This window comes from Zhongshania borealis (genome assembly GCF_039539625.1).
GTDB classification, from domain to species: domain Bacteria; phylum Pseudomonadota; class Gammaproteobacteria; order Pseudomonadales; family Spongiibacteraceae; genus Spongiibacter; species Spongiibacter borealis.
In genome coordinates this window covers 1-57,671 of record NZ_BAABDM010000013.1, presented here as the reverse complement: position 1 = coordinate 57,671, position 57,671 = coordinate 1, and the positions used below count along the sequence as shown (strand labels likewise).

Here is a 57,671-nt window from a genome sequence, read left to right as displayed (position 1 = left end):
CGATTTTCTAATCGCCGTCTGCGCAAAAATATGAGCCTGACTTTCAAACCATTTCAGCACGCGGCGGCCTTCTAATAGCTTAATTCACCGCCGCTTAGCAAGTCGGCCACATCATTACTGGCTTTCACTAAGGCGTCAGCAATACTCGGTTCAAAGGCCGAATGCCCGGCGTCACGAATTATATGCAACTCCGCATTTGGCCAAAGCGCATGCAATTGAACCGCACTCTCTAGGGGGCAAATCATATCGTAGCGGCCCTGAACAATAATACCCGGTATCGACGCGACTGATGGCATAGCGGCCAATATCTGATTTTCCTTCAAAAACCCCTGATTAATGAAATAGTGGGATTCAATATGGGACATCGACACCGCCGTATGGGCATTTAAGAGGTGATCTTCAACATCGTGATTAGGGCGCAGCGTCGAGCATCGTGCCTCCCATAAGGACCACGCTTTGGCGGCAGACATCCGCGCCAGTTCATTTTCACCGTGCAGTACTCGATGATAAGCCTCAATCCAACTCTCGCCGCTCTGCCGGCAAAGCGCCTCGCTAAAGTCTCGCCAATAATCGGGAAAAATCCTGCTGGCACCGCCTTCGCTGTAAAACCAATCCAACTCCGTCGGCCGACACAGGAATATTCCTCTCAAGATCATCGCCGCCACCCTCGCTGGGTGAGTTTGAGCATAGACAAGACCAAGAGTAGAGCCCCATGACCCGCCAAACACCACCCACTTATCAATCGCGAGGTGCTCGCGAATAGCCTCCATGTCGGCAACCAATGCCTCGGTGGTATTGTCTTGCAAACAGGCATGCGGCTCAGAGTGACCGCAGCCACGTTGATCGAACAAAATAATGCGATAACGCTCGGGGTCAAAAAAGCTCCGCGCCTTGGGACTGCAGCCCGCACCGGGACCACCGTGAACAAAGACCACGGGAATTCCCTCAGGATTACCAGACTCTTCGACGTATAGAATATGCGGTGCCTGAACCGGCAACTGATGGGTTTTAAAGGGCTTTATATCTGGGAATAATGCGAGCATAGCGTCAACCATATCCAATTAATGCACTGGATCAGTGTAGCGCAGACCGCGACTTAACGCTTAGGGGAAAACTGGCGGCCTTGAACAGGCCGCCAGAGGACTAACTTAGCAACTTACTTAGGAGCGCGTTTACGCTCATTTTCTTTCAGTAGCTTTTTACGCAGACGAATGCTTTTGGGCGTTACTTCCACTAGCTCATCATCTTCAACGAACTCCAGTGCCTGCTCCAAGGTGTGCTTAATGTGCGGCGACAGGGTTAACGCTTCATCAGTACCGGAGGCGCGAACATTAGTCAGCTGTTTGGCACGGGTGGGGTTAACCACTAGATCGTTAGCGCGGTTGTGAAGCCCAATAATCTGGCCTTCATACACTTCCGCTGCGTGACCCATAAACAAGCGACCGCGATCTTGCAGGTTAAACAAACCATAGCTTAGGGTTTTACCACCAACCATGGACACCATTACACCGTTCTGACGGCCAGCTAATTCGCCGCCCTTCACTTCGCCGTAGTGATCGAACACAGTGGTCATGATACCGCTACCAGAAGTCATGGTCAGGAATTGGCCACGGAAACCGATCAAGCCACGCGCAGGCGCGAGAAACTCAAGTTTTACGCGACCTTTGCCGTCAGGCTCCATATTGCTCATTTCCGCTTTACGCAGGCCGAGCTCTTCCATCACCGAACCTTGGTGCTGCTCTTCAACGTCGATAACAACATGTTCAAACGGTTCTTGCACCACACCGTCAACAATCTTCTGTACAACTTCAGGGCGGGAAACACCCATTTCAAAACCTTCTCGACGCATGGTTTCGATCAGTACTGACAAGTGAAGCTCACCGCGGCCAGATACTTTGAATTTATCAGGCGTCTCGCCCGGCTCAACACGCAGTGCCACGTTGTGGATAAGCTCTTGATCCAAGCGATCGCGGATATTGCGCGAGGTAACAAACTTACCTTCTTTGCCAGCAAACGGTGAATCATTTACCTGAAAGGTCATGCTGACCGTTGGCTCATCAACACTCAATGGCGGCAATGCCTCTGGGTGGCCCGGCGCGCACAAGGTATCGGAGATATTCAGGCCTTCAATACCGGTGACACAAACAATTTCACCGGCCTTACCTTCAGGCACTTCAACCCGTTCTAGGCCGTAATAGCCCATAACGGTTAACAATTTACACTTACGAGTTTTGCCGTCAGCGCCAACCACAACCAGCTGATCATTGGCCTTCATGGTGCCGCGAGTAATACGGCCAACACCGATTACACCAACATAGCTATTGTAATCAAGCGCGGAGATTTGCATTTGCAGCGGACCATCAGCATCAACTTCAGGAGTTGGCACTTTGTCGACGATCATTTGGAACAAGGGCGTCATGTCTTCGGCCAGATCATTAAAATCCAAACCTGCAACACCATTAATGGCTGAAGCAAACATAATCGGGAAGTCTAACTGCTCATCGGTAGCACCAAGACGGTCAAACAAATCAAATACTTGGTCAACTACCCAATCAGGACGGGCACCTGGACGGTCAACTTTGTTTACAACCACAATCGGGTTCAAGCCTTGCTCAAACGCTTTTTGGGTTACAAAGCGCGTTTGAGGCATAGGACCATCAACGGCGTCGACCAGTAGCAATACACTGTCGACCATCGACAATACGCGCTCAACTTCACCACCGAAGTCAGCGTGGCCTGGTGTATCAACGATATTGATACGGTAGCCGTTCCACTCAATTGCAGTATTTTTAGCAAGAATGGTAATACCGCGTTCTTTCTCCTGGTCGTTGGAGTCCATGATTCGCTCGGAATCTTGGTTACGGCGATCAAGGGTTCCCGATTGACTCAACAGTTTATCCACTAGCGTGGTTTTACCGTGGTCAACGTGGGCGATAATGGCGATATTGCGCAGCGTATCAATCATGGAGGGGCTTCGTTGTTGGATAAAATGGCCGCGCATTATACAACAAGCCCGCTCGTCTTAGCAGCAGGAAGTGACATATCTTCTTGGCAAAATCTACTAATTACGATTAAAAGAACAAAATCAACGTCTTGGGCATCCACCAGATACCCGCTACAATCATTCTACGCATCAATTGCCCACTTCTCTGAGAATAGGACCGCCATGACCACAGCAAATGTGACTTGGAAAAGCCGCTGGACTTTTATTTTGGCCGCAACCGGCTCAGCGGTAGGCTTGGGCAATATTTGGAAATTCCCCTATATCACCGGCGAATACGGTGGCGGCGCGTTTGTACTGGTCTACCTTAGCTGCATATTACTGATTGGTGTTCCGGTCATGATTGCCGAAATAATGGTCGGCCGCGCTGGCCGCAGCGATCCCGTGCACAGCATGGCCAAGCTCGGCCGCGAGGCCGACAAATCGTCTTATTGGGGTGCAGTGGGCGCCGTCGGCATTATTGCCGGCCTAATGATCATGATGTTCTACAGCGTCGTCGCCGGCTGGGCACTGGAGTATGTTGCACAGAGCGTGATGGGAACCTACAGCGCCGCCTCCACTGATGAAATAGAAAGCAATTTTAGCAGCCTACTAAGCAACAACAACCAGCAAACTATTTGGCACAGCCTATTCACCCTAATCACCGCAAGCGTCGTTGCCGGTGGCGTCGCAAAAGGTATAGGTAAAGCAGTAGAGATACTCATGCCGATTCTATTCGGCTTCTTGCTGCTACTACTCGGCTACAGTTGGGTGAACGGCGATTTTAGCGCTGGCTTGCACTTTATGTTCGACACCGACTTTAGCAAATTAACCGGCGAAGCCATCTTGGTCGCCATGGGCCACGCCTTTTTTACCCTAAGTTTAGGCATGGGCGCCATCATGGCCTACGGCGCTTACTTCCCAGGCAAAACGTCGATTGGCAAAACCGTACTCGCCATCGGCGCCCTCGACACTGTTATTGCCTTGGTTGCTGGTATGGCGATGTTCCCGCTGGTCTTCGCCAACGGCCTCACCCCCGGCCAAGGCCCCGGCCTGATGTTTGTCACCCTACCTATCGCCTTTGCCAATATGAATGGCGGCCTATTTTTTGGCACCATCTTTTTTAGCTTGGTCAGTATCGCCGCACTCAGCTCGTCGATTTCATTGATTGAGCCCGGTGTGGCTTGGCTTGAAAAATACGGCGTAAAGCGCACGCTATCGACTTTCGGACTGGCGGGCATTGCCTGGCTTGGCGGCCTAGCATGCATTCATTACGGTGCCGTATTTGATGCTTTAGACTACATCACCGCCAATATTATGCTGCCCATTGGCGGTCTGTTCATTGCCTTATTCGTCGGCTGGGTATTACCAGCTGACACCACCGCCGCCGAGGTTAGCATGGGCCGCGGACTTATTTTTAAAGCGTGGCGCATTGCGCTGCGGTATATAGCACCAGCGGGTATTCTGCTGGTCTTTTTAAACAGCCTTAAACTCATCTAAATAGGATCTAAACTGTGCAAAACCCCCTACTAAAAATCTTCATTCTTGCCAGCTTAGCCTTGTTTGGCGGCCTCTATTATTACAGCGGCCAAATAGAAGACCACTACAGCGACAACGCCGGCCGCTATTTAAACGTCGCCCTAGCTGATATCTCTAGCTGGCAGACTGCGGACTTAAAAGGCCAGCTCTCTCGCGAAACTCTATCCCAAGTGAGTGACGAGCAACTGAGTAAACTTTGTGAGGACTACGCCCATCTCGGGCAATTTCAAAGAATGGACGAGTTGCGGTTTTCGCGCTTGAGCGGCGCACTATCAATGGTGAGCAACCCACCAAAGCTTAGCTATAGCAGCAATGTGCACTTTGAACACGGAAGCGCGGTCATGACCGCGACGTTAACACTCGAAAATGAACGATTTAAACTCTACAACTTCAATCTTGGCACGCCCGACCAAGCGCCAAAGGAATAGCGGGCAGCCGGGCCTAGGCGAATAGTGACGACTAACTACGAAGGCCGATAGACTTTCACATTTTCAAAACCTTGCTCCACCAAATGAGACGCATGGAGGCGACTCATCACACCCTTATCGCAGTACAACATATAAGTGCGCGACTGATCGAGTTGGGCAAACCGGCTGTGCAACTCATAAAATGGAATCGTTTGAATTTCGCTACTGATCATTCTTAAGGGCTTACGATCAACTTCATCTGGATGACGAACATCAACAATAACAGCATCCGGCAAGGGAATAGGCAGGGATTCCACCGCCGCAACCGTCAAATCTTCATCGGCTAACGCGTCGATGTTGATGTAGTTGGCCGATGCGATAGCGCGCTCCAGCACCGAAAAGTCGAAATTTGCCTCTTGAGCGGCAATTTTTTCTGGCTTGGCACGCGTCGTTGGCTTAACGGAAATGACGCCGCAGTATTCCGGCATATTGGCAGCAAAAGCCTCCGTGCCAATTTTGGCTGCGATGTTAATGATGTCCAATTTGTCGGCACAAATAAGCGGACGCAACACTAAGGTGTCCGTGACCTGATCGATGACGGAAAGGTTCTGCAAAGTCTGACTGGAAACTTGCGCAACCGCCTCGCCAGTAACCAAGGCCGCCACCTCTAGCTGAGCCGCCACCTCAGATGCAGCGCGCAACATCATGCGCTTAAGGATTACCCCCATCTGCGAGTTTTCAACGTTCTTCAAAATCTCACCAACCACATCTTCAAAGGGTACACTGACAAATTTCACCCGATGGGAGGCACCGTATTTTAGCCACAAATACAAAGCGACTTCTTTTACGCCAACCTCATGCTCCCGACCGCCAAGATTAAAAAAGCAAAAATGCGTGCGCATACCGCGCTTCATTGTTAAATAACTGGATACGGTGGAATCAAAGCCCCCAGAGATCAACGATACCGCCGCATCGATCGTACCCAAGGGAAACCCCCCCAAGCCTTCAATACGCCGATTTACGATATAAACCACATCTTGACGAACCTCAATGCGCACGGTGACATCAGGGTTATGCAGATCTACGCCCGCAGACTCTGCGTACTGATTTAAACCGCCACCCACATAGCGTTCGATTTCGCTAGAATTAAAGTCGTGTTTACCCACCCGCTTACAACGCACCACAAAACTTTTACCGCGCAGACTATTACCGATTGCGAGCCGGGTTTTCTCATAAATATCGTGTACATCCACCAGAGGGTATTCGAGCACCTCAACAAAATGCGATATACCAGGCGTATTGCTAAGCACCGCCACAAAACCAGCCAAAATTTCAGGATCTTCACTCGCGGTCTCGATGGTGATTCGATCCCAGTCGCGGATAATTTCGAGGTTCGGATCCAAAGGCAGGAGGAGCTTGCGTAAATTATCCCGCAGCTGCTTGGTGAATTTCTTACGAACAGGCTTGCTCTTGATGATGATTTCTGGAAATAATTTAACGAGGAATTTCATTTATACAATCGCAAAGATGGGGGCCCGCCATTATACCTGCTACACCTCTTCGGGGGCAGCCCAGCAAATCGCACCAATTAAGGTCATTATTTCGAGCAAGGATTCATTGTGGTGCGCTTTATTCTGAATCGTGCACAAGGTTTAAGCAAAATGGTACGAGCGCCTTAAAATATAATCCCATTGCTCAGCACGAATCCTGCATGTTTTTAGCGTTTTCAGTTCGCAGATTGCGCTACTATGCTGCACAATGCATAGCGAATATAATTCATAACCCTTCGGCGATGCCGAATTCAAACTTACTTTCTCTATCTGGAGGACGAACATAATGTCAGAGAACACTCTGCAGTTAATCGCCGAAAATGACGTGAAATGGGCTGATATGCGCTTTACCGATACCAAGGGTAAAGAGCAGCACGTCACCATCCCGGCAACCGACATCGATGAAGGCTTTTTTGAAGACGGCAAAATGTTTGACGGTTCATCCATTGCTGGCTGGAAAGGCATTAATGAATCAGACATGATTTTGATGCCTGATGACACCGCATCGATCCTAGATCCCTTTACCGAAGAATCCACCATTATCATCCGCTGCAACATTGTAGAGCCATCTACCATGCAGGGTTATAACCGTGACCCACGCTCCATCGCCCAGCGCGCTGAAGACTATATGCGCGCTACCGGCATTGCCGACAACGCACTATTTGGCCCCGAGCCAGAATTCTTCGTGTTCGACGACGTTAAGTGGAAAGTCTCAATGGAAGGCGCCAGCTATGCGATCGCCTCTGACGAAGCTGCGTGGAAATCAGGCGACAATTTCGAAGAAGGCAACACGGGCCACCGTCCAGGCGTCAAAGGCGGCTACTTCCCAGTACCGCCAGTCGATAGCCTGCACGACCTGCGTGGTGCGATGTGTAATGCCATGAGCGACATGGGCCTTACAATCGAAGTTCACCACCACGAAGTGGGTACTGCTGGTCAGTGCGAAATCGGTGTTGGTCCTAACACCTGCGTTAAAAAAGCGGACGAAGTACAGGTTCTCAAGTACTGCGTACACAATGTTGCCCACGCCTACGGCAAAACAGCAACCTTTATGCCTAAGCCGATTGTTGGCGATAACGGCAGCGGCATGCACGTTCACATGTCACTGAGCAAAGACGGTACAAACCTATTTGCCGGCGATGTCTACGGTGGCCTGTCTGAAACTGCACTGTTCTATATTGGCGGCATTATTAAGCACGCCCGTGCAATCAACGCCTTCACCAACGCCTCTACTAACTCGTATAAGCGTCTGGTTCCAGGTTTTGAAGCACCGGTTATGCTGGCTTATTCGGCACGCAACCGCTCTGCGTCAATCCGCATACCATTCGTACCAAACCCTAAAGCTCGTCGTGTTGAAGTTCGCTTCCCAGATCCTTCAGCTAACCCATACCTCGCTTTCGCGGTTATGTTGATGGCTGGCTTAGACGGCATTCAAAACAAGATCCACCCCGGCGATGCTGCAGACAAAGATCTATACGACCTACCGGCTGAGGAAGCAGCGGCAATCCCAACTGTTGCCTCTAGCCTTGACCAAGCGTTGCAAGCACTTGATGCAGACCGCGCATTCTTGACTGCTGGCGGCGTATTTGACGACGATACTATCGACGCCTATATTGCCCTCAAAGCACAAGAAGTTGAGCGCCTAGCCATGACAACTCACCCAGTTGAGTTCGACATGTACTACAGCGTTTAAACGGCCTTTTGCATAAAAAAGCCCGCGCAATGCGGGCTTTTTTATGCCTAGCTGCTCAACAATACCGCCGTCGTTGCACACACTAACACCAAGGCTTGCACTAGACCGAACTTCGCCACATCATGGGCTATTAAATGCCGAGGTGCTGTATGGTTCGCTGCCTAATTCTGTTCATAGTAAGCTTAGCGCTGCTCACCACGATGAGCTTTGCCACCGAAATTTATCGGTCTACCGACCAGTATGGCAATACTGTATTTTCTGACACGCCGCCAAAAAACAGCACCCCCGTTGAACTCCCCCCGATCAACACCGCGCCCCCAACCGAAGTCAGCGATACCGCGCATCGCAAAAAGCCATCTGTCACCGTGAATATGAGCAACCAAATATCAATTCAAAGCCCCGCCAACGGCGATATCATTCCCAACGGACGAATACCCACCACGATTCGCGTCACAACCCGAGAAAAGCTTGCCCCCTCACAGCGAATCGTCATTGAACTCAACGGCCAGAAACTGTCCAACTCGAGCAGCACGCAATACACTATCCCCCTACTTAGTCGCGGGCCACACCGCATCCACGCAAGCCTTATCGACCAAACGGGCAAGGCCATCAGTAAAGATTCCGTGGACATCATGGTCTACCAACCCGGCAATTAGCGTAAATCGCAAAAAAAAGCGCACCAACTTAAGGCTTTACCCCTATAATCAGCACAAAGTCGTGCAACAATCTTGCGGGCCGCAAGCGCTAACATCGCACTATATTGGGACTTAGATGGCATCGCGGCCCTCAATTCTGTGAATATCTACCGACAACCCCCTACTACTCCCTTGGCCTAGAAATTGCTTTGAGCTAAAGCATAATGAACATACTGGCGACGATATGCCCCCGAATAATCTCCACCACCAAATTCTCGACAACTTAAAAACAGCTATTTTGTTAGTCGAGCCGAACCTGACCGTGAGCTACATCAATCCCGCGGCAGAGTCGCTATTGGCGGTATCAGACCAACGCATTCATGGCGAAGCCATAACCAAGCTATTCCACGAGCAAGAAGACACGCTCGTTAAGTTACTCGACGCAATAAACAACTGCGAGGCCTATACCAAGCGCGAAACCGTACTCACTTTGCGCTCAGGGGCAGAGATCACAGTCGACTACGCCGTTACCCCAGTTACCGAAAATCGGCGCACCTCGCTGATAATTGAGTTTCAGCCCCTGGACCGCCTCATCAGAATTAGTCGCGAAGAAGGCTTGCTATCTTCACAGCAAAACAGCCAAGCATTGATTCGCGGCATTGCACACGAAGTTAAAAATCCGCTTGGCGGATTGCGCGGCGCAGCCCAATTGCTAGCGCGCGAACTCAGCGACCCAAAACTTCACGACTACACCAATATCATCATTGAAGAAGCGGACCGCCTACGCAATTTAGTCGACACCATGCTCGGCCCACATCGCGCACCTGAAAAGAAGATGACCAATATCCACGAAGTATTGGAGCGTGTCCGCCAGCTCGTCGACGCCGAGAGCGAGGGTTATATCCGCATCATTCGCGACTACGACCCAAGTATTCCCGATATTTTGGGCGACCGCGAACAACTGATACAAGCATTCCTAAATGTAACCCGCAATGCCCAACAAGCGCTGCGGCAAAACAATATGGACGACCGCGACCCCACAATCATTTTACGAACGCGTACCGTGCGCCAACTTACCATAGGCAGCCATCGCCACCGCCTAGTGTGTAGCGTGGATATTATCGACAACGGCCCAGGCATCCCCAAGGACTTGCGCGCCTCAATATTCTTACCGATGGTCAGCGGCCGCGCCGATGGCACCGGCCTCGGTTTATCAATTGCACAATCTATACTCAACCATCACAACGGCCTAATTGAATGTAGTAGCGAGCCCGGTAACACCACCTTCTCGCTGCACATCCCGCTGGAGCAAGCCTCATGAGTCAAACCAATGCTGTCTGGATAGCTGACGACGACCGATCGATTCGCTGGGTTCTTGAAAAAGCCCTAAACCAAGCTGGCATCATTACCCGCTGCTTTGAAAACGGTGATGGCCTACTTAGCGAACTCGAATCTGAAGTGCCCGACGCCATCATTAGTGATATCCGCATGCCGGGGATCGACGGCCTAAAATTACTGTCGCGAATTACCGCCGCCCATCCCGGCCTGCCCGTTATCATCACCACTGCTCATTCTGACTTAGATAGCGCAGTGGCTTCTTACCAAGGCGGTGCCTTCGAGTATTTACCCAAGCCATTCGATGTAGACGACGCGGTTGCTACCACCCAGCGCGCACTGCAACACGCCAACAAAAATCGTAATTTACTCCCTGAGCAAGCGCCACTGGAAACAACCGAGATAATCGGTGAAGCACCCGCCATGCAGGAAGTGTTTCGAGCCATCGGTCGCCTAGCCCAATCAAATATCACCGTGCTAATCAACGGTGAGTCGGGTACAGGTAAAGAACTAGTGGCACAAGCACTTCACCGCCACAGCCCGCGGGCGACGAAACCTTTCATCGCCTTAAACATGGCCGCGATTCCTAAAGACCTAATGGAGTCTGAATTATTTGGCCATGAAAAAGGGGCGTTTACCGGCGCAAGCGCTCAGCGTCGCGGCCGATTTGAGCAGGCCAATGGCGGCACATTATTCTTAGATGAAATTGGTGATATGCCCGCCGACACCCAAACGCGCTTATTACGTGTTTTAGCCGACGGTGAGTTTTACCGGGTTGGTGGTCACACACCGGTTAAAGTCGACGTGCGCATCATTGCAGCAACTCACCAGAATCTTGAAAAATTGGTGAAGAGCAATCATTTCCGGGAAGATTTATTTCACCGCATAAATGTAATTCGCATCCACCTACCCAAGCTATCTGAACGCCGCGAAGACATCCCAAAACTCATGCAGCACTTCTTTACCCGCGCGGGTAACGAGCTGAATGTTGAGCCTAAACGTCTGCGCCCAGAAACCGAAGAATACCTCTGCCAAATGGAATGGCAGGGTAATGTGCGCCAGCTGGAAAACACCTGTCGCTGGTTAACCGTCATGGCCTCTGGCCGTGAAATACACATAAACGACCTGCCGCCTGAGTTACTAGAAAGACCCCAAGGTGAAGCCGCGCCGGCCTCTAACTGGCAAGACAACCTCAAGCGCTGGGCGGATCAAGAGCTCATGCTGGGCCGCGACAAACTCCTCGACCGCGCCGTACCGCAATTCGAACGCATCATGATCGAAGCCGCACTACGCCACACCCACGGCCGCCGCCGGGATGCATCCAATCTATTAGGCTGGGGACGCAATACTCTGACTCGTAAGATTAAGGAGCTGGGTATGGGTGGAGATGACGAGGATTGATTGAAGGGCCAGTCGGACGCCGGAGGTCGGGCGTCTGACGCTTAGAAACTGATATGGTGGCTGACGTTACACAACGAAGCTCCGCACAGCTTTTTCGTCCGACGTCAGACTCCCAACGTCAGGCTTGCCCCCATAAATCCCACTTGCCGCCACGCTTCGTAACTCACTAAAGCGACGGTATTCGACAAATTCAGGCTTCGAGCCTCGGCCATCATCGGCACACGCAGGCATTGTTCTTGCCCCAAACTTTCCCGCACATCGGCGGGTAGTCCTGCGGTTTCAGAGCCGAACAGTAATACGTCGTCGGCAGCAAATTTGGCATCAGCGTAGTTGCGATTACCCTTGGTGGTTAATGCAAATATACGCCGACCCGCCATGGCGGCCAAAAAACTCGGGTAGTCCGGATGACGCGTCACCCGCGCCAACTCGGCATAATCTAAACCCGCGCGGCGCAATTTCTTCTCTTCCATATCAAAGCCCAATGGCTCAATAAGATGAAGATGACAGCCATTATTCGCAACTAAGCGAATAATATTTCCCGTATTAGGGGCGATCCGCGGCTCGTACAGGGCGATATGGAACATAGAGGGAACACCAAAAAACGAGTTATGCCGACAACAAAATTAGAGGTAAAAAAATACCGCTCACCAAACGACCAGCAAGCGGTATTTACGTAGACACTTTACAGCTTAGTGCGTCGTTGACGCAGCCTCTGCCGCTTTAGCCGCCGCAGCTTCTTCTGCCTGGCGATACAGTGCTTCAAAATTCACAGGCTGTAGTGCCAACGCAGGGAAGCCACCTTTCACTACCAGCGCGTCTACCGCTTCGCGCAAATACGGGAATAGCATATTAGGACAAGCTATACCCAGCAACTGGCGCAGTTGATCACCCTCAATACCTTCGGCAATAAACAAACCGGCTTGATGTATCTCTACCAAAAAGGCAGTTTCATCATCTTCCAGTTTGGCCGTAACCGTGACGGTTAAAATGACTTCGTAGTTATTTTCGGCAATCGCTTTGCTGCGCGTATTAAGGTCAACCTGTATTTTAGGCTTCCACGCTTTAGTAAAGATGATAGGTCCGGCAGGAGACTCAAAAGACACATCTTTAGTGTAAATACGCTGCAGGGCAAACTTGGCTTGAACGGGCGTTTCTTCTGGCATTGTTTTCCGTTTCCTAAACTAATTAAAGGGGCTATACCGTATATATGGGTCAGCTTCGCGTTTCACAAGGGTGTTAGCTGGCAAGTAGCGCATCTAGCTTGGCACTGCGCTCCAAAGCATACAATTCGTCGCAACCACCAACATGAGTATCACCTACCCAAATTTGCGGGACAGTGCGCTGACCGCTGCGCTTGGCCAGGTCACTCCGTAAATCGTTGCGCCCGTCGACAGGGATCTCGTCAAAGGCCACACCTTTGCTGCTCAGCAATTGTTTGGCGCGCACACAAAATGGACAAAATCGCGTAGTGTAGATTGTAACTTGAGCCATTCTTACCTCGTTTATACCATTTTCGCTGTTGCTAAACACGGCTTCGTAAAAGAGCGACCGTCTTTATTTTTTAACAAGCGGCATCTGCATAATTTGCCACTCAGAAATACCACCTTTTAAGCGATTAACCTGGGTGTAGCCGAGTGAACCGAGCTTTTTCCCGGCGGCGCCAGAGTGCTGGCCCATTTTGCATACCAATACCAGCGGTTTATCTTTGTCGGCCTTGTCGGCGATTTCTTTCTCGAGCTTAGCAAAGGGCAGATTGATGGAACCTAAAATATGACCCTTGCTATATTCAGCTTTGTCGCGCAAATCGATAACCAGCGCTTCCTGCTGATTCACCAAATTCACCATTTGCTGAGGCGTAAGACTCTTACCTGCGCGGCGTTGCTCATGGAAACTCAATAACAACAGGCAAGAAATTAATGCCGATACCAGAATCCATTGTTCAGCAACAAAGGGGATTAATTTATCCATGAAAACGTCTCATTAGCCTTGTGCGTCGCACAATTCGCGAAAAAAGCGAGAGTATACACTGCCAAGCGGTATTTCTCACCCACCTCGCATAGCCTCAACTCAGCGAAAAAGCTACAATACCGAGCTATTCCCCATCGTCCTGAAGCGAACATATTTATGGCCAACACCCTAGCAAAAAAACCTGTCGTACTTGTCATCCTCGACGGCTTTGGCTACCGCGAAGACCCTAAAGACAACGCCATCTTCCACGCCAAAACGCCAAACTGGGATCGCCTCTGGCTGAACGCGCCCCACACACTTATTTCCGGTTCAGGCCTAGATGTCGGTCTACCCGACGGCCAAATGGGCAACTCCGAAGTTGGCCATATGAGCCTCGGCGCTGGCCGCGTGGTTTACCAGAGTATCACCCGCATCGACAAGGCCATTAGCGACGGCGACTTTTTCAGCAATCCGGTTTACACACACGCAGTAGATAAAGCAGTGCAAGCAAATAAAGCGGTGCACATCCTCGGCCTACTCTCATCTGGCGGCGTTCACAGCCACGAAGATCATATACTGGCAATGATCGAGCTGGCCGCCCAGCGCGGCGCCAAGCAAGTCTATGTACACGCCTTCCTCGACGGCCGCGACACGCCGCCGCGCAGCGCGCTAGGACCACTGCAAAAACTCGACGCCAAATTTACCGAACTTGCTTGCGGCCGCACCGCCACACTGATTGGCCGTTATTTCGCGATGGACCGCGACAATCGCTGGGACCGCGTTGAAAAAGCCTACGACTTGCTGACCAGCGGCAGCGGCGAATACCAATACAGCAACACGGCCGACGCCCTGCAAGCAGCCTATGATCGCGACGAAAATGATGAATTTGTCAGCGCCTCCATTATTCAGCACGAAGGTGAAGCTGACGCCAAAATTAGCGACGGCGACAGCGTAATATTTATGAACTTCCGCGCGGACCGCGCACGCGAAATCACCCGCGCCTTTGTCGACAAGGGCTTCGACGGCTTTGAGCGCAAAGCTCATCCAGCCCTCGCCGATTTTGTGACAACAACAGAATACGCCGACAGCATCCCCGCCAGTGTCGCTTACCCACCCAGCACCATGCACAACAGCTTTGGCGAGGTAATGGAAAAACAGGGCAAAACCCAGTTGCGAATTGCGGAAACCGAGAAGTATGCGCACGTAACATTTTTCTTTAGCGGCGGCCGCGAAGCACTGTATAAAGGCGAAGATCGCAAACTCATCGCGTCTCCCGACGTAGCCACCTACGACTTACAGCCAGAAATGAGCGCACCCGAGCTCACCGACCAACTCGTTGCAGCAATTCACAGTGGCGACTACGACACCATCATCTGCAACTACGCCAACGGCGATATGGTTGGCCATACTGGTGTCTTTGAAGCTGCCGTCAAAGCCGTTGAAGCACTGGATATTTGCATCAAACGAGTTTCAGATGCGGTACTGGAAGTCGGCGGCCACTGCCTGATTACAGCCGACCACGGCAACTGCGAGCAAATGGTCGACTATGACGCGGGCCAAGCCCACACCCAGCACACCACAGAGTTAGTACCGTTGGTGTACGTTGGCAATAAACAGCAGCGACTATTGGAAAAGGGCGGCAAGCTTGCCGATATCGCACCAACGATGCTAGCACTCATGGACGTAGAACAACCTACGGACATGACTGGCGTCAACTTGCTTCGCGACGCCTGAAGCCGCGCGCAGTGCTCACTCACCTAAGGTTCAGCCACTTTGTACTGGGCACTTTATTGCTGGGCACATTGCTGCTGACTGGCACAGCCGTCGCCGACGGCGAAGCCACCAAGCAGCAACTGCGCGAATTAAACCAAAAAATTGGCAGCCTCAAAAAAGCGATTACGAGCCAGCAAGGCGAGCGCAGCAGCGCTGCCAAAGCCCTGCAAAGTATCGAAAAAGACATAGGCCGCACCGCCGCAAAACTTCACCGCATCACGCAAAAATCTGAGCAGCAGCAACGCAAACTAACCGAGCTAGAAGTTCGCCAACGTCAATTGCGTGAACAACAACAAAATCAAAAAGCCCTTATTGCCGAACACGTGCGCAGCGCTTACGCCCTGGGTAAAGAAAGTCAGATAAAGATGCTACTCAATCAAGAAAACCCCGAAAGACTCAGCCGCACACTGACCTATTTCGACTATTTTAACCGCGCGCGCAGTGACGAACTGAGCAAATACCGCGACACCCTCAATGATTTAGAAAAAATCAAACCCGCGATTAGCGCCGAGGCAGACGCCCTAGCAATCAGCCGCCGCGAACTAGAACAGCAACAACAAACCTTACTCGTACAAAAACAGCAGCGCGCAAAAGTATTGGCCAATATCGACGGCGAGATATCAAACAAAACCATCTCACTAAGCTCACTCGACAAACAACGTAAAGACCTCGAGAGCATACTCCAAGCGGTTGAGCGCGAAGTGACAAATATCGCAATGCCCGCCAATTACAAACCCTTTAAAGATTTGCGCGGTAAAATGCCATGGCCTATCAATGGCAAACAAATGAATCGCTACGGTGCGTCGCGGCAAGGCAGCGCCGTTACTTGGCAGGGCATACAACTTAGCGGCAATGAAGGTGATGCCGTTAAGGCCATCCACAATGGTCGTGTTGTCTTTGCCGACTGGCTCCGCGGTGCCGGCCTACTGATTATTGTTGACCACGGCGGCGACTACCTCAGCCTTTACGCACACAACCAAAGCCTATTGCGCAGCGAGGGCGACTGGGTGCGCGGCGGCGAAGGCATTGCGACTGTCGGGAATAGCGGCGGCCAACGACAGGCGGGATTGTATTTTGAAATCCGTTACAAAGGGCGGCCCACCGACCCCCGCAGCTGGTGCCAATAACGCATCGGCAGCATTCACCCCAAAAGCAAGATACAATAAGTTTCGTTTCAAGGACGTTCTGGGAATTCATTTATGCCTGACATGTTTCGTCACACATTTTCCGCGCTGCTAATTCTGCTGCTCGCCACACCTACTGCGCTTCTCGCCAGTGATGACAGCGACACAGAGCAATCGGAACAGCTCGCCGAAGACGGCAGCCAAGGCCAGCTCCCCCTTCAGGCACTGCGTAATTTCGCCGATGTTTTTAATCAGATCCGCCTCAGCTACGTGGAAGAGGTCGACGATAAAACACTGTTAGAAAATGCTATTCGCGGCATGCTCAGTGGCCTCGACCCCCACTCTGACTACCTTGATGCCAGCTCCTTTGAAGATCTGCAAAACCACACCACGGGTGAATTTGGCGGCCTGGGCATTGAGGTAGGCATGGAAAACGGCTTTATTAAAGTCGTTACCCCAATCGACGACACCCCAGCCCAGCGCGCGGGTATTCAGCCTGGTGACCTCATCATTCAAATCGACAACAAACCAATTAAAGGCATGAACCTGCAAGAAGCCGTGACGCTGATGCGCGGTCCGGCGGGCAGTAAAATTGTACTCACCATCTTACGCAGCGGTGTCAACGCGCCCTTTGACGTAAAGCTAAAGCGCGACGTTATTACCGTGGCTAGTGTCCGCGGCGAAATGCTTCAGCCCGGCTACGGCTATATTCGCATCTCTCAATTTCAGAGTCGCACCGGCCAAGACTTAAAGAAAGAACTCGCCACACTTAAAGCCGGCCGCGTCGCACTTAAGGGCTTAATCCTAGATTTGCGCAATAACCCCGGCGGCTTGCTGCAAGCCTCAGTTCAAGTGGTAGATGAATTTATCAACGACGGCTTAATTGTCTACACCGAAGGCCGCCTCCCCAATGCCTATAGCCGCTTTATGGCCAGCGCCAAAAACCCCGCCGATGACACCCCAATGGTGGTATTAATTAATGGCGGCTCAGCGTCGGCCTCCGAAATTGTTGCTGGCGCCCTGCAAGATCATCAGCGCGCCCTCATTGTCGGCACCCAAAGCTTTGGCAAAGGCTCGGTGCAAACAGTATTGCCGCTGTCGGAAGAGAGCGCTATTAAACTCACCACCGCCCGTTACTACACACCGAGTGGCCGGTCTATTCAGGCCCAAGGCATTATTCCTGACATAGTGGTAGAGAAAGCCCGGTTTGAAGCATTGACTGCCGGCATTCAAGTAACTGAAGCTGACCTGGCTGGCCACCTTGGTCGTGGCGATGGCGCAGAAAGCGACAGCAAAAGCCGCAAGCAAGATAAGAAAGACAAAAACGACAGCAGCGAGTTAGCCGCCAATGACAATCAGCTCTATGAAGCGCTGAATTTACTGAAAGGCTTGCACATTATGTCTAGCGCCAAAAAGGCGGTAGCAGAAAGCGATGCCAAAACCGGCACCACAACAGAGTAAGCGCTAAAAATAGCAGCATAAAAAAACGGGCCGCAAGGCCCGTTTTTTTATAAGCGGACTTCTATTCCCCGCGCCGCCATATAGGCCTTGGCCTCTGGCACAGTGAACTCGCCAAAATGGAATATGCTGGCAGCCAATACCGCGTCAGCGCGCCCTTCAATAATCCCCTCCACCATGTGATCAAGATTACCTACGCCGCCGGAGGCAATAACCGGTACCGCGACTGCGTCGGATATCGCCCGCGTTAAGCCCAGGTCGTAGCCAGCCTTAGTTCCATCGCCATCCATACTCGTTAACAGCACCTCACCGGCGCCGTTATTGACCATTTTTATCGCCCATTCCACGGCGTTAATACCGGTGGGTTTGCGCCCCCCGTGGGTAAAGATTTCCCAACGGGGACGACCATCTGCTTCGTCCGCTACCCGCTTGGCATCAATAGCAATAACAATACATTGCGAGCCAAAGCGATCAGCCGCTTCCTTCACAAAATCGGGACGGTGAATTGCCGCCGAGTTAATTCCCACCTTATCGGCACCGGCATTAAGCATGGCGCGAATATCTTTGATCTCGCGAATGCCACCGCCAACCGTAAGCGGAATAAAAACCTCTGCAGCAATTTGCTCAACGATATGCGCGGTGGTTTCCCGGCCTTCATGGGTGGCGGTAATATCTAAAAAGGTAATTTCATCAGCGCCCTGTTCGTTATAGCGCTTGGCTACCTCAACAGGATCACCCGCATCGCGAATGCCAACAAAATTTACGCCTTTCACCACGCGACCTTTGTCGACGTCTAGGCAGGGAATAATACGTTTAGCCAGAGCCATTATGCTGTCCTGTTCCGGTGTTTAAGCCTTGCCGTCGCAATAGCTTTGAGCTTCGCGCAAATCGAGTTGACCTTCGTATATAGCGCGGCCAGTAATGGCGCCTAGAATACCCGCATCAGCCACCGCTTGCAGTGCACGGATATCATCCATATTCGTCACGCCGCCAGAGGCAATCACCGGCAGGCCAGAAGCCTTGGCCATGGCAACAGTCGCGTCAATGTTCACGCCCTGCATCATGCCGTCGCGGGCGATATCGGTATAAACAATAGAGTCGACGCCATCTTGCTCAAAGCGCTTAGCCAACTCAGTGGCCAGCAACGTAGATACTTCTGCCCAACCATCGGTCGCCACCAAGCCGTCTTTGGCATCTAGACCAACAATCACTGAGCCGGGAAAGGCCTTGCATGCCTCTGCAACAAACTTAGGCTCTTTAACTGCTTTGGTGCCGATAATCACGTAATTCACACCGGCATCCAAATACTGCTCAATGGTATGCAAAGAGCGAATACCACCGCCAATTTGAATCGGCAGGTTTGGGTAGGCTTTGGCAATGGCGCTAACTGCTTCGCCATTCATGGGTTTGCCTTCAAAAGCACCATTAAGATCGACCAAATGCAGACGACGGCAGCCTTCTTTCACCCAGCGCGCAGCCATTTCAACGGGATCGCTACCGTAAACAGTCGCATCATCCATTTCGCCCTGACGCAGGCGCACGCAATGGCCGTCTTTTAAATCAATCGCGGGAATAATCAGCATAGTAAAACCTTAATTTTAGTCAGTCACTGGAAAGAAGGCCGCAGGGCGATCCCAGCTCAAAAAATTGCTCAGCAGACGCAGTCCCATATCACCGCTTTTTTCAGGGTGAAACTGCACAGCAAATACATTATCGCAGGCCAGCGCCGCGTGCACTTGCACGCCGTAATCGCAGCTACCCGCCACAAATTCTGGCGCATCGACGTAATAGCTATGCACAAAATAGAAACGGCTAGCGTCGGGAATACCGGCCCACAGCGGGTGCTCAATGGCCTGGCTAACGTTATTCCAACCCATGTGCGGGACTTTAAGACGACCGCCAGCAGCATCGCGCAGATCACTACCAAAGAATTTAACGGCGCCCGGCAATACATCTAAGCATTCAACGCCGCCATTCTCTTCACTGGTTTCCAACAAAGCCTGCATGCCCAAGCAAATACCCAATAATGGCTTTTGCGCCGCCACTTCCTGAATCACTTCGTCTAAGCCGCGAGCTTTGAGTTCAGCCATGCAATCACGAATCGCACCCACACCGGGGAAAATCACCCGATCAGCACTTAAAATAGTTTCTGGGCAATCAGTGACCATGACCTTAACGCCATCGCCAACCTTCTCGAGGGCACTGGCCACCGAGTGCAAATTACCCATGCCGTAATCGATTACGGCAACGGAAGACTTACTCATATTGAAAAATCCTAGAGACTACCCTTGGTAGACGGCGTAATTCCCGCCATCCGCTCATCTGGCTGCAAAGCCATGCGCAGAGCACGGCCAAAGGCTTTAAACACTGTCTCGGCCTGATGGTGGGTATTTTTACCACGCAAATTATCGATATGCAGGGTCACTTTGGCGTGATTAACAAAGCCGTGGAAAAACTCAGAGAACAAATCCACATCAAAGCCGCCCACACTACCACGGGTATAAGGCACGTGATATTCCAGCCCGGCGCGACCAGAGAAGTCGATAACCACGCGCGACAGAGCCTCGTCTAAAGGCACGTATGCGTGACCATAGCGAGTAATACCTTTTTTGTCGCCAACCGCCTCCGCAAAGGCTTGCCCCATGGTAATGCCGATGTCTTCAACGGTGTGATGAGCGTCAATGTGTAAATCACCCACCGCGTGAACGTCTAGATCAATTAGACCGTGACGGGAAATTTGGTCCATCATATGATCAAGAAAGGGAACCCCAGTCTCAAAATGGGATTTACCTGTGCCATCAAGGTTTACGGTCACAGTAATCTGCGTTTCAAGGGTGTTACGGCTGATCGTAGCTTTGCGCTCGTTCATCGACGCCTCGTCGGTTATTTGCTTACAATAGCGTATTATAAAAAATCCCGAACCTTATTACACCAAGCAGAAGCGTCATAAATGCCCGTATACGCAGAAATCATCACTAAACCAGACCCGCAAGACAGCAATGATCTGGAAATCCTCTACCCCAACACCAGCACCAAGCTGGTGGCGCAGGCGGCAGCAGGCAAAATAATTCTCTTTGGCGGCCGCTTTAATGGTCGCCTATTGTCGGCCTGCACTCTTACGCCGATATATGACGGAGATTATCAATTAGCCCAACTCTCGGTGCGCGAAGTTACGCGCCGACGAGGGGTTGCACGGCAGTTAATCATTCAGGCCATGAAACAACTGCCCGATGACCTGCAGTCAATTTCCGCCGACTTAAGCCACGCGCCGGAACTCATCAATCTGTTTTCAGAGCTGGGTTTCACCGCCACCCACAACTTTTGGCAGTGGCAACGCCCAACAGCATGAGCAAACAGCTGTTTAGCGAGCAATTGCTGCAATGGTTTGATATTGCCGGCCGCAAAGACCTGCCCTGGCAACAAGACATCAGCCCCTATCGGGTCTGGGTCTCAGAAATCATGCTGCAACAAACCCAGGTCAGCACCGTAATCCCTTATTACCTCAGGTTTATGGCGCGCTTCCCCGACATTGCCAGCCTTGCGCTCGCGCCTAATGATGAAGTCCTCGCGCTGTGGACGGGACTGGGTTACTACGCCCGCGCCCGCAACCTGCACAAAGCCGCCAAAATGATTTGTGAAGACTTCGGTGGCGTATTTCCCGGCGACCCCGAGACTATTCAAACCCTACCCGGCATAGGCCGCTCCACCGCTGCTGCCATTTACTCTATTGCTATTGGCGGCCGCGCACCGATTCTCGACGGCAATGTAAAGCGGGTACTAAGCCGCTACGCCGCCATCGACGGCTGGCCCGGTATCAAAGACATAGAAAGCCAGTTATGGCTACTCGCCGAAGACCTTACCCCTAAAAAGAGAGTAGCCGACTACACCCAAGCTATTATGGATCTCGGTGCTACTCTCTGCACCCGTAGCAAGCCCAAATGCCCGGAGTGCCCAGTACAATCTGGCTGCGAAGCCTACGCCGCAGGAACCCAGACCAATTACCCCGGCAAAAAGCCAAAGAAGGCGACCCCAGTCCGCGAGATTCACCTGCTCATTATTGAAAACGCTGCCGGTGAAATTCTGCTAGAACAGCGGCCCAACAGCGGTATCTGGGGCGGCCTCTGGAGCCTGCCCGAAGCCGTCGACTTTGATACCGCCGCCCACTACCTAAAAAATACCCTAAACGCCAAAGGCCAAATTCAGGCTTGGCCAAATATGCGCCACACTTTCAGCCATTTTCATCTGGATATCACCCCGCTACACATCAAACTAAAGGCCGATATCAGCACGATCATGGAACCCCGCGAGATGCTCTGGTATAAGGGGCACAGCAATCAGCAAGTCGGCTTGGCGGCACCCGTCAAAAAATTGCTCGACGCCGTATTCAGCCAAGATTTACTAAGGAAACACAGCGCATGACCCGCACCGTATTCTGCAAAAAATACCAGCAAGACCTCGAAGGCTTAGACAAGGCACCCTATCCCGGACCAAAAGGTCAGGACATCTTCGAAAACGTCTCCAAAAAAGCATGGGAAGAATGGCACGCCCACCAAACCATGCTCATAAATGAAAAACACCTGAGCATGATGGATCCCGCCTCGCGGAAGTTCCTGCAAGCCGAAATGGAAAAGTTCTTCTCAGGCGAAGAATACGAAAAAGCGGAAGGCTACGTGCCCCCCAGCGAATAAGTCATTGTTTTTGGGGCTTGACTCACTGATTAGGAACGGGTTTAATACGCGCCTTCTGAGAAGCAGCCAAAGCTCTCAAATATGCCCAGATAGCTCAGTCGGTAGAGCAGAGGATTGAAAATCCTCGTGTCGGCGGTTCGATTCCGTCTCTGGGCACCATTTTCATAAAAACCCTTATATTACAACAGCTTAAGGGATTAAAAAATCTGATGTGTAGCACTCAATTGCATAGTGTGTGTAGCACTGATTCGTATAAATAACCGCCTTTATTCTCCCATATTTGTTTGCCTAAACGCGACCCTCAAACTCACTGTGCGTGGGAATATATTTTTCGATTAATCCGGCATACCGCACCGACAAAGAGAGCCCCCTGCAGATTCACCACTATTCTTGCATTTGGGTACGCTGCCCTTAGGTATTAACGCCATTCACAGACAAAACCCCAACCGCTTACCCCACCCCAAATAACCAGCTCAGCTTTTCGGTCTCCGATGAACGAATTACCAAACTGACTGCACTAACCCTTTAACCGTCAACCACTTCGCCTTCCTCGACTATCTTCTCAAAATATGGATATGGCGAAAAATCAAAATTTTCGTCCAACTCAAGCGCCCTCTTAATTAACTTAGGGTGGTCAATGGATGCGAGTCCACGCCGATACACTTGAGTGTTTGCCTCGATTTTCCCCAGAAGATAATTGATTGCTACCAATGAAAATAAATGGATACGCGACTGAAGGGCATCACGGAAGCGACTATCCGCCTCATCGAAGCTCTTACTTACAGCGTAATATGCACCGACTGCTTTACAAAACATTTCCTGCCACTCCTCCGAATCATTAATCTGGAGCAGAGCATCCCACTGGCCCTCTTTAAAAACTGGATATTCTTCGCTTTCGATCCATTCAATCAAATCTTCAAAATGCTTGCTAAGACTGCCTTTAACAAACCAACCGAGTGTCTTCCCTGCCGAATCAGATTCAATACAGTGCTGAACTTTCAGCCGAGCATCTTCACTCAAAGCCCCGTATAAATCGTGATTCTGAGACAAGTAAAAAACTAGATACGCAACCGGCGAGCCATTACCCGCTATGTTGCTGTAGTAGTCTTTTTCCCCATCAATAAACTGGCGAAGTCTTCCAATATTTCTTTGGCCTATTACATCAAGCACTTGAAGATTAATTTTCCTGTTTTTCCCGCAATCTTCATTTTCGAGTTTAAAGACGAATTTCCATAATGAGCGATATATCTGTAGCTCCACATCAGATGTTAACCGGTTTAAATATCGGCTCTCCACATACCGTTTAACCTTCTTAGCAGTGTTTAATGCTTCAGTATTATCGGAAACATCGGCGATCAACTCGTCAAATATCTTCTGCGTATAAAATGGGGGTTTGATCAAAAGTCCTTCTAGGGTATTCCTCAATAACGCCCTTACCGTCTCTTTATTTGGTGTATGCAGCTCGCTTTCATTATTAAGCACTGGATGGGCAGATAAATGACGCTGCTTTTGTAAATATCGCAAATTCTCATACTCAGCCCCATCGATGAGGTTTGTTTTTCCATATACATCATCTACCAATTTAATTTCCCAAGCTGAAGATTTTGGATCACTATTTTGCAATGCAGTAAGCTCAGTTAATATTACGCTGGCGGAAGCATCCTCATACAAATCCACTAAGTGCTGCAACTTGTAAACAATATCGCAGACTGCTACCGACCAAAGCATCACGATAGACGACCTGTAATTTTCATTTTGATACGACGACAGCACTTCTGCGAAATACTCCTTCGTCTTGCCAAAGTGTATGCGTTCAGATATTTTTTCTAGGGAAAATTCCATCTAACCTATACTCCTAGCATGTGAAGTTAACACCTTAGAATTGTGATCTTTTTAACTTACGAAAGCCTTTGCAACCATATAACTGGAAAACATCAGAAGCCTAATATCTGCCACGCGGCCAACCGCCACCGCATCGCATTTAAACGCCACACACTCAGTGTGATTTTCACCAAGCCCCTCAGGGATATCGCGGTAGTGACTTTTGATTTTAACTTACTATTGACCCAGGATTTTTATTTTAAAATAATCAACTGGACTTAATGCTTGCTATTTTTCAATTAAATACTTTCAGGAAGATATCCTACCCAGCCCATCTTGAAAAGATTTTTCAAAAAATTCTCGAAATTTAACAGCGCCTGCCAAAGGCGCATACCCAACGGCCGTAGGAAGCGCATTAAATTCATTTGATAACTTTTTCCAAGCAGCCTTGTTATTATTCAGTCTTTCATAAGCTCTTTACCTAGCGAGCGATGGCTATTTATTATTACTCTGAGCGCATTTTTCTGATAGTCATTATATGACTCCATCTGCCCATCAAAATATTTATTGATTGCTGCACTAACGCACTTAAAATAACTGTGCGCGATATTACTTTCACCTTGATCTATATAGTAGCCTGTTGCATTTGATAAAACAGATACCGCTAATATTTGGCTACCAACTTTTAAAACCTCTCTATCACCAACATTTGTCGATACGTTATCAACAATTTGTTTTACATCATGTTCCAAGACATCAGCGTCCTGATCTTTCATGAGGTCCATTATGACCTGGACAGAATATGATTTTAATTTTTCAATACTGCTCTCTGACGGAGCACCGATGCCACCTGCCAATACCTGCTCTCCGTAGTGAAAAATTCCTTTCTCAAGTGACGTCATGTTTTCAAAGGGGCCTAACTTTTCTTTTAGTACTCCGGCCATAACCGACAACTTGAGAATTGTGGCTCTATCGTCAGCCGAACTAGTTTCACTAATCATGCTGCAAATTGAATAGAAAGCCATTATATTTTCTTTAGGATTGGGGCCATCATGAAACATACCGCTAGAAATATTCCCCCTCAACTCCCCCAAGCATTCTTCAGCAAGGCTATATGCATTAAAACCTGGCCCGATATTTTTTTGCAGTATTGGCACAACCCTACGTAAGTATTCATCTTTTCTACGCTTCATCTTGAGAAAACCGAGCATACTAATAATCCTTTTTGGTGGCGCTAAACCTTAGAGATCGTGACTACCGTCGGACCAAAATCATTAATTTTATTTTTATCGTATTTAAGTTTAGTAATATCTAAGTATTCCATTACTTCAGAACGAGTTAGATTATTTGCACCGTAACTTTTAAAAGCATATTGAATCCAATTTCCATTTTCTTTTTTTGATCGAACAATGAATCCTTGGCGAACAAACCAAGCCCCGGGAGACTGATAATCTGAGTCATCCAAATTATTAAATACGCCCAAATTAACACCGTATTTTAAAGGGACATTTAGTTCCGCTTTTATTACCGAAGCTGGGACAGACTTAGTTAGGGTAATCCTATGTACTTCCTTCCCTTCACGGAGTATGTACTTCTCGTCACTGACTCTCTCTTGCTCCATTATTTTATCTAGAGCAACGTCAATGATATCGTGATCTTGACAATCGTATATTCCAAATATTTCACGAATTTTTTCCAAATCACTCATAACGTTTCCGATTCCCTATTAAACTCAGCAGTTTTATTCAATAGACTTGCGCCACATATCACTCTCGGCTCTTTATCAAAGCGAAAATGAAACGGCTAAAATATAGTTCGATGAAACCAGAGGGTAGCTTGCCTTTCCAATATCGTACCGACGGCAAAATGAAGACTCGTTCCTTGTTTTTATTCCATGCATTCCTTGCTCCTGACCTCATACCCGCAGAGATATAAATCAATTGCTTACACAGTACCACACCGAGCCAAGGGGAACGCGGGTCAATTGTTAAACACGAATCTCAAACTCACTATACGCCGCCTGCGTATCTGCCTCAGTTAATCCGATATATCTCATCGTAATAGCTGGATGGGAGTGATTGAGGACCTTACAAACTCGCTCAATACTTGCTCCCTGAGAATGCATCACCCAGCCCAAGGTCTTTCTCATGCTATGCGTACCCAACTGCACCCCTACCATCTCGCCAATTTCTGCAAAGGCCTTTGAAACAGCTGACCGGCTCAAGGGTTTATTCTTAGCTCGGTTGCTATCAACTTGAAAAAGGTAGGTGTGGTCGGGGGTGGCCACTAAGCGCTTATTCACAATGGCAATGGCAGTGTTATTCAGTGTGATCTTACGATTCTTATTGGTTTTACCTTCTTTCAGCTCTAGCACACCGGATTTGGCCTGCTCTAGGGTCAAAGGTAGTAAATCAGATATCCGCAAACCGACATTAACGCCGAATACCCACAAATCGGCATAGATATCGCCTTTATGCTTTTTTAATAAGCGGGCGACATCGCGCACTTCATCTAAGCTTTTAACCGCATCGACAGTAGCCACACCTATTCCTCATTTCAATAATTTAATTCGCAAAACGAGGAATAGATGCTAGCAGAAAGACTACAATTCAGCAATGGCGAGGGATTCCTAATCTACAAAATAGTATTTTGTGGATTAGGAATTCAGGACCACAATCCTTTAACTTCCGTCTACCTGCAACGACCGGCACCATGGCCGACATATCAAGCGAGCATTTTTACCCAAGCGATACATTCTCACCGACGTAACGGCTCCCTCAGCGAACACCTTCCCGACTTTTGCACCAACAGCTTCAGCCCCGAGACTCGCAGCACCCTCGCCGTCATCTAGTAACAAAAAATCAGTTAAAGAATCAAACGATTGCCCAACTAGTGCCGCAATAAACGCACTATTCAAGCAATACGCTAATAAGCGAATCGAGGAGACCCCCGTGTTCGGCACGCCGTATACCTCGGCAACACCACGAACCAATCGCAACGCCCGCCACATCACAAAAAGAGAATCCAATGCAGGGTGCGGAATTGCAGCCACACCCATTCCAGTCGTTAACACTGACTGCTTTATCAATTTACTGGCCTGTTGATCTAAGTTCGCAAGAATCACATTATCAAACAGGTCAAGGTAGTCCCGAGCATTTTCTCTAGTTGAGCTGGCCCCATGGAACTCAGCAACAATATCAGGACTGTGCTTCGCTATTTCTCCTAATATTGGCTCTAAAGTATCCTTTGCGAGAATAAAATCATTTTTCTCCCATGCCGCCACCAAGTGACTGCCTGTGAGGGCCGAGCTACCTATTAACTTCCACGCACGCACCTCGGTGAAAACGCCGTATATCAATGCGACACAGAGACTTAACAGCAATACCCCTACCACGAGACCCAAAAAATGATTTTGCAGAGTAATGCCGTGTAGAAAAATAACTCCACCAACAAAAGCCCAAGTAAGCAGAAATGCCAGCCCCAAATAGAAAGAAAGCTTCCAAACAGGAAAATTGCGGGTCTCTACTTCAGATACTGCCACCGCCTGATTGACACCCTTACTCTCCAAAGAAACAGTTTCATCTGTCACCAGACCGTGAGGCCGACGAACCGGCTCACTCTTCGTAGTCTTCGCACTACCAATATTACCTTCATCATCTAGCGCGACAGCTTCATCACTGACCACCCCCGGCGCTCGGCCTCTATCCGTCATGCGAAGTCATCTCCAATCAGAAATTCAAGCACCCTACCCAGATTTATAGCAGGAAACCCTTCATAAAGCGCATCGGTCATAAGCTCATGCATCGGCTGAAATTCGTAAAACTCAAAATCGACTTCCCCCCAATGAGGCGGAAAATCTAAAGGAACACCACCGGGGTCATATTGATTAGGCTGAGCCGCCCCCTTTGGCAATCCAAAAAGAACTTCCCTTACAGGAGGCTTCGTCGTCTTTCTATCTTCCGTAACCTTGATAGACGAGATTGCCATAACCTCGTGCTTCAATGAGCTAGCGCGAAGTTCATTCTGATCGTCTAAATGTGAAAGCATCCGCCTCATCGTTTGCTCGATATTAGCCCTATCGCCACGCGTCACATGGTCGCACTTAGTAGCTGCAAACAATACGTGCGAGGTGGCACCTCCAACTAACCAAGACAAGCCCCCCCCCTTACCATAATTGAACGACTTTAGCGTTTCACTCAAGGACTCCGTCATTTCATTAAAAACTGGTTCACCAAGCTGAATAGCTCTGAGCAAGTCGATTAAGACAATCTGACGATCAATTTTTGAAAAATGTTTTTTATAGAAAGGCTTTATCACCTTACTTTTATAATCTTTGAATCGCGCCTCCATACCGACCCAGAGTCCGCTCCCCGCCAGCCGTTCAGGCAGCGGCACTAATCTAAGGATGGGCGAATTCCTTAATGCATCAGGCCGCAAAAGTCGTCCGGGCTGATTTAAGACATACCCACTATCTATAGAGACCTGTAGATATTCTCTCCACAAGTCAGCGAGGTCTTCCGCCACTTCTTCGTCAAAGGCCGCACCAATACCAATGGCATCAACATGATCAAAATATTTCAAAACCCATTCTTTTCTTGCACCACACTCTGCCGCCGCCAACATATTCCGTGACCATTCTTCATAGCTCAAATCAAGCATTGGCAGATCGATCAACCATTCGCCGGGGAAATCGATCAACTCAATTTGCATTTTTCTTGGTCGCTTGATAAATGATTTCCGAGGCGAAAACTCAACCTCAACAACAATGCGAGATATCCCCTCTGTCGCCGTCGGCCATTTCGACGAACTTCCTACTAAACTTTCTCTTACCTTTCTAAAAGGGAACTGTGGAAGATCGGTATTCAGATCGCTCTTTACTTGAGCTGAAATAAACTGACCTCGCTCAACCGGAGAAAACCGCGCAAGTGGCCCTTGCCCCTTACGCTCGCTCCATGCATCTGATGTGAGAAGAGCTTGAATAAGAGACCCTATAAAAACCGTCTTTCCTGAACGCGAAAATCCAGTTACACCAATTGATATTTTCTTTGTCAAAACCCGAACCTCTGAATATAAATTACAATACTGCTAACGAATTAAGCACAAACGACCATTTAAGTTATGCAGGAGACTCACTGCCTCTCAATCTAAGATTTCGGACTAAAGAAATTCCCATGAAAATGAACTGCACCATGACAATCGCAGTTGTGATTAAGGCACCAACCAACCAAACCAGCTTTTGAAATAACCGACTAAATACCTTTACAACCTTTTCGCCGCCTACCCGAACCATCAATACCGTTTTATCACCAAACCCAATACTAGCCCTTTTTACGGCCTGCAATGAATCATCGCTATCAACCCTTTTAATCAAAAACATCGCATTTCTAGTGCCGCCAGATTTAGATTGAATAACACCTAAGTCATAAAAAAAACCTGTTACACGTTCGAAGTGCAAGCTATCGCCAATACCTGCCGACAATCTTCGAATACCAACTGGTGTAAATTCGGCTTTTATTAATTGAGAAGTAAGCAAATCAAAATCCACAGCTTCGCTTACTTTAGACGTAAGCAATCGGCTGAATCCAGAAGACTTTTTAGCAGTTTTTTTCGAGGCTTGCTTAGCTACCGCCTTGGCAAGAGAAACACCACCATCGACAACAGGCGTCGAAAATGTCGTAACTAGACCGATCGCAGCCAAGCCCGCGACAAGCTTATTTAGCTCTTCACCTTTTGAAACCCGATACCCTTCATGCGCTAAATCGCGAACATCACCAATTACGAAAAAATCACTGGCGATTGTCACTGTTGTTGATACAGGACTATCCATTTCGCCGTAAGCCAAACCTCGCGCAGCATGCGCTGGCGCCATTTTAGCCTTGTAAAAAAATGTCGATCTTCTAGCAATCTCTTGATCCCACTGAGAACTATGTGGGTATCCAAATTCCTTGTTCATTTCAATAAAGGTATTTGCGTCGTCCAGCCGATCTTCTTGAATAGCTAGCTCGATCTCCTGCCGCAACAATTCCTCCGAACGCTCCCACCATACAACAAGCGTCGCAAACTTCTTACCCAAATATATGCTGGTAAATTCGGTAGCATAGGCCGCCCACATGCCGAAAGTGCTTACCAGCGTCAAAATTAAAACAATCCTTTTTATGTATAGCAAACTGAACCTCACTGTTCAGAAAACAATCAAACTGGCTTCCGTTCGGATTTAAAAATTAGTGTATCCCTATCTAACTATTTCAATCGCCTCAAAATATCCATATCAGAAATAGCTCAAACAGCGCTACACCTCCACAAACAAATACTCCCTCCACCCTGTCATTACCTTTACCCAATAGCCACCACCCGGGGATGCATCCCCAGCAAAAACCCAAAAAAACACTTAAGGGTAAAAGCCAAATAGAGAGCATTGAGAAATGAATATAAAACGCCGATAAACCGACGCCGACTGAAAAGCATAAATACCAAAAACGCTTCCTGCTCTCAGCTTCTTCAATTATTTTTTTATTCTCCGCACAAACCCTCGCCCTCTCATCCTTTTCTCGCGCAACTCTCTCTTCATCTTGCGCCCGTTCAAGCTCCTCTCGCCGACGCTCCGCTAGCTTTTCCTCTTTCTTCTCATGTAGCCATGCACCAATCAATTTGTTTGCACGATACTGGACATATAAAGACTTAGCTCGGGCATTACTACCCTCCGAATCCGAATAAGCTCTTGCCCAAGTAGCCTCATCCAAACGCTCTTTCTTGAGTTCATCCATCGCACGAACATACGCTTCGTCTTTAAAACTCATACAAATCTACCCTTTACTCTGGCCGACCGACAGCGATTGAAAATAACCTTGAAAATTGGAACCAGTATTATCATCAACGCCCATGGCGATATTCTTTAAGAACTTTGTCGTAATTCTGAACCGATTGAAGAAAGCGGTTGTTTAATAGCTAACTCCAATTTAACCATCGCATCAGTCATAAATTGGATCATTGAATCCCATTGATCTTTATCGAAAATATTTGCTGGCATCGACGCCTTAATCCTACTGGCGCGCTTTTCATCCAATCTCTCCCACCCCAGCGCACCACCGAACCTGCTCTCAATTTCAGCCTTCAAATCAAACAATTTGTCATAAATCGTCTTATTTTCAATTTTTTCACCGCGATCTATATATAACTCTGCTTGGCAATATGACTTAGTAATTACAAAATTGAATGTTACGCCCCGCACACCGGAACCCGCGCCAACCCAATGATAAATACCAGGGCTAATATTCTGGTATAAATTGGAGCTGCTTGCATTCATCGCAGGTATCAACTTCGACCAAAACTCTTTGCGTACAATATGGCGATTCTTTTGCTGAGTTTGCGACTCAATATCGTCCTGTGCTTTTTCCGCCATACCGATCATAAAGTCCTCGGCATCCTGAGTAGGGATTATCTGTTCTACATTAAGAAATAGCTCATCCCCCATTGCATAGGGTGTCGCACGGAAGCATTGGAGCCGAATTTTAAAATTCATTAGCCACAACACCGTGCTGGTGACTTCCTTTCTAAATTTAGCAGCGATCAATATAATCCGCTGAGTCACACCTTTATTTAAAACTAGCTCATCGTAGTCCTGACCATCAAGAAAATCAGAGATACTATCTTCCGCACGAATATTGGACGAATTGGAATCAAGGTACTGTTGGTAAATTTTGGTGATATTCGCTTTAGATAACCCAGAACAATATGAGGCATATTTCAAAGCTTGCCACGTAACATCGCGACCTGAGTCATCGAGCTTATTCTCAATAATGACCAATGCACCCTGCTTATCTAAGGCCAGTAGATCAAGCCGTTCTTGAGTGCTATCAAACCCATTGAATTCTTTTTGGATAATCAGCAGGTCTTCACCCAATACATCAGGCTGCTTGGCAATCCACTCTTGCAAATTATCTCTTTCCCGAAATCCTAATGAGGCAAAAGACTTCTGTTCAAGTCGCTGTATCGTATTCGAAGGTTTATCAATTCTGTACATAACGTAACTTCCATTTACTTTTTATCAAAAAGAACCTTATATACATCAACATCTTTTTGGCGACATATCTGAGCATCACAATCTACACACTGCCAATGAGCGTCCCACAACAAACCCGGATCGCACCCGCCTAATACAATCTTGCCCGCCTGAAGGTCAGCCTCCATTTTTTCATCAAAAGCAGGCATGCCATAAAAGATTTGGGCGATGCGCTTCCCGCCGCATTTCGGGCATTTCCTAGGTTTCCGTTCTGAAACGTACTCAAACTCCACTACCAGCCACCCAAGCTGGGTTCGTTATGTTTCAGCCAATCCTTATTAACCCCATAATCCGGCATCACCCGCCCAACTTCCTTCCAAAACGCTACCGAATGATCATGTCGCTTCAAGTGGCAAAGCTCATGTACCACCACATAGTCCACGCAGCGGTTTGGAGCCATCATTACCCGCCAGTTGAACTCTAACCGACCTTTTACTGTGCAACTGCCCCAGCGTGATTTAAAGGTCTTGATTCGCACATCGGTAGGCTCAACACCCACTATCGGAGCATAACGTTCAACCTTTTCACGCAACTTCTGCTCTGCCTGTCGTTTATACCAGCGTATTAAGGCATTACGGATCATATGGGGTTGATCCTTACCTTTGGGAACCGTAACCACCAACCGTCCCTTGAGTAAACGTACAGGCTGGAATGCACCCTCTTCGACCTTCAGGCGGTAATTACGGCCTAGATATGAAAAGGCTTCGCCAGATACAAACTGCTTTTCACTAGCGGGTTGTGCTTCGCGATGCAGCGCAATCTTTTCTTTGATCCACGTTCGTTTGGTTTTTAGCAGTTCATCGATTCTACTAAGGGCTAAGTTAGTTGGCACCACAACTGATACCGCGCCTTCTTCAACGCGTATATCTGCGGTTTTACGCCGCTCCGTACGAATGATCTCCGCAATGAAACCATTGCCTTCGCGGTATTCAGATTTTACTGCTGCCATCACCGCCTTGACCCGCCAAACCGCGTTTGTGCCAATTCCAAAAACCGCTCCTGAACCACCTTCACAATAGCTGGCTCACCATAGGAACAATCCAATATCGCCCGCTTGATCTCTTTCTTCATTCGCTTCACTTCATCATTCTTTTGGAAGAAATCAACGATCTGGGTGGCTTCATCAAACATTTCCACCAATGACTGACTGGTGGCTTTTATCTCTTCATGCTCTTCATCGCCCACCACGCCATCGCTACTGTGTGCGCTCACCTCAGCCATCAAGATGTTATAGAAGGCGTATTCAGTTTCAGTAAGCCCTAGGTCGTCTGCTGCCTGCTTATGTTCGGTTTCAATGTTGGAAACCAATTCCAATAGCAACTCCAACTGCTGATCCCACTTACCCTTGGTTTTTTCGATGATGTCCCGTAACCGTAAGCTCAGGGATTTGTAGTATTCAGGGTCTTCATCCAAGTTGACGGTAATGTGGTGCTTGATCGCGCTTTCAATTTCAGACGCACGAGATTCCGGTGATTTAACCTTCTCTACCGATTCTTTAAAGTTTGCCGCCATGAGATCAACGGGTGGAATTTTGGGGTCTACACCCGTGCTGATGATGTGGTCTTCCACCAGCTTGCGTACCTTTTCACCGGCATCTTTGATGTTAAGTCCAGGATCACGGTAACGGTTGCGGGCGGCATTCTGTACTTTGCCCCATAGCTTCAAATCTGGCACAAAGGGCTTGGCTGCCACATCAGGCAAGATCACATCCATTTGTTTGGCGAAACGTTTGAATGCCAGCTCAAACTGCTGGCGGATGTCTTCGTCTTTCAGGAATAGAACGTAATCATCAATATCATCACCCTTCACCGAGGCAAAGACATGTGCAACGCGGGTATGGGTCGCTTTAAGCTTGGGTATTTCGTCCTTCAGTGAATGATAGGTGCCAGCCACATCATCACTGCTGAACATATCAAGTGCTTCAGTCAGGTGAGTGGATAAACCATGGTAATCCACGACAAAACCGGCTTGTTTGCCCTTATACGTCCGGTTCACCCGTGCAATGGCTTGCATCAAGGTGTGATCTTTCAGGCTGCGGTCGATGTACATGACCTGCGCTATTGGCGCATCAAATCCGGTCAGCAGCATGTCCTTCACGATAAGGAAGGCGGTGGGGTCTTCTTTTTCTTTATCAGTCCCCAGCGGCTTGGTGAAGTTCTTGATGACCTGCTTCTGATGGGCACCATTGGTATACGGCGCGTACATCGGTTCATCGTTGTGCTTACCGGATATAATGACTTCCGAGGGTGGCGCACCGAGATCATCCAACGTTTTCTTAAATAGGGTCGCCGCATAACGGCTACCCACGACGATCATGCCCTTGAAGCCATTGGGCTGGATATGTTCGCGATAATGCTTCAGCAGGTCGATACAGACCCAGCGAATACGGGCAGGAGCTTCACGCACCGCACGCTCAACACCGTGCTTCTTTTTGATCTCACGCTTTTCGTCATCGCTGTAGCTTTTGAAGTATTCTTCAAATAGTGCATCCAGTGATTCACCCACTACATCACTTTGTACTTCCCGACCTTCGTAGATAATACGAACCGTAGCCCCATCCTCTACCGCCTCATTGATCTTGTACTGATCGATATAGCCACCAAAAGCTTGATCCATCTTCTGGTTTTTTAGCAGCGGTGTGCCTGTAAAACCGACTTTAGGGGCATTGGGCAAAGCCGCATTGATCGTCGCAGCCAAATTACCAAACTGGGTACGGTGAGCTTCATCCGCCAATACAATGATCTTATCGCTGGGGTTTAGGTCTTTAAAGTCGCCGTCTGCTTCCGCATCCTGAAACTTCTGCACCATGGCGGTGACAATATCGGATGATTCACGACTTAACAGGGTTTTGAGTTCTGACACCGAACCGGCGTTATAAACCGTTTCATTCTGGGCATCGCGGAAGGTATTGGATAACTGCGCATCAAGTTGAGTACGGTCGGTGACAAACACCAATTTGTATTTCTGCAACTCAGGATCACGGCGCATCTTCACCGCCAGCATCACCATTGTCAGCGACTTACCAGACCCTTGGGTATGCCACACTACCCCTGACTTCTCTTTGCGGTCTTTGCCGACTTTAAGGCGCTCTATGACCTTGTTAACCGCACGATACTGCTGATAGCGGGCAACCTTTTTGATCAAGCGACTATCAACGGCTTCATATATGGTGAAATTCTGAATGAGGTCTAAGAAGTTGTAAGGGCTGAACATCCCCGCTATCAGTCGTTGCTGAGATGTGACTGTGCTAATCTTTTCAAATTCACCGGCATAACAAACCGGTGAAGCCATTTCTCTGACTTCATTCTCACCAGAAAATAAAGATGAACCACTGATCTCAGCATCGGTGAAGGGATACGCGTCCTTCCAATCGCCATAGTGCTGGGCACTGGAACTGATAGTGCCGACCTTGGCTTGATCCCGACAGGTACTGACCATTAGTTGGTTGTACCAGAATAGCTTTTGCGCTCCTTCATCAGTTTCGGGATAGCGTAGATTGGCATAGCGGCGAAGCTGATTTACCCCTTCACCGATGGCATCCGACACATAGGGTGATTTGCATTCAATAACAGCCAACGGCAAGCCATTCACGAAACACAAAATGTCGGGAATGATGTTTTGGTTAACACCTTCTATCTTGAACTGGCTGGTGCACAAGAAGTCATTATTGGCTAGGTTATCAAAATCAATAATTTTGACCGTCTGCCCTTTGCGTCCTTTGCCCAAGTCCTGCTCAACAGACAGGTAATTAACCAACATCTGATAGATGGAATGATTGTATTCCATCAAGCCAACATGCTGCGGATGAGTGATCTCACGCATGACCTTGCGCAGATTCTCTTCACTGATCCATGGATTGAGCTTACGCATCGCAACTTCAAGGCGGTTCACCAACACCACCTCATTCATGCGCGTACGTTCAGTTGAAGAGCCATCAGCCAATAAATAGCCAGGGGACAGCTCAGTACCAGCCACATACGCCCAGCCCAACTTAACCAACTGATCTATCGCGGGTTGCTCTACTTTATCGAGTTCATCCTTAAACATGATTTTTGTTTTTCCATCAATAGTTGTTTGTACAGTTTTTTCCACGATGCTGGTGGCGCATGACAATAGTTATTTTTTTCCACAAATGCACAAACGCCAACCATGCTGTGCTTAGCACAAATGTCGGGGTTGGAATGCCTACAAGCTATCGTTACTGATTCTGTTTCGCCGCCCAACAAAGGTCTTTTGTGGTTATTCTTTGAGCTAGCCATCAGTGATCTACCTTCACGCGAACATTGCCGGTCAACAACTCTTGCATCAAAGCCTTTTTTACAGATTTAAGAGAATTTAACCTCGATTTTTTGGATAGAATCGAAGTTTGTACTGATTGAACAGCGGTAAATATTTCCTTCTGTTCAACTACAGGTGGAATGACGCAAGGAATTCGTTTTATGTCTTCGATATTAATTCGGGTTACTGTTGTCCCGATAGACAGCCCATAAATAGCCAACCTTGCGATTTCTGAAGATAAAAACAAAGAGAAGTAATCCGGAAAAACTACACCTGCATTCGGGCTTAACAGAACCATCCTTTGCCCCATGCACACCTTTATTCCACTTGGAACCATACACGATTCACCCGCTGGTGCTTCCCGCGAAAAAAGTACGTCACCGACAGAAGGAACAGCCCGCTTAGTCCATTCTGCATACCCACCTTCAGTTGTAAATTTCATACCATCATGAATAAGCTCACCGTGTCGCACATTACTTGTTCTGACAACTAAATATTCAGACTTATCGACATAAGGTGCTGTTTTGTGTTCGCAATCGATTATACGTACGGTAATTTTTTCGAGATTCCTAACATCCCACCCCACCGGTATCCGCCCCACAGGTGAATCCTTGAATTCAGTGTGCCCAATCCCTTTGGTCAACAACTCTTGCATCATGCCGATTTTAAGGTCTTTCAGCTTGGCAATCTGTGCGCGTGTTTTTTCGATCACGTCATCGACTGTGGACAGGATGGCAGCGATTTTTTGTTGTTCAGGAAGTGGGGGTAAATCTATTGGGAGCAGATTCAAATCATCTAGTCGTATTCCTTTTACAGTCGAGCCAGTGGCTAGATCATTGATCTGCTCGCTTTTAGCCAGATACCAATGCAAAAGGAATCGCCAATTAACATTATCCCTCGTGAAAAAAGCCTTTAAATCCTGATTTATAGCAACATCGCGATTAAAGAACACCGCTTTTCCAACTGCCATTCTACAGGCAATAATTAATGTATTTGCAGGAATAAGCTTACTGGAACTATTTTCCAACCCCATTTCTGAAATAGATTCTTTAGTTGAATTTAATTCAACTCCACGCAAATCTTTAACGGAAGCCCATGGAATATCACCACCCCAATATCTTGGTTCGTTGCGTGGCGGGGTACCACCACCTTCGATTTTAAGGGCGAGGTCTCCTAGCTCATGAACACCCCATCCACTAGGAACCGTATTACTCATATCCCAGCTCCACAAGGTAGCCCTTCATCACCCTCTCTGCTTCCGCCACCTGTGCATCCAGTTCTTTCAACGACACTCGATACTTGTCCCACCATCGCTCCAGCTGCGTGATCACCTTGGCATCAACATCACCCGCCACATCCCGAATGGCTTCTTTAGATTCAATCTCAGGCTTGAACTCGTAATACTCAGCATCGCGCTTTACAAAGACCACGCTAACATCAAAGCCTCCCAATATTTCTTCGCTGATGTATTCGCTTTCCACTTCACGCACAGGAATACCACCGTGCAAAATTGCGCGAACATCATAGATTTCTGGCGGTGGACTGGTATCGGCATAACGGCGGATATTGAGGTTGTAATCGTTCTCAGCGATATCTACCAAAGGCACTACTTTTGAGTAACGCTTGATCTCTTCGTAGCCTTCAAAGGTCTGAACAATCTTTTCAATATCTTGATCACGTAACTTGTTCTGGTTTTTACCTTCTTCAAATTCCAGCTCGCTGTTGATGAACAGCACTTTGCCTTTGCGCTCAGCAGCCTTGTTTTTATTGATAATCAACAGGCTGGCAGGAATACCGGTGCCGTAGAACAAGCCAGACGGCAGCCCTATGACCGCTTCCAGTAGATCATCAGTCAATATACCTTTGCGGATTTCTTTCTCACTGGAACCCCTAAAAAGCACACCATGGGGCATTACCACACCCATCATACCTTCAGCGTTGAGACTGGCGATCATGTGCTGAACGAAAGCTAGATCACCAAAGTCCTTTGGTGGTGTGCCGTAAGGGAAGCGACCATAAGAATCAGAATCCGCTTCTTCCTTACCCCACTGTTTAAGGCTGAACGGTGGATTAGCTATAACACGGTCAAAGGTCATCAGCTCACCGGCTTGGGTATGCTGAGGATCACGCAAGGTATCGCCCTTCCGGATGTCCGCACTGTAGACACCGTGCAAGAACATATTCATCTTGCAGATTGCCCATGTATTCAGGTTCATTTCCTGACCATACAGAGACAAGTTAGATGCGTTCTCACCGTGTTTAGCAAGGTGGTTACGTGTTTGCACCAACATACCACCAGACCCCGCTGTAGGGTCGTATATACGCATTCCCGCATGGGGTTTAAGCAAAGACACCAACAACTGAACCACTTCTGAAGGAGTATAGAATTCACCACCCTTCTTACCGGCTGAGTCTGCAAACATCTTGATCAGATATTCGTACGCTGTACCCAACAAGTCTGAACGCTCAAAATCGGTATTGCGTAAGCGGTGGGTACTGAAGTGACTGAGTAAATCACGAAGCTTTTTATCTGACAGTTTGTTTTTAATATTGAAATCGATTGAGACCAATACACCTTCGAGCGAGGCGTTATATTCTTCAATTGCTTCTGTGGCTTTGTTCAGCTCAGCACCAATGTCGTGCTTCAGGTCTTTAATGGCATCCCAGCGAGCAACAGGTGGAATGTAAAAGGTTTTGTCGTATTCGTCTTCATCGTCGGCCAAGGCTTCAGCCTCGGCTTGGCTTTTACCCTTTTTAAGGTAGTAAGCAATAACCGCCTCACGACTTTCATCAAATGCATCGGATAGGCGTTTAAGGAACATCATGCCAAAGATGTAATCTTTATATTCTGATGCATCCATGTTGCCGCGAAGGATGTCAGCGGCTTCCCATAGGAAGGATTCTAGTTGCTGGAGAGTTAGTGCCATTCCGTTGATTTTCCTTGTATTTCCCCGCCACCCAGCATTGGGCGAGCTTCGAGTTTCTTCGATAGATAAAGCATTGTAAAGCTAATTTAAATCCACCCTCGCCGGTGGTTTTTGTACCTCACTCCAGCAAGCACTGCAATTTCGTATCCTGTCTACGATTGACATTTTAACACCCAGACCTTAATATCTCAATCGTAAATTGATTACGATTTTATAAATAGGCGGTATTAAATGACGGACCCTCAACATTCTGAGCTAATTCTAGGCGATATCGCTGATATTTTTATGGGCGCTACTGTCAGCGTTTATTCTAAATCACCGATTCACGGAGAGCCCATTGTGCATTTAATTACCGGCTCTACACTCGATAATTGTGGAAATATCGACAAAAACAGCCTTGTGCCTGTGTGGAAACACAAACACAACACAAACCATTTTATAGCCCAATCTAAGGATATATTGGTACTAGCACGAGGCAATATAAGAGCGGCTGTCATTGATCAAAATTTAGCCAAAGAAAAGATTTTGGCCTCGGCTAATTTCGCGATTATTCGACCTACCTCCCCAGCCTGCAACAGCACTTATATTGCGGAGTTATTTAACTCGCCTAAATCGCGGGAGCGCTTGGGTCTGGTATTCGGTTCACGCGTACCGAGCTTACGGGCTGCCGACCTGCGACGCTTGAAGATACCCACCCTTAACCTAGACCAACATAATGCGATCAACGAGCTGTCTAGTGCACGACACGAAGCGTATAACGCCACCCTCGCCCTTGCTGAACAGCAGTTCCGCGTTGCTAGCAATGTATTAGACCAAATTATATGGGGTGCGAAATGAGAAATAATTCAGCACTCACTCTAATCTTGGAAATGCAAAAACTTTGCAAAGGCTATTTAAAGGCTGATGATTACCTAGAAGCATTAAGCTTGTTTCTGGCCGTTGGTGCTGCCTCACCCACCACACTTAAAGAAACAGGCAAGCTCATCGATGACCCAAAGACCTGCCAAGAGTATTTTTTCAGTGAACTTAAGCGCCTATCTCTAACAGTCCCCAACAAACCTTGGGAAACTGGCCGTATAGCAGGTGTACCAGGGCCAGTACTAGCGATGCTTGCTCGCGTCGTCAGCGGTAGCTCGGCCTCGATTCCCGAACTAGCAGAAGCGACTCGCCGCTACTATGTCAAAAATTATCTGCGGCGCTCAGAGCCAGACCTAACACTACAAAAATACCTGCAAGCGCTGATTGGCAACCTTGAAGGCAAATCCCTTCTGGATAGCCACTGCGGTCTAGCGCTAAAGACAGAACTCTTTAGCCCCGCTTTGCTGGTCTTAAATGAGCCAGACCCAACGCTAAGCCGGATCAGCCACCGCTTATTGATAGCTCAGGGCATTGATGTCATTTTTTGTAACCAAGACTATTTGCTGGCTGCATGTTTACCTGAGGGAAAATCGACAAACCGAGATCACTCGAATCTCGAAACCCACGCCCTGCAATTAAAAGAGCTGTTTGATATCGTGATTGTGGAGCCACCCACTCGACCATTACTACAACAAGATCAGCTAGAAATACTGGCAGCTAAGTTCCCCTTTCTAACAGCTCCACCCTCAGAGCTACCTAGTACGGCTAGTACCTCTTTGTGGATACAACAAACATTAAGACAATTGAACGATAAAGGTTCGGCTTACATCATTGTTAGCAATGGCTGGCTCAGTCGTGGCGGCTATGATGCCACCATCAGAACCGCGCTTATCAATCATGCCTATGTCGATTCGATTATTGCACTAGAGGATGACGTTAACAGCAAGGAAAACCGGTCGATACTGGTACTTAAAAAGCAGGTAAAAGATTCAAATGAAATCGTATTTTTAAACGAAGCCAGCGCCCTTAATCGCGCATTAGAGAGCGTCGTTATTAACGAGGAAACTGGCGACCTATTCGAGAATATTGAATCTAAACCTACTGACCCTAACCGCGTGATAATTAGCGCCGACAATATTTTATTGAACCAAGACCTCAACGATAGAAGCGCTAATTTACTAGCACAGCACTACTTGCCCTCAATAGAGCAAACAGCCACTTACAACGACGATAAGCGGAACGAGGCAGCGATACTGGCTCAGGCAGAGAAACGTGCTCAGAAAGCTCAATTAGCGCTGAAAAACCTCATTGCGAAATACCAGCCTTAACTGGGAGGACATTCTATGGCTATTCAATTTAACCAATTACGCGATAGCGGCACACTCGTGGGTGTCTACGGCACCCTGAAGGACGGGCAGCCAAACCACCACTTGCTGGGCGACTCCGTGCTGGTAGAAGAGGGTTGGCTAGGCGGGCTAGCACTGTACGACCTAGGGCCATTCCCCGGCGCTGTAATTGAAGCCAACGAACAACCGATATTTGTAGAAGTATATGCGGTGAGTGATCCGGTGCTGGCTAAATTAGACAAGCTGGAAAGCTATGATCCAAACAATATCAATGACTCACTTTTTATCCGCAAACATTTCTCAAATAGCGACGGTCAAGACTGCTGGGTTTATCTGTTCAACGAAGACACAACCGGCCACCCACTCATTAATACGGGAATTTGGGTTGGCGAAGGAATTAATTACTAACACTCTCATATTCAAGGATGGAATATATGGCTACTTACTCAGCTCAAATACTTATCGGCACCGGTCATCCAAATGATGGTGGCATTAGCCATGACTACAACAGCTTAAAACTTGCCGAGGGCGACAGTATCGCGTGGATAGCAATTAAGGATGGACGTCGCCATGTATGGCTCCCTCGCAATGTATGCACCGTACTGGAGGATGGACTATTGATGGCGGCAGCCCTATATATGGATGACAGTGACTCTGGGCAAACACTTTCGAAACTCATTTTGGATAGTACAGGCACTACCAAATTCAATAGAGTCAGTTTATCTGATTACCCACGCATCAGTTTTACTGAGACATTCAATAAACTAAGCGATGAATTAAATACTGACGCGAAAACCCATCAGAAACGTCTTAAGATGATATTCACAATATTTAACGGTTCAGCACTTAATCGACAAATAGACCAAATAAGCTCATTAGGGTGTGATGTAGAAATACTCACCACTTCATACATCAAGGAATATTCTCCATGGAGCGAAGCACAGATGCATTCAGACACGGAAATTAATCCGGCTTAATAAACCTATCGATATATTTTATTAGTCGTTATTATAAATGTTCACGGACGAACTGCTCCACATTCAGAGGCTGGCCCTTAGCTAGATAATGAGCATCTAGCGTATAGGCCATTTTCTCCAATGGTGCATTTTCATAACCATAAGTCTGAATTTCTTGGATATAACGATTTATGAACCCCTGCGGAGTTAGTAAGCGCCATTGAAGGACATGCACTAACTCATGGAAATGTAACCGTAACTCTTTGGCAGCTTTCCGTTCAACATAATAGGTATCATTGTAGGTGATCCCAGAAACACTCATATCTATAAAGCTTCCGAACCCAGCCTGCCTCAACTCAGGGAAATCAAGCTTAGGGATATCATCAGTAACAACAAAGTAAGATGTACTCAGTATGTCTAGGGAATAGAAACCTTCAAATTGATCGCGAAAAATGGCGCAAGATTGACGCTCTTCCTTGTAGTCAGTATTCGTTTGGCTAATCCATGCCTCTATTTTTTTCAAGCACAAGTAATCCTTACATAAGATGTATTTTAATCTAAAGATATAGTGAGCTGTCGATTATATGAATGCAACCTTCACAGACAAAGGTGTGACCGCTACGTAAGGCTATCAAAATCAGTCTCTACGCGACATAATTCGCGCCCCTATGTGATCCATGCCCCACTCAACCAAATACTCCCAAGCCAACAAGGGGCGATAGAGATCACGGCTCTATGCTGCCGCAGTATATCTGGGTATATACCGAGAACTACCACCCCCGTATTTGGAAAGTGAATCGATACCGCCGAACTCAACTTTATTCGGCCCAAGATATCCAAACCGATCTCTTGCAGCCTGAGCGTTGCCATACCATTCAAATATCTTGGTTAAGTATTTTTCAATGCTAGTATTGACTGACAAATAATAACTATCCACTTTGAACTCATTTATACGATCACGTCCATGATTTTTACCGGCTGACAATATACTTTCTATCAAAGCTTCAAGCTTCTCTTTACAGGGAATATAGGGTGATTTCTGAATCAAAAAATGAAAATGGACAGACTCCATCTTTGATGTATCCTCCATTACAGTCACCCCCTGCAAATATGCACTTTGATGAAACGTATATCTCTTCTTGAATATTTTGGAATTCAACTTTTTGATTAAGTCATTCATTAATGCAATTGCATTTCGCTCGGATGTACCATGAGCCATAGTTAATGTTAAATGGTATTTCGTATCTAGACTTTGGAACCACTTAATATATTCATCACGCTCATGGTGACCAGTTAAATGTTCTTGTTGAATAAGCTCAATTGGATTGCGCACTTTCAAATCAGGTAAACTCATTTAAATCCCTCTTATATTAGACAATATCTCTCACAACGCGCCTCAACCTCAAAGCGCGGAAAATGGTCAATTTTTAACCAGAATCAGGCAGCGGCCCCTAGCTGCTAGGTAGCGTGCCTGTCGTGGTAGTTCACGCACATTTACTATGAACCTATACTATTTATACGTTGGGTGTATTTTGTGTAAAAACCACGGAATATATGTATGAGGCTAAAACCAGATATCGATCCAGCCCGACTTGCGGAGATCAAGCCTATAGGTGCAAGAAAGCTGCAAAGAAGTGGGAAATCATGAATGTAATGTGCCCAGATTTACGTGTGTCAGACAACGACGACTGATGTAGAGAGTCGTTCCCGTCAAATGCCTTCATACTGTTTCGTTACCATAGCCAAATGCCAATTGCTGTTCACCTTAACGATGCGGGCATTGAAACCCTTAGAGGTAAAACTGGCTCGTGGCAGGCGACATTAGTCGGGAATGTATTTAAGGAAGAGCTTAAGCAGCTTCAGCAATCTAAGACTGCTGAGCTACCTAATTCCGGCCATGACTCTCAGACCGGGATAACGTGGTGATTGCTCAGCAGTTTTACCGCCACATTATATAACTCGTCGCCGTAATCAATTTTCGAAGCTGGCTCGACAAGGCTACGCATCGTGCGACCAGCAGAGTAGACACTTTTGGCCAAGGTTCCGCGACCATCCTCATGACCTACCAACAAAGAGATGAAGTCGTTGCTCACTTCACCCCGATCTAATGCTGTAATGGCGGTACTGCGAAAACTATGGAAGGTATACATACGCTTATGACTATCATCGGGATAAAACTCACTCTTCCACTCTGCAAATCGATCAGAAACCTTTTTTGAGCGCCTTCCATCGTATTCGGTTAGTCCCGAAATCAGAAAATCATTTTTTGAATGTTTCTTAAGCCAAGATACAACTATCTCACTACCTCGGTTTAGGGGGATTTCCCTAATACCTGCACTCGATTTAGATTTGGAAACCGCAATATAATCAATGCCATCCACGCTCTGAACATCAGATACTTTAAGACTACAAATCTCCTCGATCCTCATTCCTGTATATAGCGCTAGTAGCGTGACAGGAAGCACCATTAGGGTCGCCTCAGACCGTCCTTTTGAGCTGAATTTCGCCAAACTCGGCAGCATAGCCGAGAGCTGATCCTTATCATAAGCCTCGTTAGACCTAGCCTTCCTTATACCTCTATTGGCCTTTGGCAAGGTTGAAACAGCGTACTTAAACGGGTTTTTTTCTGACGCGTCTAGGACTTTCATACCGTGATTAAATATTGTCGATAGCAATGAAATTGCATCAGCACATGTCTTTCGCCCAGGCCATACCTGTTGAGCGATTTTGACAAACTCATTAGCCTGCTGCTTTGTGACACTCGCTTGTAATGTTTTAAGCCCGTTAGGCAAACACTCATCCGCGAAAATATTGGCAACTCGATCAATGTTTTTCAACGCTTTTTGTTGAGCACCATCAGCCTTTCTTCTTTCCTTATATTCCTTGAGAACCTCCCCAAAAGTAACGCCAGCTTTCTTATCAATAGAGCGGCTCATAATATGAGCAAACTGCCGAGATTGAGCTGAACTTCCCATCTCACGCTGCACCGCCGCAAGCCAAAGACTCTGATAATCTTGCTTGCTCATTGGCTTATCCAACGCATCAACTTCACCAACGCTTAATAGGTTTATGTTTCTAGCGATATAGTCATCCCGAAAGGAGTTATTCTCCCTCCCACAATACTTATTCTGATGAAGATTCAAACCGATCAAATAATCGAACAGCGACTCAAGCCTGTCCTTATTAGCTCCAGCAAAAGAAAAATCAAACCCGAATTCCTGAAGCGGAACATCCATAGGTGGTTGAATTGTAGGATTAGGGTGTCCCCTCAATGAAACAAAAAGTAACTCCCAATCACGCAATATCTGGTCTGCGATCACCGCAGCATCACGCTTAGCGGCCTTACCGGTGCTTTTAGTGAGTTCTGTTTTAGCTTTGCCAGACGTACTTGTTAAGGCCGCATGACCTAGCAAGTCATCCGGTATGCGTTTGCGCACATACCAATATGGCGAGCGATTGCGGCGATGAAGATAATCTGAATTTTGAGCTCCGTTTCGTGGGACATGTGTAGCATTGTGTGTAGCACTGTATTGCATAATAACTCCTTAAGTATCAGTCTCTTAAGGTTATTTATTCAATTTCAATGGCTTACATTCTACTCAACTGGAAGTCCGTCTCTGGGCACCACTACTTTCCCATTTAAAATCATCGACTTACAACCAACCTCAAGCCAAGCGGTTTTTTCAGTGCTGCACCCAAATTTGTGCCCTCAATCCGTTTCGCCGCATACAGCAACTGATCTGCTGCTAAATGCGCGTATCTAAGCACCATATCGACGGTCGAACCCTCCAAATTCCTGTAACTCTTGCAGGCCAGTACCGCTTTGGACGTGCCAAGACGCCCACGCATTCCGCAGATCGTGCTTCGACCCTACCATCCCTGAATGAAATAGCCACCCTAGGATCTCGCCGTATCTAGATCACCATTTTTAGCTACATCAGGCGAACACTGACTACTACCAAAAAAGAAATCTAGTCCGTTCACATTATCGTCATCTTTGTGAATTAAGGTAGCCTGCTGTTTTCAGCCTCACGAGTATTCGATATGGTTTTTCGCCCCTTCGCTATTACAGCCCTTGCAAGTACAGCACTGCTGATGTGCGCTTGCGGTGGCACGTCAAGCACCCCTACCTCCCAAGCCAATGCACAAGCGGTGGCCCAATGCGATAGCAGTGCAGGGTATAGCGAAGACAGCCCCCCACCTATTGAGCACGTATTTGTGTTCGTATTAGAAAATAAAAGCTTTGATGAGACTTATGGACCCGGTTCTCCAGCGGTGTATTTACGGGAGAGCTTGGTTCCAGCAGGGCAACTGCTGACTCATTTTTATGGCACATCTCACGCATCCACGGGCAATTACCTTTCAATGATCGGTGGTCAGGCTCCAAATGTAGCTTCTCATGCCGATTGTGCAGTTTTTGCCCAATGGACCGAGTACAACCCCCTGCAGCCAGTACTGGAATACGGTCAAGCGAATGGCGTTGGCTGCGTATACCCTGCACGCTTTCCAACCTTGGTTGATGAGCTAGAGTTAAATAATACCTTCAACGGCAGCCAATACACTTGGCGCGGCTGGATGGAAGATATGGCACTTGAACAAAGCGGGCAGATTCGTGCCCAAGGTCGCCCCGCCGACAATAGCTGTACCGGCCCCGCCCTAAACAGCTTAGACGGCACCAATGGTTCGGACACTATTGAGCAGTACGCAGCACGCCATAACCCGTTCTTGTTTTATCGCAGTATTATCGGCAATGCCGAAACTGCAGAAGACTACGCCCGCTGTGACCGCAACGTGGTTGATCTACACACTGGCTCAGCAATTCAAGGCGTTCTAGATCTACAAACCGCTTTGCTGAAACGCAGCACGACCCCCAACTACAATCTTATTGTGCCGGACAACTGCCACAATGCTCACGACAGTGGTGCACAGTGCGCTGACTCCAGCGGCGGCCCCGGCGGCTTAGCAGAAGCTGACCAGTTTTTACAAACATGGGTGCCCTTAATTATGAATTCGCCTGCATATAAGGAAGCAGGCATGATCGTCATTCTATTTGATGAGTCTAATTTTGGTACTGGCGGCCTTGAAGATTACGATGCTTGCTGTGGCATGGAGCAGGATGCGGGCTTAAAACACCGAGGTGCCGACACCGGTTTAAACGGTTTACTTGGTCCCGGCGGCGGTCGCTTTGGGGCGGTGGTTTTATCGCCGTTTACCAAGGCAAACACAGAGAACAGCACCCCCTATAACCACTACAGTTTTCTGCGCACGCTAGAAAACCTCTTCGGCTTAGACAAGGTGCACATCGACCCCAATTTGCCGGACATCGAGCCTGCTATACAAGCTAAGACCCCTGGCTATATTGGCTACGCCGGCTTGCCCGCAGAGGAAGGTATGCACGCCTTTGGTGGCGATGTTTACAACTGCGAATAGACGTCTTGAACACTCAACGTAAGGCGCCTACTTACAAAGACTTTAAAAACCAAATTAATTTTTCACGATCGTCCCTTTTAAGTGAAGCCCAAGCCTCTCGCGATGCTTGGGCTTCACCACCGTGCCACATAATCGCCTCTTTAAAATCACGGGCGCGACCGTCATGAAGAAATCCCACCTCTGCTCCGCCGACTGCTTTGGCTAAATGCACCCCCCAAAGCGGCGCGGTACGCCACTCATTTCCCTGCGCACTATACTCACTAACCCCATCAGCCAGCCCTTCACCCATATCGTGTAACAACATATCGGTATAGGGCCAGATTAACTGCTCACTTAAAACGGGGTGATTATCCAGCCTTGCAGTACGCCAGCTAGGCTGATGACAACCCGCACACCCCAAAGTGTGGAATAAAGCCTTACCCGCTAAGACCTCTTTACGATCATGCCAACGCCGTGCTGGAACCGCCAAGTGGCTTGCATAAAACAACAACACCTCTTCTATTTCATCGCTTAATTCCGGGCGTATTGAGGATTGCGATGCCAAGCAATCCGTCTGCACCGATGTGCATGGCTGGTAGGGATACAGCTGCGAACTGATACCAATATCTTGCTGAAAGGCTAACAGACTTTGTTGGCGTATGGACGGCTGCCCAGCTTTCCAGCCAAAGCGGCCAATGACCGTCGCACTAGTCTCTTGACTCCATACTCGATTAACCCTGCCAGAAATGCCGTCACCATCGCTATCGCCAACATCTTCGCCTGCCAAAATAGCACTTGCAGCAATACTCTCTAGCAGGCCAAGCCCGATCATTGCAGGGGCCACCCGCAAACTTAATCCATGACCATCGGCGAGGGGGCCATAATGCAATTGTTCCAATACAACGAACGGCTTGCGCATCGAAATCGTCTCACCGTCCGCCAATGCCACCGAAGAATTTTGCCAATAAATATCAGGCACCGCCTCCGGCAAAAAACCCGGTAATGCTCGCGTTTGAATTTGGTGCCCGTATATTGGATCCGGCTCTCCATTGATTAAGGCGACGCGCAGCACCGACGATTCACTGAGGGACTCAGTAGGCGGATGACCACGGCCATCACGAATATGACAATCTTGGCATGCCGCGGCATTAAATAACGGCCCAAGACCTGTGCGACTGCTCTCAACTGATGATTCGGGTTGCCAGGGCGCAGTAAAAAAGGCATTACCGAGTGCAAATTTATTTCGCTGACCAATGGATAAATTCACCGCAGCTTGAGAGTAAGATTCCCGCGACAAACTCACGTCGGGATTTGTTTTTTGAAACGTGGTCGCTCCGCCAGACAACATTTCACCGTCTTCTACCTGAGCAAAATCAGGCGCGCGGGAACACCCCGACGATAAAGCCTGCAATATAAAAATTGCGGCGATAAATCGAGAAAATGAAATATTCATTGATCCAACGCTGAAAAACTCGCAGGGTCTTTTAACTCAAACCCCAACTTTAACGCCAACTTTCCCAGTAAATTTGCCTGCGCTTGCAATCCTCTAATTCCGCGCTGCAAGAGCACATGCCCCGCAGCATTACCTGGTGCAATAAGCTGATCAACATACTGCTCGCCATTATTCCCAGCCTCCCAAATCACTTTCATCGCGGCTTTTGTTTCACGGAATCCAGCATCGATCTCTCGAGCCAAATCTGGGTAATATTCAGCCGCGAGCGCCGCTAGGGACTGGGCCTCGAGTTCTATAGCGCTACGCCCTTTGTAACGACCATAATAGAAATTTTCAATGCCCAGTGCGTTATACCAGAGTGAATTATGCGTATCATCACTGAAGCAATCTTGTTCTTCTTCTGGGGAGTTTGTCATTAACGCCACGTGCATGCGTTCACCCGCCAGCTCTTCTGCCGACATTGCCGCCAAACTAAAGAGCACTCGATTCAGCCCTTCGCTAACAGACGATTTCTGCAGGCGATCACCAGCATTACCGTCACCCGGCGCCCAATAGCCTCGCATTTCTTTCAGTTTACTAAGAATGTGTAAACTTTGTGCTTGCAGAAACTCACCACGCTTGCGGCAAGATGCGATACCCGACGCCAAACGGTCACCATCACTACATAGAGACGGGTCTAGAGAGAAATCAGTCCAAGGCCGTTCGCCTGCACCCAGCGAATTTCCATGGCGATCCTGCCCCCATAACATGAATTCAAGCGCGTGGTAGCCCGTGGCAATATTGCTTTCTATTCCACTGCTCGACTCCAACATTTGCAATTGCCTAATAACAATATAATTAATGGGTACTTGCCGCCCTGCGGCATAAATCACATTAGAACCGATTAAGTTAGCATGCGCCCATTCATTGCTCGCAGATGCCTGATAAGAGTGATCAACATAGTCGACAAAGCCTTCATCCAATGGCCAACTATTAATTCCCTTTTCCCACTCATCGACAAACCAATTCCCAAAGCGAAGGGCTTCGCTTTGGGAATAAGGCACTCGCGCCTCACGCCACGCGTTCCGCGCTTTTTCCAGTGACGCATCGGAAGGGTTTGTTTGCAGCTCAATAGCGGCCATGTATAACTGCTTTGCAGCAACGTAAGCATCGTCATATATTGCATAGGCTTGCTGACGATATACCGCCAACACCGCACGTTTTTCTTCTTCGCGAGGAGATGGTGCACACGCTGAATTCAGCAATACCGTTAATAGAGCCAACATACAAACCCACGCAGGCTTGCGTAAAAAAATATGCATACATCTCCCAAGCAAAACACGCATCGACCAAAGTACGCCAGCATATCAGAACTTTTTCGATAGTGAGCAAGGTAAAGACCAGCGACTCTTTCGATTACTTTCTGGTAAAGTTAAGCGGAGCGTTAGACAATCATCAATAGCAAACTAAAACATCAACCCCTGTTGGCGACTACGCTTGATATTTTTTATAAGACTTTAAGTATTTTACATTTAGTCGCTTTCACGAATTTTAGATTCACTCATTCATCTGTAATTTAAACTATGAGGGCCGCATGAAAGCTAGCAAACTAATGAGTACAAATCTTGTTGTTGTACAGATGGATGACCACCTAGGTAAGCTAAAGGCGATCTTTGAGGAAACGCGATTCCACCACCTTCTTGTGGTTGAAGGTGAGCGTTTGTACGGAATCATTTCTGACAGAGACCTCCTTAAGTCACTCAGCCCGAATATTGGCACTATGGCCGCAACGACCAAGGACATGGCGTCACTCAATAAGAAGGCTCATCAAATAATGACCCGCCGGCCAATATTCTTACGCGAAGACGCGACGATCGATGACGCTATCAGTATTTTCAATCAGAACAAAATCTCGTGTATACCCATCGTCGACAATACAGAAGCGCCCATTGGCATAATTTCATGGCGCGACATTATGCGGGAGCTCGGGAAAACCCTTCATACTAAGCATTAACAGCAAAATACTGCTTTATAGATAAGCAGCCTTAACTAAAACTGTAATCCACGTCGCGCATCTAACAACAACCCGTATCCTGCGGCCATTTCTGACCACAGGACTTGGCTTGCCAAATCAGTCGACGATTAAATTTCCGTTTGAGAGCAAGTCATTAATAATGTCTTGATCCGTTAAGGTACCACCGGCGGTTAGATCAACGCCCTTCAGGGTGATGTGCTGCTGCGATGATCCTGTATCACCGCTGATATCGATATTAACGATAGTGCCGCCGCTACCATCACTTTGGAAGCTGAGGTAGTCGCTAAGATCGCCACTCTCTTCGCCTTGCAGTAAATCAGCGAGATGCAATACATCGCCACCTGAGCCAGCCTCAAAGTCAAGTATCACATCTTCTGCGGGGTCAGCGCTGCTGCCTTTATCGACATTGCTCCACACAAAGGTATCACGTCCATCACCACCCATTAGGCTGTCATCACCCTGGCCGCCGGCGAGGATATCATCACCCTTTCCGCCAAGCAGGGTATCGTCACCTTTACCACCAAAGAGGCTGTCGTCACCCGCGTCGCCGCGCAAGATATCTGCACCAGCACCACCGTATATTGTGTCGCTACCCGCGCCGCCTTGGGCTACGTCGTCGCCTGTGCCGCCATCGATAGTGTCATCACCTAGACCACCATCTAAATGGTCGTCTCCCATGCCACCAAGTAGCGTGTCACTACCTGAGCCACCGGCAAGACTGTCTCTGCCACTTCCACCAAGCAAGGTATCGTCTCCAGCACCACCGCTGAGCACATCAGATCCCGCGCCGCCGTCTAAGACATCCGCCCCGTCACCGCCGCTAATCGCGTCGTTCAGAACGCCACCCACAATACTATCGTCAGCAGCGGTGCCGTCGATCTCATTTTCAATAGTGTGGATATTGAGCTGGGCTGTATCCGATTGGCCGTCTGAGTCGGTCAACGTGTAGCCAATAACCTCTGGTTCACCGGCACTCGCGCTACCTTGAGGCTGGTAGGAGACATTATACAAACCCGTGTCGTAACCGGATCCCGTGTAGGCCACATCAATTGCAGTAACCGAAGAGAACTGCGATAAGTCCAGCGTCTCTTGTTCACTATTATTTTGAGCGGAGTACGTTATGGTACTTTGCGTAACGACGCCATCACCGTCAGTGTCATGGGACACTACTACGGTGACCTGATCGTTATATTGGCTCTGAAAATCATCTAATGTCAGTACCAGATTTCGCACGCCATTAGGCAACACCGTTGCATCAAATGCCAAGGCGATTTCCTCACCCTGACTTAATAGCTGACCATTGCCACCCCGTACACCAACACCATCATCGCTAAACTGCAGCTGGGTACCCCCGGAAACAATGCTTATATCAAAATCTGCATTATTAACATTCGTTTGCGAGGTGGTATTTACCGAAAACTCTTGCGCAGCAAATGTGTCTGGCGTGAACTTATAATAGCCCGCTTCATTAAACACCAGCTCCGAGTCGGTGCTACTGTCAACGACCACCACCTGCGCAATTTCGTTGCCGAAATTATCGTCAGTTATGCTGAAGCTCCAGCTTAATGTTCCCGATGAGCCGCCGGCAGGAATACTGCTTTTATCAAAGTCGAGATTAAAGCTTTGACCACGGAAGTTCATTTCAGTAATGGTTGCGTCGTCGACAACGGTGTCGATACCACCACCCTGCGCAGCAAATGGCGTGAAGCTATTACCAAGAGCGGGGCCGCCATCAGTGCCAAGTGCATTAATGACATTACCTTCGGCAACTTCAACTGCAGTGATTGAATGCAAGTCATCATTTGCCGTTGGGGCATTATCCAGCACATCAATCGTTGCTGTAGAGGTCGCCGTATCACCATCGCCATCAACAACGGTGTAGTCAAAGACCAGCTGTTCACCGGCGTTACCGTTGGGCGAGCTAAAGGTGTAAGCACCATCGGAGAAATCAAAGGTAAATACACCTAAGTCAAAGCCAGCCACGTCATGGCCAATTGTCAGCAGAGCCCCTTCAAACTCGACGCCGGTTAAACTCGGCGAGACCGTAATATCCGTCCCGTCATAACTAAAGGTGTAGTTGGTACTACTAATATCCATGCTGATACTTTCGACGTAACCGCCGTCGGCACCAAACTCGACATTTTGAACGCTGCCATTCGCAGTAATATTGCCACCAAACGCAGTAGGCACTGTATTAAGTAGCTCAGCTTCCAACTGCGTTATATCTTCAACGATTATCGCGCTGTCAGCATGGTCACCACCCTGCTGTAATGAATCGATATTGTGAATGAAATCGAGATCGGCACTGCCACTTGCCAAACCCGGCCCAATTCCAATCGCAAACGAATCAATACCATTATCATTAACAAAGTCTTTAAACCCGCCGCCAATGGGCGAGGTGCTCGATACACCGTCAGACACAAAGTAAGAAATATTCTGCACGCCATCGGCAGGGTCTTGCGTGGCAAGATCTGCCGTTAGATCGTCCTCTACTTCATCCAATGCACTAACATAATTTGTGCCACCGACCGCCGTTAGAGCATTCAAGGCATTCTCAAAATCCTCAAAATTATCGTAAGTTCCAACCATATTGGCTGTTGTCGAGAACGACACTAAAGTGACCGACACCTGCGACGACTGCTCAAAAAACTCTGATGTTAGTGAGCCAACCGCCTCCTTCGCAACATCAAGCCGCGAAGGCTCTCCCGCACCTGGTGCATTATTGTTCGTCAAGGACCAGCCCATACTGCCCGAGGTGTCCAATGTCATGATCAAATTGAAAATTTGTTCATTCGATTCAGGTACCGATTCAGCGATAGGATTCGCCACGGGGATGTCGTCAATAACCGCTACGGTGAGGCTATTAGAAAAGGCCGTGCCACTTTCCGTGAAGGTGTAATTAAACACTTCATCAACATCATTACCGCTACCGTCGGCCTGAGTCAGCTCGTAGCTGTAATCACCGGCGCTGAAGCCCGGTGTGCTGTTGTCAGCGTAAACCGTGAGCGTACCTATCGCAGTAGCCACGGTAATGATGCCGCCTGCAGGCGATTGACCGTTTATGCTGTCGATATTGGTAGCATTAGTGGCTACTGCATCGTTGTCTAACAGATTGCCAGTAACGATCGTTGTACCGTCGCCAGTACCGTCACTTAATGCACTTTCACTCACCGTGCCGCTGTCTGCTGCAGTGGAGCCAACCTGTATGGTGGTTACCGCGGATGTCGTGAGCTCGCCGTCAAACACGTCATAAGTAAATGTCGCTTGGCCATCAGTAGGGCCCGCATCAAACTGCAAGCTGGATAATTGCGCCGCGGTAAGCGTGTCGCCAATCGCAACAGGCGTACCGTCGGCTAGGGTGACCGTACCCAATGCACCCGGCAAGCCAGTAACGGTGATTTCTAGCAAACTGTCATCGGTATCTGGATCAGTTGGCGCCTGAATATTCAGTTCATTATCTTCTGAGCCGTCAACAAAGAAGACTGCATCGTCAAATACATCAGGCCCGTCATTAACAGGCGTTACCGCAATATTGCCGCTATCAGAACCGTAAAGATTATTGAAATCTTCATCGTAAGCTTCGACAGTTACGGTGCGCGGCGATGAGCTTGGGTTATCTGAACTGTTTTGATACTCAAGCGTACTAAGCACGGTCAAGTAATCGCTAATATCGTCACCGCCACTCAGCGTCAGCTGCCACACTCCACCCACCACAGCGGTAGTCGCAACAACACCAGTACCGGCAGTCAAGAACGTAAGTACATCCTGACCTGGCAAATAGCCATCCACCTTCACTACCACTGACGAGAGATTATTGTTATCGGCATCCGTAATAGAAATACCCGATAACAGCTTGGCCGCATCGCCATTTTCGGTATAGCTAATATCTGGCACGCCGCTTACTATCGGCGGATTATTCGCGGCCGAGCTCACGTTGACCGTGACCGTTGCGGTATCTGTTTCACCGTCGGCATCGGTCAGCGTATACGTAAAAGTATCTGTGCCAGTGAAGCCCGCATTGGGTGTATAGGTAAATGTGCCGTCGCCATTATCAACAACACCACCACTACCGCCCTGACTAAAGCTCGTGATTTCCGCACCATCGACCAAGGTGTCGTTTGCCAGAAGATTACCAATGAGCAGGTCAGTATTTTCGGCGGTTAAGTAAGCGTCGTCTTCTGCAACTGGCGCGCCGTTATTCGCACCGATCGTACCAATGCCTTGAATACCATTTACCGTGGTATGAGCAGAGGTTTCGAAATTGACCGTCTGATTAAAGTTACTTATATCAACCGATAAAGTTTCGTCTCCTTCAAACTGATTTGCGTCGCTATTAACCGTTACGGTAATGGTTGCCGTCGTATCACCCGCTGCGATCGTAGCCTGGGTTACACCAATAGACTGGTAATCTGCGCCGCCAGTTGCACTGATATCGACTGTACTAAAATCAAAGGTCAAATCTGAAGCCAAGGCCTCATCGATAGACACAGTAAAGGTTAATGTAGTGGTGCCGGTGGCCGGCTCCTGAACTAGTACATCGTTAATCGAGACAGTCGGAATTGTCGTTACATCAATAGTCGTCACAGCAACATTACTGCTGCTAACGCCATCGCTAACCACAACTTCAATGACCCTAGCGGTATCAGAGCCATTACCAGAATTCTCAAACTGAATCGCTTTTATCGCGGTTTGATAATCAGCAAGACTTGCATTACCGGTTAACGTCAACTCACCCGTTGCGGAGTTGTAAGCCGAAGCGGTAATACCCGACGGCAGCGTGCCTACGTTTAACAAATCGCCAGCTTCGGCATTTGTTAAGGTAATCGTCGCTGACTGCAGGTTGCTACTATCAACATCGCTTATAGCAATATCGCTATCAGCAATCGATACAGCGCTGCCACCTTCAACATAGTCAGTAACGTAGCCCGTACCAGCTGCATCACCATCAAGATCCAAACTAGGCGGAACCATGTGCGTTGAGGTCGTCGTCGCCGTGAATGGATTACCCGCGGCATCGGTGCCTGCAACCGTGGCATCGAAGCTGGTATCCGCCGCAAGGTCCGCGCCATCAACCGCAATGCTGAAGGTGTTACCCGCCAGCACGGTACCGCTGTAAGGCGTGCCGTTAATGGTAAAGCTGATCGCGTCGCCCACTGTGGCATCGCCGCCCACTGAACCAGTGACGTTGATGGTTGTTCCAGCTTCCGCTGCGTTCACAATGTCATCCGGCGTGATGTCGTTAACGGTGATCGTTGCGGTCGCTGCAGTATCCACCGTGTGGGTTGACGTCGTGGTTGCGGTAAATGGATTACCTGCCGCGTCAGTACCCGTTACAGTGGCATCGAAGCTGGTGTCGGCCGCCAAGTCAGCGCCATCAACCGCAATGCTGAAGGTGTTGCCGGCCAATACAGTACCGCTGTAAGGCGTACCGTTGATGGTGAAGCTGATTGCGTCACCAACGCTTGCATCGCCACCGACGGTGCCCGTTACATCAATTGAAGTACCCGCTTCAGCGGCATTGACGATGTCATCAGCAGTGATGTCATTAACGGTGATTGTTGCACTCGCTGCCGTATCAACGGTATGCGTTGAGGTGGTTGTCGCGGTAAACGGATTACCCGCTGCATCGGTGCCCGTCACCGTCGCATCGAAGCTGGTATCGGCCGCCAAGTCAGCGCCATCAACCGCAATGTTGTAGGTGTTGCCGGCCAGTACAGTACCGCTGTAAGGCGTGCCGTTAATGGTGAAGCTGATTGCGTCACCAACGGTTGCATCGCCACCCACTGTACCGGTGACGTTGATGCTTGTTCCGGCTTCGGCCGCGTTCACGATGTCATCAGGCGTAATGTCGTTAACGGTGATTGTTGCGGTCGCTGCAGTATCAACCGTGTGGGTCGACGTCGTGCTCGCACTGAACGGATTACCCGCTTCATCAGTACCCACAACCGTCGCATCGAAGCTGGTGTCGGCGGCCAGGTCAGCGCCGTCAACCGCAATGCTGTAGGTGTTGCCGGCCAGCA

General features: G+C 48.4%; 49 protein-coding genes and 1 tRNA gene. 19 read left to right on the top strand and 31 right to left on the bottom strand.

The annotated features are described in order from the left end of the window. Nucleotides 1-71 precede the first annotated feature (71 nt). A complete protein-coding gene (pip, locus tag ABD836_RS18700) occupies nt 72-1,043 on the bottom strand; it encodes a prolyl aminopeptidase (protein ID WP_344938927.1) in 972 nt (323 codons plus the stop codon). Nucleotides 1,044-1,156: 113 nt separating this feature from the next. After that, nucleotides 1,157-2,965: a translational GTPase TypA gene (gene typA, locus ABD836_RS18695; protein ID WP_344938924.1), complete on the bottom strand. Its 1,809-nt coding sequence runs from the start codon at nt 2,963-2,965 to the stop codon at nt 1,157-1,159. A 201-nt stretch (nt 2,966-3,166) separates the two neighbouring features. Here typA and ABD836_RS18690 point away from each other — a divergent pair, with 201 nt between their 5' ends. Further along, nucleotides 3,167-4,480, top strand: a complete 1,314-nt coding sequence (locus ABD836_RS18690) for a sodium-dependent transporter (protein WP_344938921.1) — start codon at nt 3,167-3,169, stop codon at nt 4,478-4,480. A gap of 14 nt (nt 4,481-4,494) precedes the next feature. Beyond that, entirely contained in the window at nt 4,495-4,947 is a 453-nt protein-coding gene (locus ABD836_RS18685; protein ID WP_344938917.1) for a DcrB/PsbP domain-containing protein, read from the top strand. Between the two features lie 35 nt (nt 4,948-4,982). On the opposite strand, the gene thiI is transcribed toward ABD836_RS18685, so the two are convergent. Next, a complete protein-coding gene (thiI, locus tag ABD836_RS18680; RefSeq protein ID WP_344938914.1) occupies nt 4,983-6,437 on the bottom strand; it encodes a tRNA uracil 4-sulfurtransferase ThiI in 1,455 nt (484 codons plus the stop codon). A 325-nt stretch (nt 6,438-6,762) separates the two neighbouring features. Between thiI and glnA the strand changes: the two genes are divergently transcribed. From glnA to ntrC, 4 genes are all read left to right on the top strand, one after another. Beyond that, nucleotides 6,763-8,169, top strand: a complete 1,407-nt coding sequence (glnA, locus tag ABD836_RS18675) for a glutamate--ammonia ligase (protein WP_344938911.1) — start codon at nt 6,763-6,765, stop codon at nt 8,167-8,169. Between the two features lie 149 nt (nt 8,170-8,318). Beyond that, on the top strand, nt 8,319-8,825 hold the full coding sequence (locus ABD836_RS18670) for a DUF4124 domain-containing protein (protein ID WP_344938910.1): 507 nt from the start codon (nt 8,319-8,321) through the stop codon (nt 8,823-8,825). A 223-nt stretch (nt 8,826-9,048) separates the two neighbouring features. Next, the gene (gene glnL / locus ABD836_RS18665) at nt 9,049-10,125 is read left to right on the top strand and encodes a nitrogen regulation protein NR(II) (protein ID WP_344938907.1); all 1,077 of its coding nucleotides are present in this window, start codon (nt 9,049-9,051) and stop codon (nt 10,123-10,125) included. Beyond that, complete coding sequence (gene ntrC, locus ABD836_RS18660; RefSeq protein WP_344938904.1) at nt 10,122-11,540, top strand: nitrogen regulation protein NR(I); 1,419 nt, start codon at nt 10,122-10,124, stop codon at nt 11,538-11,540. Before glnL ends, ntrC begins: the two co-directional genes overlap by 4 nt. A gap of 104 nt (nt 11,541-11,644) precedes the next feature. Here the strand turns inward: ntrC and ABD836_RS18655 are convergent, their stop codons facing one another. The 4 genes from ABD836_RS18655 to ABD836_RS18640 form a co-directional block, all read right to left on the bottom strand. Continuing rightward, entirely contained in the window at nt 11,645-12,124 is a 480-nt protein-coding gene (locus ABD836_RS18655) for a tRNA (cytidine(34)-2'-O)-methyltransferase (RefSeq protein WP_344938901.1), read from the bottom strand. Nucleotides 12,125-12,229: 105 nt separating this feature from the next. Continuing rightward, nucleotides 12,230-12,703 (bottom strand): protein-export chaperone SecB, encoded by a 474-nt coding sequence (gene secB / locus ABD836_RS18650; protein WP_344938898.1) that lies wholly within the window; start codon nt 12,701-12,703, stop codon nt 12,230-12,232. Between the two features lie 73 nt (nt 12,704-12,776). Beyond that, nucleotides 12,777-13,031 carry a glutaredoxin 3 gene (grxC, locus tag ABD836_RS18645; RefSeq protein ID WP_344938895.1) on the bottom strand — a complete coding sequence of 85 codons (255 nt, stop codon included), beginning with the start codon at nt 13,029-13,031 and terminating at the stop codon, nt 12,777-12,779. Between the two features lie 63 nt (nt 13,032-13,094). Beyond that, complete coding sequence (locus tag ABD836_RS18640) at nt 13,095-13,508, bottom strand: rhodanese-like domain-containing protein (RefSeq protein WP_344938892.1); 414 nt, start codon at nt 13,506-13,508, stop codon at nt 13,095-13,097. 156 nt (nt 13,509-13,664) lie between these two features. Here ABD836_RS18640 and gpmM point away from each other — a divergent pair, with 156 nt between their 5' ends. The 3 genes from gpmM (at nt 13,665) to ABD836_RS18625 (ending at nt 17,845) form a co-directional block, all read left to right on the top strand. Beyond that, entirely contained in the window at nt 13,665-15,221 is a 1,557-nt protein-coding gene (gene gpmM / locus ABD836_RS18635) for a 2,3-bisphosphoglycerate-independent phosphoglycerate mutase (RefSeq protein WP_344938888.1), read from the top strand. 56 nt (nt 15,222-15,277) lie between these two features. After that, the gene (locus tag ABD836_RS18630) at nt 15,278-16,387 is read left to right on the top strand and encodes a murein hydrolase activator EnvC family protein (RefSeq protein ID WP_344938886.1); all 1,110 of its coding nucleotides are present in this window, start codon (nt 15,278-15,280) and stop codon (nt 16,385-16,387) included. 72 nt (nt 16,388-16,459) lie between these two features. Next, nucleotides 16,460-17,845, top strand: a complete 1,386-nt coding sequence (locus ABD836_RS18625) for a S41 family peptidase (protein WP_344938884.1) — start codon at nt 16,460-16,462, stop codon at nt 17,843-17,845. A gap of 47 nt (nt 17,846-17,892) precedes the next feature. Here ABD836_RS18625 and hisF read toward each other — a convergent pair whose 3' ends face one another. The 4 genes from hisF to hisB are packed head-to-tail and all read right to left on the bottom strand — an operon-like array spanning nt 17,893 to nt 20,711. Continuing rightward, nucleotides 17,893-18,669, bottom strand: coding sequence for an imidazole glycerol phosphate synthase subunit HisF (gene hisF / locus ABD836_RS18620; protein WP_344938882.1), 777 nt, complete (start codon nt 18,667-18,669; stop codon nt 17,893-17,895). 21 nt (nt 18,670-18,690) lie between these two features. Further along, complete coding sequence (gene hisA / locus ABD836_RS18615) at nt 18,691-19,425, bottom strand: 1-(5-phosphoribosyl)-5-[(5-phosphoribosylamino)methylideneamino]imidazole-4-carboxamide isomerase (RefSeq protein ID WP_344938880.1); 735 nt, start codon at nt 19,423-19,425, stop codon at nt 18,691-18,693. Nucleotides 19,426-19,440: 15 nt separating this feature from the next. Then, nucleotides 19,441-20,106, bottom strand: a complete 666-nt coding sequence (gene hisH / locus ABD836_RS18610) for an imidazole glycerol phosphate synthase subunit HisH (RefSeq protein WP_344938879.1) — start codon at nt 20,104-20,106, stop codon at nt 19,441-19,443. An 11-nt stretch (nt 20,107-20,117) separates the two neighbouring features. Continuing rightward, on the bottom strand, nt 20,118-20,711 hold the full coding sequence (gene hisB / locus ABD836_RS18605; RefSeq protein ID WP_344938877.1) for an imidazoleglycerol-phosphate dehydratase HisB: 594 nt from the start codon (nt 20,709-20,711) through the stop codon (nt 20,118-20,120). An 81-nt stretch (nt 20,712-20,792) separates the two neighbouring features. Between hisB and ABD836_RS18600 the strand changes: the two genes are divergently transcribed. From ABD836_RS18600 to ABD836_RS18585, 4 genes are all read left to right on the top strand, one after another. Continuing rightward, nucleotides 20,793-21,191, top strand: coding sequence for an acetyl-CoA sensor PanZ family protein (locus ABD836_RS18600; RefSeq protein WP_344938875.1), 399 nt, complete (start codon nt 20,793-20,795; stop codon nt 21,189-21,191). Continuing rightward, complete coding sequence (gene mutY, locus ABD836_RS18595) at nt 21,188-22,261, top strand: A/G-specific adenine glycosylase (protein WP_344938873.1); 1,074 nt, start codon at nt 21,188-21,190, stop codon at nt 22,259-22,261. The genes ABD836_RS18600 and mutY overlap by 4 nt, the downstream gene beginning before the upstream one ends. Further along, the gene (locus ABD836_RS18590) at nt 22,258-22,530 is read left to right on the top strand and encodes an oxidative damage protection protein (protein ID WP_184462513.1); all 273 of its coding nucleotides are present in this window, start codon (nt 22,258-22,260) and stop codon (nt 22,528-22,530) included. Before mutY ends, ABD836_RS18590 begins: the two co-directional genes overlap by 4 nt. Nucleotides 22,531-22,613: 83 nt before the next feature. Next, a tRNA-Phe gene (locus tag ABD836_RS18585) sits at nt 22,614-22,689 on the top strand. Nucleotides 22,690-23,055: 366 nt separating this feature from the next. Here ABD836_RS18585 and ABD836_RS18580 read toward each other — a convergent pair. The 14 genes from ABD836_RS18580 to ABD836_RS18515 form a co-directional block, all read right to left on the bottom strand. Continuing rightward, entirely contained in the window at nt 23,056-24,372 is a 1,317-nt protein-coding gene (locus tag ABD836_RS18580) for a hypothetical protein (protein ID WP_344938870.1), read from the bottom strand. A gap of 437 nt (nt 24,373-24,809) precedes the next feature. After that, a complete protein-coding gene (locus ABD836_RS18575) occupies nt 24,810-25,562 on the bottom strand; it encodes a hypothetical protein (protein ID WP_344938868.1) in 753 nt (250 codons plus the stop codon). A gap of 23 nt (nt 25,563-25,585) precedes the next feature. Further along, nucleotides 25,586-26,059 (bottom strand): hypothetical protein, encoded by a 474-nt coding sequence (locus ABD836_RS18570; protein WP_344938866.1) that lies wholly within the window; start codon nt 26,057-26,059, stop codon nt 25,586-25,588. 279 nt (nt 26,060-26,338) lie between these two features. Beyond that, complete coding sequence (locus ABD836_RS18565) at nt 26,339-26,893, bottom strand: tyrosine-type recombinase/integrase (RefSeq protein ID WP_344938864.1); 555 nt, start codon at nt 26,891-26,893, stop codon at nt 26,339-26,341. A gap of 138 nt (nt 26,894-27,031) precedes the next feature. Further along, nucleotides 27,032-28,063, bottom strand: coding sequence for a YcjF family protein (locus ABD836_RS18560; protein WP_344938862.1), 1,032 nt, complete (start codon nt 28,061-28,063; stop codon nt 27,032-27,034). Next, entirely contained in the window at nt 28,060-29,403 is a 1,344-nt protein-coding gene (locus ABD836_RS18555; RefSeq protein ID WP_344938860.1) for a YcjX family protein, read from the bottom strand. The genes ABD836_RS18560 and ABD836_RS18555 overlap by 4 nt, the downstream gene beginning before the upstream one ends. A gap of 64 nt (nt 29,404-29,467) precedes the next feature. After that, the gene (locus ABD836_RS18550) at nt 29,468-30,487 is read right to left on the bottom strand and encodes a hypothetical protein (protein ID WP_344938858.1); all 1,020 of its coding nucleotides are present in this window, start codon (nt 30,485-30,487) and stop codon (nt 29,468-29,470) included. 118 nt (nt 30,488-30,605) lie between these two features. Beyond that, nucleotides 30,606-31,148 (bottom strand): hypothetical protein, encoded by a 543-nt coding sequence (locus ABD836_RS18545; protein WP_344938856.1) that lies wholly within the window; start codon nt 31,146-31,148, stop codon nt 30,606-30,608. Nucleotides 31,149-31,243: 95 nt separating this feature from the next. Next, nucleotides 31,244-32,371 carry a DUF4268 domain-containing protein gene (locus ABD836_RS18540; RefSeq protein ID WP_344938854.1) on the bottom strand — a complete coding sequence of 376 codons (1,128 nt, stop codon included), beginning with the start codon at nt 32,369-32,371 and terminating at the stop codon, nt 31,244-31,246. A 14-nt stretch (nt 32,372-32,385) separates the two neighbouring features. Beyond that, nucleotides 32,386-32,643, bottom strand: a complete 258-nt coding sequence (locus ABD836_RS18535) for a hypothetical protein (protein ID WP_344938851.1) — start codon at nt 32,641-32,643, stop codon at nt 32,386-32,388. Further along, nucleotides 32,643-33,359, bottom strand: coding sequence for a M48 family metallopeptidase (locus ABD836_RS18530; RefSeq protein WP_344938849.1), 717 nt, complete (start codon nt 33,357-33,359; stop codon nt 32,643-32,645). Before ABD836_RS18530 ends, ABD836_RS18535 begins: the two co-directional genes overlap by 1 nt. Next, complete coding sequence (locus ABD836_RS18525; RefSeq protein ID WP_344938847.1) at nt 33,359-36,457, bottom strand: type I restriction endonuclease subunit R; 3,099 nt, start codon at nt 36,455-36,457, stop codon at nt 33,359-33,361. The genes ABD836_RS18530 and ABD836_RS18525 overlap by 1 nt, the downstream gene beginning before the upstream one ends. Nucleotides 36,458-36,668: 211 nt before the next feature. Next, entirely contained in the window at nt 36,669-37,904 is a 1,236-nt protein-coding gene (locus tag ABD836_RS18520) for a restriction endonuclease subunit S (protein WP_344938845.1), read from the bottom strand. Further along, complete coding sequence (locus ABD836_RS18515) at nt 37,897-39,615, bottom strand: type I restriction-modification system subunit M (protein WP_344938843.1); 1,719 nt, start codon at nt 39,613-39,615, stop codon at nt 37,897-37,899. The genes ABD836_RS18520 and ABD836_RS18515 overlap by 8 nt, the downstream gene beginning before the upstream one ends. A gap of 231 nt (nt 39,616-39,846) precedes the next feature. Here ABD836_RS18515 and ABD836_RS18510 point away from each other — a divergent pair, with 231 nt between their 5' ends. Genes ABD836_RS18510 through ABD836_RS18495 form a run of 4 tightly spaced genes read left to right on the top strand, consistent with a single transcriptional unit; the run spans nt 39,847 to nt 42,796 of the window. Continuing rightward, a complete protein-coding gene (locus ABD836_RS18510) occupies nt 39,847-40,452 on the top strand; it encodes a restriction endonuclease subunit S domain-containing protein (RefSeq protein WP_344938841.1) in 606 nt (201 codons plus the stop codon). Then, the gene (locus ABD836_RS18505; RefSeq protein WP_344938839.1) at nt 40,449-41,801 is read left to right on the top strand and encodes an N-6 DNA methylase; all 1,353 of its coding nucleotides are present in this window, start codon (nt 40,449-40,451) and stop codon (nt 41,799-41,801) included. Before ABD836_RS18510 ends, ABD836_RS18505 begins: the two co-directional genes overlap by 4 nt. 15 nt (nt 41,802-41,816) lie before the next feature. Next, nucleotides 41,817-42,227 carry a gamma-glutamylcyclotransferase family protein gene (locus ABD836_RS18500; RefSeq protein WP_344938837.1) on the top strand — a complete coding sequence of 137 codons (411 nt, stop codon included), beginning with the start codon at nt 41,817-41,819 and terminating at the stop codon, nt 42,225-42,227. Nucleotides 42,228-42,253: 26 nt separating this feature from the next. Further along, a complete protein-coding gene (locus ABD836_RS18495; RefSeq protein WP_344938835.1) occupies nt 42,254-42,796 on the top strand; it encodes a hypothetical protein in 543 nt (180 codons plus the stop codon). 31 nt (nt 42,797-42,827) lie between these two features. Here ABD836_RS18495 and ABD836_RS18490 read toward each other — a convergent pair whose 3' ends face one another. The 3 genes from ABD836_RS18490 to ABD836_RS18480 all read right to left on the bottom strand — a co-directional run bounded on the left by ABD836_RS18490 (nt 42,828) and on the right by ABD836_RS18480 (nt 46,311). Continuing rightward, nucleotides 42,828-43,298 (bottom strand): hypothetical protein, encoded by a 471-nt coding sequence (locus ABD836_RS18490; RefSeq protein WP_344938833.1) that lies wholly within the window; start codon nt 43,296-43,298, stop codon nt 42,828-42,830. A gap of 210 nt (nt 43,299-43,508) precedes the next feature. Further along, complete coding sequence (locus ABD836_RS18485; protein ID WP_344938830.1) at nt 43,509-44,129, bottom strand: hypothetical protein; 621 nt, start codon at nt 44,127-44,129, stop codon at nt 43,509-43,511. A 550-nt stretch (nt 44,130-44,679) separates the two neighbouring features. Next, on the bottom strand, nt 44,680-46,311 hold the full coding sequence (locus ABD836_RS18480; RefSeq protein ID WP_344938828.1) for a tyrosine-type recombinase/integrase: 1,632 nt from the start codon (nt 46,309-46,311) through the stop codon (nt 44,680-44,682). A gap of 508 nt (nt 46,312-46,819) precedes the next feature. Between ABD836_RS18480 and ABD836_RS18475 the strand changes: the two genes are divergently transcribed. After that, nucleotides 46,820-48,205 carry an alkaline phosphatase family protein gene (locus ABD836_RS18475; protein WP_344938827.1) on the top strand — a complete coding sequence of 462 codons (1,386 nt, stop codon included), beginning with the start codon at nt 46,820-46,822 and terminating at the stop codon, nt 48,203-48,205. Nucleotides 48,206-48,236: 31 nt separating this feature from the next. Here ABD836_RS18475 and ABD836_RS18470 read toward each other — a convergent pair whose 3' ends face one another. Both ABD836_RS18470 and ABD836_RS18465 read right to left on the bottom strand, forming a co-directional pair. Then, nucleotides 48,237-49,637 (bottom strand): di-heme oxidoreductase family protein, encoded by a 1,401-nt coding sequence (locus tag ABD836_RS18470; protein WP_344938825.1) that lies wholly within the window; start codon nt 49,635-49,637, stop codon nt 48,237-48,239. After that, nucleotides 49,634-50,938, bottom strand: coding sequence for an imelysin family protein (locus ABD836_RS18465; protein WP_344938823.1), 1,305 nt, complete (start codon nt 50,936-50,938; stop codon nt 49,634-49,636). The genes ABD836_RS18470 and ABD836_RS18465 overlap by 4 nt, the downstream gene beginning before the upstream one ends. Before the next feature lie 272 nt (nt 50,939-51,210). Here ABD836_RS18465 and ABD836_RS18460 point away from each other — a divergent pair, with 272 nt between their 5' ends. Further along, a complete protein-coding gene (locus tag ABD836_RS18460; protein ID WP_344938822.1) occupies nt 51,211-51,630 on the top strand; it encodes a CBS domain-containing protein in 420 nt (139 codons plus the stop codon). A gap of 117 nt (nt 51,631-51,747) precedes the next feature. Here ABD836_RS18460 and ABD836_RS18455 read toward each other — a convergent pair. Beyond that, nucleotides 51,748-57,671: Ig-like domain-containing protein (locus ABD836_RS18455; protein WP_344938820.1), on the bottom strand; the 5,924-nt coding region annotated here is incomplete at its 5' end.

What these genes read in the sequence shown, in the direction of transcription:
- pip (WP_344938927.1), bottom strand. Translation starts at nt 1,043, where the DNA reads ATGCTCGCATTATTCCCAGATATAAAGCCCTTTAAAACCCATCAGTTG.
- typA (WP_344938924.1), bottom strand. Translation starts at nt 2,965, where the DNA reads ATGATTGATACGCTGCGCAATATCGCCATTATCGCCCACGTTGACCAC.
- ABD836_RS18690 (WP_344938921.1), top strand. Translation starts at nt 3,167, where the DNA reads ATGACCACAGCAAATGTGACTTGGAAAAGCCGCTGGACTTTTATTTTG.
- thiI (WP_344938914.1), bottom strand. Translation starts at nt 6,437, where the DNA reads ATGAAATTCCTCGTTAAATTATTTCCAGAAATCATCATCAAGAGCAAG.
- glnA (WP_344938911.1), top strand. Translation starts at nt 6,763, where the DNA reads ATGTCAGAGAACACTCTGCAGTTAATCGCCGAAAATGACGTGAAATGG.
- ABD836_RS18670 (WP_344938910.1), top strand. Translation starts at nt 8,319, where the DNA reads ATGGTTCGCTGCCTAATTCTGTTCATAGTAAGCTTAGCGCTGCTCACC.
- glnL (WP_344938907.1), top strand. Translation starts at nt 9,049, where the DNA reads ATGCCCCCGAATAATCTCCACCACCAAATTCTCGACAACTTAAAAACA.
- ntrC (WP_344938904.1), top strand. Translation starts at nt 10,122, where the DNA reads ATGAGTCAAACCAATGCTGTCTGGATAGCTGACGACGACCGATCGATT.
- ABD836_RS18655 (WP_344938901.1), bottom strand. Translation starts at nt 12,124, where the DNA reads ATGTTCCATATCGCCCTGTACGAGCCGCGGATCGCCCCTAATACGGGA.
- secB (WP_344938898.1), bottom strand. Translation starts at nt 12,703, where the DNA reads ATGCCAGAAGAAACGCCCGTTCAAGCCAAGTTTGCCCTGCAGCGTATT.
- grxC (WP_344938895.1), bottom strand. Translation starts at nt 13,031, where the DNA reads ATGGCTCAAGTTACAATCTACACTACGCGATTTTGTCCATTTTGTGTG.
- ABD836_RS18640 (WP_344938892.1), bottom strand. Translation starts at nt 13,508, where the DNA reads ATGGATAAATTAATCCCCTTTGTTGCTGAACAATGGATTCTGGTATCG.
- gpmM (WP_344938888.1), top strand. Translation starts at nt 13,665, where the DNA reads ATGGCCAACACCCTAGCAAAAAAACCTGTCGTACTTGTCATCCTCGAC.
- ABD836_RS18625 (WP_344938884.1), top strand. Translation starts at nt 16,460, where the DNA reads ATGCCTGACATGTTTCGTCACACATTTTCCGCGCTGCTAATTCTGCTG.
- hisF (WP_344938882.1), bottom strand. Translation starts at nt 18,669, where the DNA reads ATGGCTCTGGCTAAACGTATTATTCCCTGCCTAGACGTCGACAAAGGT.
- hisA (WP_344938880.1), bottom strand. Translation starts at nt 19,425, where the DNA reads ATGCTGATTATTCCCGCGATTGATTTAAAAGACGGCCATTGCGTGCGC.
- hisH (WP_344938879.1), bottom strand. Translation starts at nt 20,106, where the DNA reads ATGAGTAAGTCTTCCGTTGCCGTAATCGATTACGGCATGGGTAATTTG.
- hisB (WP_344938877.1), bottom strand. Translation starts at nt 20,711, where the DNA reads ATGAACGAGCGCAAAGCTACGATCAGCCGTAACACCCTTGAAACGCAG.
- ABD836_RS18600 (WP_344938875.1), top strand. Translation starts at nt 20,793, where the DNA reads ATGCCCGTATACGCAGAAATCATCACTAAACCAGACCCGCAAGACAGC.
- mutY (WP_344938873.1), top strand. Translation starts at nt 21,188, where the DNA reads ATGAGCAAACAGCTGTTTAGCGAGCAATTGCTGCAATGGTTTGATATT.
- ABD836_RS18590 (WP_184462513.1), top strand. Translation starts at nt 22,258, where the DNA reads ATGACCCGCACCGTATTCTGCAAAAAATACCAGCAAGACCTCGAAGGC.
- ABD836_RS18580 (WP_344938870.1), bottom strand. Translation starts at nt 24,372, where the DNA reads ATGGAATTTTCCCTAGAAAAAATATCTGAACGCATACACTTTGGCAAG.
- ABD836_RS18575 (WP_344938868.1), bottom strand. Translation starts at nt 25,562, where the DNA reads ATGCTCGGTTTTCTCAAGATGAAGCGTAGAAAAGATGAATACTTACGT.
- ABD836_RS18570 (WP_344938866.1), bottom strand. Translation starts at nt 26,059, where the DNA reads ATGAGTGATTTGGAAAAAATTCGTGAAATATTTGGAATATACGATTGT.
- ABD836_RS18560 (WP_344938862.1), bottom strand. Translation starts at nt 28,063, where the DNA reads ATGACGGATAGAGGCCGAGCGCCGGGGGTGGTCAGTGATGAAGCTGTC.
- ABD836_RS18545 (WP_344938856.1), bottom strand. Translation starts at nt 31,148, where the DNA reads ATGAGTTTTAAAGACGAAGCGTATGTTCGTGCGATGGATGAACTCAAG.
- ABD836_RS18540 (WP_344938854.1), bottom strand. Translation starts at nt 32,371, where the DNA reads ATGTACAGAATTGATAAACCTTCGAATACGATACAGCGACTTGAACAG.
- ABD836_RS18530 (WP_344938849.1), bottom strand. Translation starts at nt 33,359, where the DNA reads ATGGCAGCAGTAAAATCTGAATACCGCGAAGGCAATGGTTTCATTGCG.
- ABD836_RS18525 (WP_344938847.1), bottom strand. Translation starts at nt 36,457, where the DNA reads ATGTTTAAGGATGAACTCGATAAAGTAGAGCAACCCGCGATAGATCAG.
- ABD836_RS18520 (WP_344938845.1), bottom strand. Translation starts at nt 37,904, where the DNA reads ATGAGTAATACGGTTCCTAGTGGATGGGGTGTTCATGAGCTAGGAGAC.
- ABD836_RS18515 (WP_344938843.1), bottom strand. Translation starts at nt 39,615, where the DNA reads ATGGCACTAACTCTCCAGCAACTAGAATCCTTCCTATGGGAAGCCGCT.
- ABD836_RS18510 (WP_344938841.1), top strand. Translation starts at nt 39,847, where the DNA reads ATGACGGACCCTCAACATTCTGAGCTAATTCTAGGCGATATCGCTGAT.
- ABD836_RS18505 (WP_344938839.1), top strand. Translation starts at nt 40,449, where the DNA reads ATGAGAAATAATTCAGCACTCACTCTAATCTTGGAAATGCAAAAACTT.
- ABD836_RS18500 (WP_344938837.1), top strand. Translation starts at nt 41,817, where the DNA reads ATGGCTATTCAATTTAACCAATTACGCGATAGCGGCACACTCGTGGGT.
- ABD836_RS18495 (WP_344938835.1), top strand. Translation starts at nt 42,254, where the DNA reads ATGGCTACTTACTCAGCTCAAATACTTATCGGCACCGGTCATCCAAAT.
- ABD836_RS18485 (WP_344938830.1), bottom strand. Translation starts at nt 44,129, where the DNA reads ATGAGTTTACCTGATTTGAAAGTGCGCAATCCAATTGAGCTTATTCAA.
- ABD836_RS18480 (WP_344938828.1), bottom strand. Translation starts at nt 46,311, where the DNA reads ATGCAATACAGTGCTACACACAATGCTACACATGTCCCACGAAACGGA.
- ABD836_RS18475 (WP_344938827.1), top strand. Translation starts at nt 46,820, where the DNA reads ATGGTTTTTCGCCCCTTCGCTATTACAGCCCTTGCAAGTACAGCACTG.
- ABD836_RS18470 (WP_344938825.1), bottom strand. Translation starts at nt 49,637, where the DNA reads ATGAATATTTCATTTTCTCGATTTATCGCCGCAATTTTTATATTGCAG.
- ABD836_RS18465 (WP_344938823.1), bottom strand. Translation starts at nt 50,938, where the DNA reads ATGCATATTTTTTTACGCAAGCCTGCGTGGGTTTGTATGTTGGCTCTA.
- ABD836_RS18460 (WP_344938822.1), top strand. Translation starts at nt 51,211, where the DNA reads ATGAAAGCTAGCAAACTAATGAGTACAAATCTTGTTGTTGTACAGATG.